This is a genomic window from Rhizobium sp. BK602 (assembly GCF_014195095.1).
Classification (GTDB): domain Bacteria; phylum Pseudomonadota; class Alphaproteobacteria; order Rhizobiales; family Rhizobiaceae; genus Rhizobium.
Genome location: NZ_JACIBC010000010.1, coordinates 56,972 through 114,217, shown reverse-complemented (window position 1 = coordinate 114,217; position 57,246 = coordinate 56,972). Strand labels below are relative to the sequence as shown.

Annotated in this window: 54 protein-coding genes (2 of these 54 only partly in view); 32 read left to right on the top strand and 22 right to left on the bottom strand. The window is 61.5% G+C overall.

The window, feature by feature from the left end; all coding sequences use genetic code 11:
- The 5 genes from FHX11_RS26645 to FHX11_RS26625 form a co-directional block, all read left to right on the top strand.
- Positions 1-1,090, top strand: the 3' portion of a protein-coding gene (locus FHX11_RS26645; RefSeq protein ID WP_246781157.1) for a sensor histidine kinase. It extends 701 nt beyond the left edge of the window; only the last 1,090 of its 1,791 coding nucleotides appear in the window; its start codon lies beyond the left edge, outside the window; the stop codon is at positions 1,088-1,090.
- Positions 1,087-2,433 (top strand): sigma-54 dependent transcriptional regulator, encoded by a 1,347-nt coding sequence (locus FHX11_RS26640; protein WP_184363377.1) that lies wholly within the window; start codon positions 1,087-1,089, stop codon positions 2,431-2,433. Before FHX11_RS26645 ends, FHX11_RS26640 begins: the two co-directional genes overlap by 4 nt.
- A gap of 185 nt (positions 2,434-2,618) precedes the next feature.
- The gene (locus FHX11_RS26635) at positions 2,619-3,602 is read left to right on the top strand and encodes a tripartite tricarboxylate transporter substrate-binding protein (RefSeq protein ID WP_184363374.1); all 984 of its coding nucleotides are present in this window, start codon (positions 2,619-2,621) and stop codon (positions 3,600-3,602) included.
- A gap of 64 nt (positions 3,603-3,666) precedes the next feature.
- Positions 3,667-4,128, top strand: coding sequence for a tripartite tricarboxylate transporter TctB family protein (locus FHX11_RS26630; RefSeq protein WP_184363371.1), 462 nt, complete (start codon positions 3,667-3,669; stop codon positions 4,126-4,128).
- A gap of 111 nt (positions 4,129-4,239) precedes the next feature.
- Positions 4,240-5,745, top strand: a complete 1,506-nt coding sequence (locus FHX11_RS26625) for a tripartite tricarboxylate transporter permease (RefSeq protein WP_184363368.1) — start codon at positions 4,240-4,242, stop codon at positions 5,743-5,745.
- 18 nt (positions 5,746-5,763) lie between these two features.
- On the opposite strand, the gene FHX11_RS26620 is transcribed toward FHX11_RS26625, so the two are convergent.
- Entirely contained in the window at positions 5,764-6,663 is a 900-nt protein-coding gene (locus tag FHX11_RS26620) for a helix-turn-helix transcriptional regulator (protein ID WP_184363365.1), read from the bottom strand.
- A gap of 245 nt (positions 6,664-6,908) precedes the next feature.
- On the opposite strand from FHX11_RS26620, the gene FHX11_RS26615 reads away from it, so the two are divergent.
- The 8 genes from FHX11_RS26615 to FHX11_RS26580 all read left to right on the top strand — a co-directional run bounded on the left by FHX11_RS26615 (position 6,909) and on the right by FHX11_RS26580 (position 15,456).
- Positions 6,909-8,360, top strand: a complete 1,452-nt coding sequence (locus tag FHX11_RS26615; protein WP_184363362.1) for an aldehyde dehydrogenase — start codon at positions 6,909-6,911, stop codon at positions 8,358-8,360.
- Positions 8,361-8,437: 77 nt separating this feature from the next.
- A complete protein-coding gene (locus FHX11_RS26610) occupies positions 8,438-9,757 on the top strand; it encodes an ABC transporter substrate-binding protein (RefSeq protein ID WP_184363359.1) in 1,320 nt (439 codons plus the stop codon).
- Between the two features lie 7 nt (positions 9,758-9,764).
- The gene (locus FHX11_RS26605) at positions 9,765-10,520 is read left to right on the top strand and encodes an ABC transporter ATP-binding protein (RefSeq protein ID WP_184363356.1); all 756 of its coding nucleotides are present in this window, start codon (positions 9,765-9,767) and stop codon (positions 10,518-10,520) included.
- Positions 10,517-11,248: an ABC transporter ATP-binding protein gene (locus FHX11_RS26600; RefSeq protein ID WP_184363353.1), complete on the top strand. Its 732-nt coding sequence runs from the start codon at positions 10,517-10,519 to the stop codon at positions 11,246-11,248. The genes FHX11_RS26605 and FHX11_RS26600 overlap by 4 nt, the downstream gene beginning before the upstream one ends.
- Complete coding sequence (locus FHX11_RS26595; RefSeq protein WP_184363350.1) at positions 11,245-12,141, top strand: branched-chain amino acid ABC transporter permease; 897 nt, start codon at positions 11,245-11,247, stop codon at positions 12,139-12,141. Before FHX11_RS26600 ends, FHX11_RS26595 begins: the two co-directional genes overlap by 4 nt.
- Positions 12,138-13,157: a branched-chain amino acid ABC transporter permease gene (locus tag FHX11_RS26590; protein ID WP_184363347.1), complete on the top strand. Its 1,020-nt coding sequence runs from the start codon at positions 12,138-12,140 to the stop codon at positions 13,155-13,157. Before FHX11_RS26595 ends, FHX11_RS26590 begins: the two co-directional genes overlap by 4 nt.
- A 41-nt stretch (positions 13,158-13,198) precedes the next feature.
- Positions 13,199-13,984 (top strand): coniferyl-alcohol dehydrogenase, encoded by a 786-nt coding sequence (locus FHX11_RS26585; protein WP_184363344.1) that lies wholly within the window; start codon positions 13,199-13,201, stop codon positions 13,982-13,984.
- 26 nt (positions 13,985-14,010) lie between these two features.
- Positions 14,011-15,456 carry an aldehyde dehydrogenase gene (locus FHX11_RS26580; RefSeq protein ID WP_184363341.1) on the top strand — a complete coding sequence of 482 codons (1,446 nt, stop codon included), beginning with the start codon at positions 14,011-14,013 and terminating at the stop codon, positions 15,454-15,456.
- A gap of 39 nt (positions 15,457-15,495) precedes the next feature.
- On the opposite strand, the gene FHX11_RS26575 is transcribed toward FHX11_RS26580, so the two are convergent.
- From FHX11_RS26575 to FHX11_RS26560, 4 genes are all read right to left on the bottom strand, one after another.
- Entirely contained in the window at positions 15,496-16,566 is a 1,071-nt protein-coding gene (locus FHX11_RS26575) for an LLM class flavin-dependent oxidoreductase (protein WP_184363338.1), read from the bottom strand.
- A complete protein-coding gene (locus FHX11_RS26570; RefSeq protein WP_184363335.1) occupies positions 16,563-17,876 on the bottom strand; it encodes an LLM class flavin-dependent oxidoreductase in 1,314 nt (437 codons plus the stop codon). Before FHX11_RS26570 ends, FHX11_RS26575 begins: the two co-directional genes overlap by 4 nt.
- A 21-nt stretch (positions 17,877-17,897) precedes the next feature.
- Complete coding sequence (locus FHX11_RS26565) at positions 17,898-18,938, bottom strand: LLM class flavin-dependent oxidoreductase (protein WP_184363332.1); 1,041 nt, start codon at positions 18,936-18,938, stop codon at positions 17,898-17,900.
- 97 nt (positions 18,939-19,035) lie between these two features.
- Positions 19,036-19,659, bottom strand: coding sequence for a GNAT family N-acetyltransferase (locus FHX11_RS26560; RefSeq protein ID WP_184363329.1), 624 nt, complete (start codon positions 19,657-19,659; stop codon positions 19,036-19,038).
- Positions 19,660-20,133: 474 nt separating this feature from the next.
- Here FHX11_RS26560 and FHX11_RS26555 point away from each other — a divergent pair, with 474 nt between their 5' ends.
- The 7 genes from FHX11_RS26555 (at position 20,134) to FHX11_RS26525 (ending at position 26,802) form a co-directional block, all read left to right on the top strand.
- Entirely contained in the window at positions 20,134-20,325 is a 192-nt protein-coding gene (locus FHX11_RS26555) for a hypothetical protein (RefSeq protein WP_184363326.1), read from the top strand.
- Between the two features lie 64 nt (positions 20,326-20,389).
- Positions 20,390-20,698 carry a hypothetical protein gene (locus FHX11_RS26550; RefSeq protein ID WP_246781152.1) on the top strand — a complete coding sequence of 103 codons (309 nt, stop codon included), beginning with the start codon at positions 20,390-20,392 and terminating at the stop codon, positions 20,696-20,698.
- A 13-nt stretch (positions 20,699-20,711) separates the two neighbouring features.
- Positions 20,712-21,467 carry a gamma-glutamylcyclotransferase gene (locus tag FHX11_RS26545; protein ID WP_246781156.1) on the top strand — a complete coding sequence of 252 codons (756 nt, stop codon included), beginning with the start codon at positions 20,712-20,714 and terminating at the stop codon, positions 21,465-21,467.
- A gap of 429 nt (positions 21,468-21,896) precedes the next feature.
- Entirely contained in the window at positions 21,897-22,910 is a 1,014-nt protein-coding gene (locus tag FHX11_RS26540) for a glycosyltransferase family 2 protein (protein WP_246781151.1), read from the top strand.
- On the top strand, positions 22,907-23,530 hold the full coding sequence (locus FHX11_RS26535) for a class I SAM-dependent methyltransferase (protein WP_184363323.1): 624 nt from the start codon (positions 22,907-22,909) through the stop codon (positions 23,528-23,530). Before FHX11_RS26540 ends, FHX11_RS26535 begins: the two co-directional genes overlap by 4 nt.
- The gene (locus tag FHX11_RS26530; protein ID WP_184363321.1) at positions 23,523-24,446 is read left to right on the top strand and encodes a lysylphosphatidylglycerol synthase domain-containing protein; all 924 of its coding nucleotides are present in this window, start codon (positions 23,523-23,525) and stop codon (positions 24,444-24,446) included. Before FHX11_RS26535 ends, FHX11_RS26530 begins: the two co-directional genes overlap by 8 nt.
- A gap of 1 nt (position 24,447) precedes the next feature.
- The gene (locus tag FHX11_RS26525) at positions 24,448-26,802 is read left to right on the top strand and encodes a hypothetical protein (RefSeq protein WP_184363318.1); all 2,355 of its coding nucleotides are present in this window, start codon (positions 24,448-24,450) and stop codon (positions 26,800-26,802) included.
- Positions 26,803-26,984: 182 nt separating this feature from the next.
- Here FHX11_RS26525 and FHX11_RS26520 read toward each other — a convergent pair whose 3' ends face one another.
- From FHX11_RS26520 to FHX11_RS26505, 4 genes are all read right to left on the bottom strand, one after another.
- Entirely contained in the window at positions 26,985-28,316 is a 1,332-nt protein-coding gene (locus FHX11_RS26520) for a YceI family protein (RefSeq protein WP_184363316.1), read from the bottom strand.
- Positions 28,317-28,469: 153 nt separating this feature from the next.
- A complete protein-coding gene (locus FHX11_RS26515; RefSeq protein ID WP_184363313.1) occupies positions 28,470-29,147 on the bottom strand; it encodes a YceI family protein in 678 nt (225 codons plus the stop codon).
- Between the two features lie 276 nt (positions 29,148-29,423).
- Positions 29,424-30,203: a class I SAM-dependent methyltransferase gene (locus FHX11_RS26510; RefSeq protein ID WP_184363310.1), complete on the bottom strand. Its 780-nt coding sequence runs from the start codon at positions 30,201-30,203 to the stop codon at positions 29,424-29,426.
- Between the two features lie 350 nt (positions 30,204-30,553).
- Positions 30,554-31,444, bottom strand: coding sequence for a DUF6528 family protein (locus tag FHX11_RS26505; protein WP_210292600.1), 891 nt, complete (start codon positions 31,442-31,444; stop codon positions 30,554-30,556).
- Positions 31,445-32,000: 556 nt separating this feature from the next.
- Between FHX11_RS26505 and FHX11_RS26500 the strand changes: the two genes are divergently transcribed.
- Complete coding sequence (locus tag FHX11_RS26500) at positions 32,001-32,243, top strand: hypothetical protein (RefSeq protein WP_184363307.1); 243 nt, start codon at positions 32,001-32,003, stop codon at positions 32,241-32,243.
- Positions 32,244-32,452: 209 nt separating this feature from the next.
- On the opposite strand, the gene FHX11_RS26495 is transcribed toward FHX11_RS26500, so the two are convergent.
- Both FHX11_RS26495 and FHX11_RS26490 read right to left on the bottom strand, forming a co-directional pair.
- Positions 32,453-33,475, bottom strand: a complete 1,023-nt coding sequence (locus FHX11_RS26495) for a LacI family DNA-binding transcriptional regulator (protein WP_184363304.1) — start codon at positions 33,473-33,475, stop codon at positions 32,453-32,455.
- A gap of 55 nt (positions 33,476-33,530) precedes the next feature.
- A complete protein-coding gene (locus FHX11_RS26490) occupies positions 33,531-33,851 on the bottom strand; it encodes a hypothetical protein (RefSeq protein ID WP_007689249.1) in 321 nt (106 codons plus the stop codon).
- Between the two features lie 329 nt (positions 33,852-34,180).
- On the opposite strand from FHX11_RS26490, the gene FHX11_RS26485 reads away from it, so the two are divergent.
- The 4 genes from FHX11_RS26485 (at position 34,181) to FHX11_RS26470 (ending at position 37,131) form a co-directional block, all read left to right on the top strand.
- Positions 34,181-34,984, top strand: coding sequence for a transporter substrate-binding domain-containing protein (locus FHX11_RS26485; RefSeq protein ID WP_184363301.1), 804 nt, complete (start codon positions 34,181-34,183; stop codon positions 34,982-34,984).
- 71 nt (positions 34,985-35,055) lie between these two features.
- Positions 35,056-35,763, top strand: a complete 708-nt coding sequence (locus tag FHX11_RS26480; protein WP_184363298.1) for an amino acid ABC transporter permease — start codon at positions 35,056-35,058, stop codon at positions 35,761-35,763.
- Positions 35,760-36,419 (top strand): amino acid ABC transporter permease, encoded by a 660-nt coding sequence (locus tag FHX11_RS26475; protein ID WP_184363295.1) that lies wholly within the window; start codon positions 35,760-35,762, stop codon positions 36,417-36,419. The genes FHX11_RS26480 and FHX11_RS26475 overlap by 4 nt, the downstream gene beginning before the upstream one ends.
- Positions 36,400-37,131 (top strand): amino acid ABC transporter ATP-binding protein, encoded by a 732-nt coding sequence (locus tag FHX11_RS26470; protein ID WP_184363292.1) that lies wholly within the window; start codon positions 36,400-36,402, stop codon positions 37,129-37,131. Before FHX11_RS26475 ends, FHX11_RS26470 begins: the two co-directional genes overlap by 20 nt.
- Before the next feature lie 54 nt (positions 37,132-37,185).
- Here the strand turns inward: FHX11_RS26470 and FHX11_RS26465 are convergent, their stop codons facing one another.
- From FHX11_RS26465 to FHX11_RS26440, 6 genes are all read right to left on the bottom strand, one after another.
- The gene (locus FHX11_RS26465) at positions 37,186-37,968 is read right to left on the bottom strand and encodes a glucose 1-dehydrogenase (RefSeq protein WP_184363289.1); all 783 of its coding nucleotides are present in this window, start codon (positions 37,966-37,968) and stop codon (positions 37,186-37,188) included.
- 104 nt (positions 37,969-38,072) lie between these two features.
- A complete protein-coding gene (gene tpiA, locus FHX11_RS26460; RefSeq protein ID WP_348649738.1) occupies positions 38,073-38,828 on the bottom strand; it encodes a triose-phosphate isomerase in 756 nt (251 codons plus the stop codon).
- Complete coding sequence (locus FHX11_RS26455) at positions 38,825-39,613, bottom strand: SDR family oxidoreductase (RefSeq protein WP_184363283.1); 789 nt, start codon at positions 39,611-39,613, stop codon at positions 38,825-38,827. The genes tpiA and FHX11_RS26455 overlap by 4 nt, the downstream gene beginning before the upstream one ends.
- Before the next feature lie 25 nt (positions 39,614-39,638).
- A complete protein-coding gene (locus tag FHX11_RS26450) occupies positions 39,639-41,117 on the bottom strand; it encodes a sugar ABC transporter ATP-binding protein (RefSeq protein WP_184363281.1) in 1,479 nt (492 codons plus the stop codon).
- Between the two features lie 22 nt (positions 41,118-41,139).
- A complete protein-coding gene (locus tag FHX11_RS26445; RefSeq protein ID WP_184363278.1) occupies positions 41,140-42,069 on the bottom strand; it encodes a sugar ABC transporter substrate-binding protein in 930 nt (309 codons plus the stop codon).
- A 118-nt stretch (positions 42,070-42,187) separates the two neighbouring features.
- The gene (locus tag FHX11_RS26440; protein WP_184363275.1) at positions 42,188-43,168 is read right to left on the bottom strand and encodes an ABC transporter permease; all 981 of its coding nucleotides are present in this window, start codon (positions 43,166-43,168) and stop codon (positions 42,188-42,190) included.
- A 224-nt stretch (positions 43,169-43,392) separates the two neighbouring features.
- On the opposite strand from FHX11_RS26440, the gene FHX11_RS26435 reads away from it, so the two are divergent.
- The 5 genes from FHX11_RS26435 (at position 43,393) to FHX11_RS26415 (ending at position 48,607) form a co-directional block, all read left to right on the top strand.
- Complete coding sequence (locus FHX11_RS26435; RefSeq protein ID WP_184363272.1) at positions 43,393-44,202, top strand: transketolase; 810 nt, start codon at positions 43,393-43,395, stop codon at positions 44,200-44,202.
- Entirely contained in the window at positions 44,202-45,158 is a 957-nt protein-coding gene (locus FHX11_RS26430) for a transketolase family protein (protein WP_184363269.1), read from the top strand. Before FHX11_RS26435 ends, FHX11_RS26430 begins: the two co-directional genes overlap by 1 nt.
- Positions 45,159-45,221: 63 nt before the next feature.
- Positions 45,222-46,688 (top strand): FGGY-family carbohydrate kinase, encoded by a 1,467-nt coding sequence (locus FHX11_RS26425; protein WP_184363266.1) that lies wholly within the window; start codon positions 45,222-45,224, stop codon positions 46,686-46,688.
- A gap of 21 nt (positions 46,689-46,709) precedes the next feature.
- Positions 46,710-47,672: a sugar-binding transcriptional regulator gene (locus FHX11_RS26420; protein WP_184363263.1), complete on the top strand. Its 963-nt coding sequence runs from the start codon at positions 46,710-46,712 to the stop codon at positions 47,670-47,672.
- A gap of 158 nt (positions 47,673-47,830) precedes the next feature.
- Positions 47,831-48,607 (top strand): cyclase family protein, encoded by a 777-nt coding sequence (locus FHX11_RS26415; protein ID WP_184363261.1) that lies wholly within the window; start codon positions 47,831-47,833, stop codon positions 48,605-48,607.
- Positions 48,608-48,720: 113 nt separating this feature from the next.
- Here FHX11_RS26415 and FHX11_RS26410 read toward each other — a convergent pair whose 3' ends face one another.
- Positions 48,721-50,424 carry a diguanylate cyclase gene (locus tag FHX11_RS26410; RefSeq protein ID WP_184363258.1) on the bottom strand — a complete coding sequence of 568 codons (1,704 nt, stop codon included), beginning with the start codon at positions 50,422-50,424 and terminating at the stop codon, positions 48,721-48,723.
- Between the two features lie 455 nt (positions 50,425-50,879).
- Between FHX11_RS26410 and FHX11_RS26405 the strand changes: the two genes are divergently transcribed.
- Together FHX11_RS26405 and FHX11_RS26400 are read left to right on the top strand one after the other, a co-directional pair.
- The gene (locus FHX11_RS26405; RefSeq protein ID WP_348649737.1) at positions 50,880-51,251 is read left to right on the top strand and encodes a metalloregulator ArsR/SmtB family transcription factor; all 372 of its coding nucleotides are present in this window, start codon (positions 50,880-50,882) and stop codon (positions 51,249-51,251) included.
- A gap of 299 nt (positions 51,252-51,550) precedes the next feature.
- The gene (locus FHX11_RS26400) at positions 51,551-53,389 is read left to right on the top strand and encodes a diguanylate cyclase (protein ID WP_184363255.1); all 1,839 of its coding nucleotides are present in this window, start codon (positions 51,551-51,553) and stop codon (positions 53,387-53,389) included.
- 115 nt (positions 53,390-53,504) lie between these two features.
- Here the strand turns inward: FHX11_RS26400 and FHX11_RS26395 are convergent, their stop codons facing one another.
- The 4 genes from FHX11_RS26395 to FHX11_RS26380 form a co-directional block, all read right to left on the bottom strand.
- Positions 53,505-54,164, bottom strand: a complete 660-nt coding sequence (locus FHX11_RS26395) for a response regulator transcription factor (RefSeq protein WP_210292599.1) — start codon at positions 54,162-54,164, stop codon at positions 53,505-53,507.
- A 2-nt stretch (positions 54,165-54,166) separates the two neighbouring features.
- The gene (locus FHX11_RS26390; protein WP_184363249.1) at positions 54,167-55,231 is read right to left on the bottom strand and encodes an ATP-binding protein; all 1,065 of its coding nucleotides are present in this window, start codon (positions 55,229-55,231) and stop codon (positions 54,167-54,169) included.
- A gap of 133 nt (positions 55,232-55,364) precedes the next feature.
- The gene (locus FHX11_RS26385; RefSeq protein ID WP_184363246.1) at positions 55,365-56,696 is read right to left on the bottom strand and encodes a nitrate/sulfonate/bicarbonate ABC transporter ATP-binding protein; all 1,332 of its coding nucleotides are present in this window, start codon (positions 56,694-56,696) and stop codon (positions 55,365-55,367) included.
- Between the two features lie 23 nt (positions 56,697-56,719).
- Positions 56,720-57,246 carry the 3' end of an ABC transporter permease subunit gene (locus tag FHX11_RS26380; protein ID WP_184363566.1) on the bottom strand. It continues 1,231 nt past the right edge of the window, so only the last 527 of its 1,758 coding nucleotides appear in the window; its start codon lies off the right edge, out of view; it ends in the stop codon at positions 56,720-56,722.

Here is a 57,246-nt window from a genome sequence, read left to right as displayed (position 1 = left end):
GGGGACGCTCGGCGGGCATCGTCTGACCACGATTTCCGATGGCGGCGCCGAGCGCGAATATCTGACGCTCTCCCACTACATGCCGGATGCGGACTGGACGGTGAGTGTGCTGATGGACACGGGCTCGGTGCATGCGCAGGCGCGCACCATGCTGATCGCGGTGCTGCTGTCCATCGGTTTGACGGGGCTGATGGTGGCGATCGTGTTTCAGCGCCGGGCGCGAGCCCAGGAACGCATGCGCATGCAGATCGATGCTCGCAACGAGCTGGAGCATCGCGTCGAAGCGCGCACCGCCGATCTGGCGCGCGTCAACCAGCGCATCGAGCTGGAAATCGCCGAGCGACGGCTGACGGAGCAGAAGCTTTTGAAGACGCAGGCCGATCTCATCCAGGCGGGCAAGCTTGCCGGCCTCGGCCAGATGTCGGCGGCGCTATCGCATGAATTCAACCAGCCGCTCGCCGCCGCCAAGACCTATGCCGACAGCGCCGCGATGCTGATCGCGCGCAATCGCATCGAAGAGGCATGCGACAATCTCGGCCGCATCTCCGGCCTGATCGACCGCATGGCATCGATCAGCCGGCATTTGCGCAATTTCGCCCGCAAGCCCAATGAGAAGATCGGGCCGGTTTCGCTTACGGCCGTCATGGCCGATACGCTCGAAATCGTCGCGGCGCGCCTCAAGGCGGCCGATGCCACGCTGCTGGTCGATCTCGGCGACGCGCCCGCGGTGCAGGCCGGTTCCGTGCGCCTGCAGCAGGTTCTCGTCAACGTCATCACCAACGCTGCCGATGCCGTGGAAGGTCTGGACGACAGGCGGATCCATGTCGCGGCCCGGCGCGACGGAATGAAAGTGAACCTTATCGTCCGCGATCATGGGCCGGGCGTGCCGCCTTCCATCGCCGAGCGCATCTTCGATCCGTTCTTCAGCACCAAGGGCGTCGGCCGCGGTCTCGGATTGGGGTTGTCGATCTCCTACAACATCATCAAGGATTTCGGCGGCAGCCTTTCGGTCGCGAATGCCGAGGATGGCGGCGCGGAATTCCGCATCCTGCTCGATGCCGCATCGGCGGCGAGCGAGGCTGCGGAATGAGCGGCGGGCGGATTTTGCTGATAGACGACGAGGAGGAGATGCGTCTTTCCTCCGCGCAGGCGCTCAGCCTTTTCGGGCTGGATGTCGCGACCTTCGCCAGCGCCGAGCCGGTACTCGAACTCGTCGGCTATAGTTTCGACGGTGTCGTGATCAGCGATATCCGCATGCCGGGCATGGACGGTATGACCCTGCTGCAGCGCATACGCGAGATGGATGCCGAGATCCCGGTGATCCTGGTGACGGGGCATGCGGACGTGCAGCTCGCGGTCAGCGCCATGCGCGCCGGGGTCTATGATTTCATCGAGAAACCCTTCTCGGCCCAGCATCTCGTCGGCATCATCCGCCGCGCGCTCGACCGGCGAAGCCTCGTGCTCGAGAACAGGCGGTTGCGGGCGGTGGCCGGCAAGCGCGACGACATCGAGGCCCGCCTGCCGGGACGCACGCAGGCCATGGTGGATCTGCGTTACCGGCTGCGCGCCATCGCGGCGACGGATGCCGATACGCTGATCATCGGCGATACCGGCGTGGGCAAGGAAGTCGTCGCTCGCGCGCTGCATGATACCAGCGCCCGCGCTGACCGGCCCTTCATTGCGATCAATTGCGCGGCCTTGCCCGAGACGTTGATCGAGAGCGAACTCTTCGGGCATGAGGCCGGCGCTTTTCCCGGGGCGCTGCGACCGCGATACGGTAAGTTCGAGCATGGCCGGGGCGGCACGATCCTGCTCGACGAGATCGGCTCGATGCCATTCGATCTGCAGGCGAAATTCCTGCGCGTGCTGCAGGAGCGCGTCATCACCCGGCTGGGCTCCAACGAGCCCGTGCCGCTCGACGTTCGTTTCATCGCCACCAGCAAGGTCGATCTGGAGGCCGAGGTCGGGCAGGGGCGGTTTCGGCCCGACCTCCTCTATCGCCTCAATGTCGCGACCATCCATGTTCCGTCGCTCGCCCAAAGGCAGGCCGATATTCCCCTGCTGTTCCTGCAGCTCGTGCGCGAAGCTGCCGCCCGCTATGGACGCGGTGACATCGACGTTCCGCCGGAGACGATCACCGGTCTTGGAGCCCGAAGCTGGCCCGGCAATGTGCGGGAGCTGCGCAATGCCGCTGACCGGCTGGTCCTTGGCCTCGACCCGCAGCCCGAGGACGTGCCCGAGCAGAACCGGAAGCTTGCCGACAAGGTTGCCGCCTATGAGCGCGGGCTGATTGCCGGCGCGCTTGCCGCCCATGGCGGCAGCCTGCGCCCGGTTTACGAGATGCTCGGCGTTTCGCGAAAGACGCTCTACGAGAAAATGCAGAAATATGGGCTTGAGAAGCGGATACGGGATGACCACGACGCCGGGGCGTAATGGGTGGATTTCCACCCATCCTCTTCCTCGTTTGTCCCCGTTTCGACCCATTCTGCTCCACTCCCGGATGAAAATTGCGTTCGGCAGCGCCTGAGCCGGTTGTTCGCTGTCACGGCTATTCCACAGTGGCGATAGTCATGACCGGTGCGGAGGGAGCCGCGCCGGCAGGTTCCTGGGAGGATGCAATGAAAATACTGAATGCCTTTCTGGGCATGACGGCGGTTGCCGCCGTTTCGCTCTTTTCCGTTTCCGCCATCGCGCAGACCTATCCGCAGCGGACGATCACCATGGTCGTTCCCTTCTCCGCCGGCGGGCCGACGGACACGGTTGCGCGCCTGGTTGCCGAATCCATGTCGAAGGATCTCGGGCAGCAGATCATCGTCGAGAATGTCGGTGGAGCCGGTGGCACGCTGGGCGCCGGCCGTGTCGCGCAGGCCGATCCGGATGGTTACACCGTTCTCCTGCATCATATCGGCATGGCGACGAGCGCGACGCTCTACCGCAAGCTCGCCTACGACACCCTCAACTCCTTCGAATATGTCGGCCTCGTCACCGATGTGCCGATGACGATCGTCGCGCGCAAGGACTTTGAGCCGACCGACCTCAAGGGCCTGGTCGACTATGTCAAGGCCAACAAGGACAAGGTTACCGTCGCCAATGCCGGCATCGGGGCTGCTTCGCATCTGTGCGGCATGATGCTGATGAGCGCGATCCAGACGCCGCTCACCACCGTTCCCTATAAGGGTACGGGGCCGGCCATGACCGATCTGCTCGGCGGCCAGGTCGACATCATGTGCGACCAGACCACCAACACCACCAAGCAGATCCAGGGCGGCACGATCAAGGCCTATGCCGTGACTTCGCCGGCACGCCTCAAGGTGTTCCCCGATGTGCCGACGGCGGTCGAGGGTGGTCTGGCCGGTTTCCAGGTCGGCATCTGGCACGGCCTCTATGCGCCGAAGGGCACCTCGGCGGATGTAACCGCGCGTCTGTCGAAATCGCTGCAGGTGGCGCTCAAGGACCCGAACGTCGTTGCCCGTTTCGCCGAACTTGGCACCGAGCCCTCGTCGGAGGCCGATGCGACGCCGGCCGCTCTCAAGACCAAGCTCGAAACGGAAATTGCCCGCTGGAAGCCGGTGATCGAGGCGGCGGGGCAGTACGCCGATTAGTGACGGCAGGAGGCATCGCCGCTCGCCTCAACTGGCGGGCGGCATCGGCGTGAAGGGGGGAGACATGAAATCATTGACTTTCGACGGCACCAACGTGCTTTGCGGTGCCGTGTTCATCGGGCTTGGCGGCTTTTTCATCTACCAATGCCTGACGCTCGAACTCGGCACGGCCCTGCGGATGGGCCCCGGCTATTTTCCGCTGTTGCTTGCCGTCGTTCTGACGGCCCTCGGCGTGATCGTGCTGGTCCAGGCAATGCGTGTCGAGGGCGAGCCGTTCGGCCCCATCGCCCTGCGTGGCATGCTTTTCATCCTGCCGGCGCCGATCGCATTCGGCCTGACGGTGCGCGGCCTCGGTTTCGTGCCTTCGCTCTTTCTGATTGCACTGATCGCAGCATTTGCCTCCGCGCGCATGAAAGTGCCGCTGGCGATCCTGCTGGCCGTGGCGATCACCCTCTTCTCCGTCGTCGTCTTCAGCTACGCGCTCGGCTTGCCGTTCGAGCGCTTTGGCCCCTGGGTCAGGTTCTAGAGCATTTCCGCTTTTCTTCGAATCGCGAAAACGCTCTATCCCTTTGTTTTTACGCAATTCCGGACGGAAAACCGCTACGAATTTTTCCTGAAATTGCTCTAGGAGGCATCGATGGATCTGATCAGCAATCTTGCCCTCGGTTTCAGCACGGCCGCATCGCCGGAAAACCTTTTCTTCTGCCTGATCGGCGTGCTGCTCGGCACATTGATCGGCGTGCTGCCGGGCATCGGCGCTACCGCGACGATCGCCATGCTCCTGCCCATCACCTTCCAGCTCGAGCCGGTCTCGTCGCTCATCATGCTGGCGGGGATCTACTACGGCGCGCAATATGGCGGCTCGACCACGGCCATCCTGATCAACATGCCCGGCGAATCCTCGTCGGCGGTTACCGCCATCGACGGCTATCAGATGGCGCGCAAGGGCAGGGCGGGCGCCGCCCTTTCGATCGCCGCGCTCGGCTCCTTCTTCGCGGGGACGGTCTCGACCTTCCTGGTGGCTGTCTTCGCGATCCCGCTGACCGCGATTGCCCTGAAATTCGGTGCGGCCGAATATTTCTCGCTGATGATCGTCGGCCTGGTCTCGTCCGTGGCGCTTGCGCACGGCTCGATCGTCAAGGCGCTGGCGATGGTCGCCCTCGGCCTGCTGCTCGGTCTGGTCGGCACCGATATCTATACCGGCACGCCGCGCTTTACCCTCGGCATTCGCGAATATGCGGACGGCCTGAATTTCGTCGCCGTTGCCGTCGGCGTCTTCGGCGTCGCCGAGATCCTGCGCAATCTGGAGGGTGAGAAGACCCGCACGGTGCTGATGGCCAAGGTCAGCGGCCTGTGGCCGACGCGCGACGATTTCAGGCGGATGATCGCACCCGTGCTGCGCGGCACGATCATCGGCTCCGCCCTCGGCATCCTGCCCGGCGGCGGCGCCATCCTTGCGTCCTTTGCTTCCTATACGGTCGAAAAACGCGTTTCCGATCGTCCGGAAGAGTTCGGGCAGGGGGCGATCGCAGGCGTGGCGGGGCCGGAATCCGCCAACAATGCCGGCGCCCAGACTTCGTTCATTCCGTTGCTGACCCTCGGCATTCCGGCAAATCCGGTGATGGCGTTGATGGTGGGCGCGATGATCATCCAGGGGATCGTGCCAGGCCCGAACGTCGCCACCGAACAGCCGGCGCTGTTCTGGGGCATCATTGCGTCCATGTGGATCGGCAATCTGATGCTCGTCGTCCTGAACCTGCCGCTGATCGGCCTTTGGGTGAAGCTTCTGACGATCCCCTATTACGTGCTGTTCCCGATCATCATGGCCTTCTGCTCGATCGGCGTCTACAGCGTCAATTCCAACGTCTACGACCTCTACGCGGTCGCCTTCTTCGGGCTGGCCGGCTATCTGCTGGCCAAGCTGCGCTGCGAGCCGGCGCCGTTGCTGCTCGGCTTCGTGCTCGGGCCGCTGCTGGAGGAAAATTTGAGGCGCGCCATGATCCTCTCGCGCGGCGATCCCATGACTTTCGTCACGCGTCCCATCAGCGCCATTCTGCTGCTGGTTGCCCTCGCCGTGCTGCTGGTTGTCTTCCTGCCGTCGGTCAAGGCCAAGCGCGAGGAGGTTTTCCAGGAGGAAGGCTGACGATATGGCCGCCGCCGGTCATGGCCAGTCTGCATAACTTGAAGATAGGACCTGGTTTTCCGAGAGCTCGTTCCGCCTGGCGAAATCGCGGTAGGTTGCGGGGGAGAAGCCGGTCTTTCGTTTGAAGAAATGGCTGAAATAGGTGGGGTCCCGAAAACCAAGGCTGTCCGAAATCTCCTGGACCGTCCTGGCGGAGCGTTCCAGCCGCAGCTTCGCCTCCTGGACGACCCGCTCATGCAGGAGCTGTATGGGAGAGCGCCCGAGCGCGCTGCTGCAGATGGAATGCAGGCGGTCGGCGGTGACGCCGAGTTCGCGCGCATAGTCGCTGATCGGCCGGTGCTGCCGGAACCAGATTTCCACCAGCTGCCGATATCGCTGCAGGATCGAGGCGCTACCACCTCGGCCGCGCTGCTCGGCCGCCTCACTGCCGCCGGTGCGCCATAGCGTCATGAGGATCAATCGCAAATAGGCGGAGATGACCATCCACGAGGCGCGCGAGGGGTCGCCAAGTTCCCGCACGAAGCCGGCCACCAGCGGCTGTGTCTCTTCGACGGCATGCGGCTTCGGTTCGTCCGTCAGCCAGAGCCGCTCGCTGAAAGTCCGCAGCGCATAGGATTCCGCCTGGTCGCCGATCGCATCCACCATGATTTGCGGTGAGGCGCCGATCAGGAAGCCGGCGGCACCCGCGGCCATGCGCAGCTCGCACCGTGCCTGCGGCGGCAGATAAGCGAGCGCCGGCCCGTGCAGCGATCGCTGCTCCTCCGGCTCGAACAATAGGGCAGCCGTTCCGGCCTGTAGTAGAAACAGATGGTGGAAATCGGCATAGATGCCTTTCTGGAAACGGATCGTCCGGTGCGACAGCGAGGGTTCCCGCCACTCGCCATGCGCATGATGATGGATGCCGCCATCGGAAACCATGAAGCCCTCCTCCTGCCGGCATCGAGATACCAGAGCCGGGAATGCCAGATAATTGCAATATTAACCCAGAAAAACACATTCCTTCCCAATTGCAATGGCGTAGTCTCATTGCATGAGCCTCTGGGAGGAGGACTCCACACAACAGATGCCGATTGCGAGGCCCTGTCCTGGCCGCGCCTGTCCGTGCGCGCCTTCTCCCGTTGATGCGTTTGTGGGAAAGACCTGCGAAGGACCGGACGATCGCGATGTTTGTGGCAAAGCTTCTGATCAATGACGAGACGGTGGATGCGTCCGATGCATCCAGCTTCGAATGCCTTGATCCGGCGACCGGCGATGTTGCGACCATAGCGTCGGCGGCGTCGATCTCCGATGTGGCGCGTGCGGCCAATGCCGCCGCCGCCGCTTTTCCCGCATGGTCGGAACTAGGGCCTGGCGAACGCCGCGCAATGCTCAACCGGGCGGCCGACATTCTGCTGGCGCGATCGGCGGACTTCGTGGCGGCAATGATCGGGGAGACCGGGGCGACCGCCCTTTGGGCCAGGATCAATTGCAATCTTGCCGCCGACATATTGCGCGAGGCAGCCTCGATGACCACGCAGATTACCGGCGAGATCATCCCCTCGGGCATTGCCGGCAACGTCTCCATGGCAGTGCGCCAGCCCGCCGGCGTCTGCTTGGGCATTGCGCCCTGGAATGCGCCGATCATCCTCGGCGCGCGGGCGATCGCCATGCCGCTTGCCTGCGGCAACACGGTCGTGCTCAAGGCTTCGGAGCTTTGCCCGAAGACCCATTGCCTCATTGGCGACGTCATGCGCGAGGCGGGCTTTCCGCCTGGTGTGGTCAATGTCGTCACCAATGCGCCCAAGGATGCCGCAACCGTCGTCGAGGCCCTGATCGCCCATCCGGCGGTGCGGCGGATCAACTTCACCGGTTCGACGCGCGTCGGACGGATCATCGCCGAGACATCGGCACGGCATCTGAAGCGCTGTCTGCTCGAGCTCGGCGGCAAGGCACCCTTCATCGTGCTCGCCGATGCCGATATCGACGAGGCGGTCCGCGCCGCCGCCTTCGGCGCCTTCATGAACCAGGGCCAGATCTGCATGTCGACGGAACGGATCATCCTGCTCGAGGAGATTGCCGACGAATTCGTCGAGAAGTTCAAGGAGAAGGCGCGCACGCTCGTCGCCGGAAATCCGCTCGATGGCAATACGCCGCTCGGGACGATGATCAGTGCCGAGGCGGTGCGGCGCATCAGGGCGCTTGTCGACGATGCCCAGCAGAAGGGGGCCGTCGTCGTCTGCGGTGGGCATGCGAACGGCATGCTGGTGGATGCCACGATTGTTGATCATGTAACGCCCGCCATGCGCCTCTATCGGGAGGAAAGTTTTGGACCGCTGGCGGCAATCATCCGCGTGGACAGCGTCGACGAGGCCGTCACCATCGCCAACGACAACGAATACGGGCTGTCCTCGGCGGTGTTCGGCCGCGACATCAACCAGGCGCTGGCCGTTGCCAAACGAATCGAGACCGGCATCTGCCACATCAACGAGGCGACGGTTTCCGACGAACCGCAAATGCCCTTCGGCGGGGTCAAGTCCAGCGGCTACGGCCGCTTCGGCGGCAAGGCGGCGATCGACGAATTCACCGAGCTGCGCTGGATCACGCTGGCATCCGGTACGCGCAAATATCCGATCTGAGCCGTATCACGGCACTCGACCGGCAAGGCAGAAGAAGCATCGGAGCGAGAGGGCTCCAAAAAGGGAGGAACGACTACATGACCAATAATCTCATTGGAACGAGGATCAATGCCGCATCGCTGACGCGCCGGTCGTTCATGGCTGCGACAGCGGCCGGTAGCGCCGCACTGGCGCTTGGCGGTCGGGCGGCGTTTGCGGCCGAGGGCGACACACTCAAAGTCGGCTTCATCAGCCCGCGCACCGGCCCGCTTGGCGGCTTCGGCGAGACGGACGGATATGTGCTGGAACTGGCGCGCAAGGCGCTGGCGGCCGGACTGCAGGCGAACGGCAAGACCTGGAAGGTGGAGATCCTCGATCAGGACACGCAGTCCGATCCGTCCCGCGCCGGGCAATTGGCAAAGGACCTCATCAACAACAAGGGCATCGATCTTATGCTGGTCGTTTCCACCCCGGAAACCATCAACCCCGTGGCCGATGCTTGCGAGGCGGCAGGCGTTCCCTGCCTGTCGACGGTCATGCCGTGGGAAGCTTGGTATTTCGGCCGTGGCGCCAAGCCGGGCGCGCCCTCGCCGTTCAAGTGGACCTATCATTTCGGCTTCGGCGTCGGCGAATTCCTGAAAACCTATATTTCACAGTGGAATCTGATCGAGACCAACAAGAAGGTCGGCGTCATGTATCCCAACGATGCCGACGGCAACGCCATCCGTGCCAATCTGGCCCCGGCCCTTTCCAAGGCCGGCTTCACCATCGTCGATCCCGGTGCCTACGAGACCGGCACGACGGACTTTTCGGCGCAAATCGCCCTCTTCAAGCAGGAAGGCGTCGAAATCTTCAACTCGTTTCCCATCCCGCCCGATTTCGCCGCCTTCTGGCGTCAGGCGGCCCAACAGGGCCTGACCCAGCAGATCAAGATCTGCCAGGTCGCCAAGACCGGGCTCTTCCCCTCCGACATCGAGTCGCTCGGCGACCTCGGCGTCAACCTCAGCAGCGCCGCTTACTGGCATAAGGCCTTCCCTTACAAATCGACGTTGACGGGTGTCTCCGGGACGGAACTCGCGGATGGCTACGAGGCATCGAGCGGCAAGCAGTGGACCCAGCAGCTGGGTGCAAGCCTTGCGCTTCTCGACGCCGGCTTCGATGCCCTGAAGGCAAGCACCGATGTCAAGAACAAGGAGGCCGTGGCCAAGGCGATCAGCACGCTGAAGACCACGACGATTGCCGGCAAGGTCGACTTCACCAGCGGACCGGTCGCCAACGTCTCTCCCGGACCGATCGTCGGAACGCAATGGGTGAAGGCGCAAGAAGGCTCCAAATTCGCGCTCGACTATGTCGTCACCGAAAACGTCACCGACCCGAACGTTCCCGTCGGCGCCAAGCTCACTCCCTACAATGGATGACGGCACAGTGCAGCGGCGAGATCACAAAGAGCGGCCGGGGGAATCCTTTCTCTCGGCCAGAGGGATACACAAGCGCTTCGGCGCGCTTGTGGTTCTTGAAAACCTCGATTTTTCCATGGGCGACGGCGACGCGGTCGGCATCGTCGGGCCTAACGGCGCGGGCAAGACGACGCTGCTCAGCGTGCTTGCGGGTGCCTTTCCGCCAAGTGCCGGGGCCATCACCTTCGACGGCGCCGATGTCACGGCGCTGTCGGCGGCGGATCGCTGCCGGTCGGGGCTGGTGCGGACGCATCAGATTCCCAAACCCTTCAGCGGCATGACCACCTTCGAGAATGTCTTTGTTGCCGCCTCGCACAGCGGCGCCGCCAGCCGCGACGAGGCCTATGAGCGTGTCGTCGATTCGCTGACGCTGTGCGGCCTGCTCGGCGTTGCCAATCGCCGCGCCGACACGCTCGGCCTGCTCGACCGCAAACGCCTGGAGCTGGCACGGGCGCTGGCCACCAAGCCGAAACTGCTGCTGCTCGACGAGATCGGCGGCGGCCTGACGGATGGCGAGGCCAGCGAGCTGGTGGATACCATCCTCGAATTGCGCCGGCGCGGCATCGGCATCGTCTGGATCGAGCATATCGTCCACATCCTGCTGCAGGTGGTCGAACGACTGATCTGCATGGACGCCGGCAAGATCATCGCCGACGGCGAACCGAAGGCGGTGATGAGCAATGCCGAGGTCGTCAAAGCCTATCTCGGAGGGACGCCGGCATGAGCCTTCTCTCCATCCGCGACCTCGACGTCCGCCACGGCCTGCTGCAGGCGGTGCGCGGCGTCAGTTTCGATATCGCCGAAGGCGAGGTGCTGGCCATGGTCGGCGCCAATGGCGCGGGCAAGACGACGCTGCTGCGATCGATCGCCGGTGCCCATCTTCCCGCCGCGGGCCATGTGTTTCTCGGCGGCCAGGATATAACGACGGTGCCCTCTCACAAGCGGATCGCCATGGGAATCGCCCTGGTGCCGGAGGGCCGGCGCCTTTTCTCGCAGATGACCGTCGAGGAAAACCTGCTGCTCGGCAAGACCGCCGGCCGCAAGGGCGATTGGACCATCGAGCGGGTCTTCGATGCGTTTCCGAACCTGAAACCCCGCCGTCGTGCCAAGACCGGCCATCTCTCCGGCGGCGAACAGCAGGCGACCGCTATCGGTCGGGCATTGATGAGCAATCCCGATATTCTCCTGCTCGACGAAGTCTCGCTCGGCCTGTCGCCGCTCGTGGTCGATCGCGTCTATGTGCAGCTGCAGGCGCTGCTCTCCTCGGGAACCACCATCGTTCTCGTCGAACAGGATCTCGGACGCGCCATGAGCGTCGCCAGCCGCGTCATCTGCATGCTGGAGGGACGTGTCGTTCTCGACAGGCCGGCAGCGGGCGTTACCCGCGACGAAATCACCAAAGCCTATTTCGGACTGCACCATCGGGCCGACGGCGACAGGAGCGCATCGTGATCAATACCTTGCTTCAGGGCATCCTGCTTGGCGGCTATTATGCCGTCATCGCCTGCGGCCTGTCCTTCATGTTCTCGGTCATGCGCATCATCAACCTGGCGCATGGCAGCCTGGCGGTCGCGGCGGCCTACGGCCTCTGGCTGCTGGCCTCGAAGGTCGGGATCTCGCCCTTTGTCGGGCTGCTGATCATATTGCCGATCATGGCGGCCTTCGGCTGGCTGCTGCAGCGCTTCGTTCTCGAACGCAGCGCTCGCGGCGGCGCGCTTTTGCCGATCCTCACCACCTTCGGCCTGTCGATCGTCATCGACAACCTGCTGTTCGAGCAATTCGGCGCGGACACGCGATCGCTGGCGCCCTTTATCGGCAACCTGTCCTACGCATCCTGGCAATTGCCCGGCCATATCTTCGTCGGCAAGCTCGCGGTGATGATGATGGCGACGGCGATCGTCATTCTCGGCGGTTTGCAATTCTTCCTCAGCCGCTTCGCGCTTGGCCGCGCGATCCGCGCCACGGCGGAAGACCCCGATACGGCAGGTCTCGTCGGCATCGACGCCCGCAGGGTGAATGCGACGGCGACCGCAATCACCATGGTCACTATCGGGATCGCCGGGGCGTTCCTCGCCATGCGGGCAACCTTCAGTGCCTATGCGGGCGCGCCGCAGCTGCTCTTTGCCTTCGAGACGGCAGTCATCGGCGGCGCTGGCTCTTTGTGGGGCACGCTGGTCGGCGGCATCGTCCTCGGGCTTGCCCAATCGCTTGGCGCGCAGCTGCATCCGCAGGGCTTTCTGATCGGCGGACATGTGGTGTTCCTGCTGGTCGTCTTCCTGCGGCTCTTCCGGTCCGGCATGCCGGCCTTCGGCAAAATTCGCGCATTTCTTCGGAGCCCGGCATGACCTTCCTCTCGAACGACATATCCATCGAGCGCTGGACACGATCGTCACGGCTAACGCTGGCCGTCATGGCGGCGGCGATCGCGGTCCTGGCGCTTGCGCCCGCCTTCCTGGGAGCCGGCATGATCGACCGGATGACGGCCCTGTTCATCTACGTGATCCTCGCCGCCATGTGGAATGCCCTGGCCGGGTTCGGCGGGCTGGTCTCGGTCGGCCAGCAGGTGTTCTTCGGCCTTGGCGCCTATTTCACCATCCGGCTCGCGGATGCCGGGCTCAATCCCTTCGTTGCACTGCTCGTTGCCGCGATCGTCACCGGTGCCCTCTCCATTCCGCTGTCGTTGTTCATGCTGCGGCTCAAGGGCGGGGAGTTTGCCATCGGCATGTGGGTTGTGGCCGAACTCGTCCACCTGCTCGTCAATCTCGATCGCCTCATCCAGGGCGAGACGGGCACATCACTGATCTCGCTGAACGTCTATGACAGCGCCACCCGCCGAGCGGCCATCTACTGGTTGTCGCTCACTGCCATGACGGCCCTGCTCGGCACTCTTTTCACGCTCATGCGCAGCCGCGCCGGGGCGGCCATGCAAGCCATCCGCGACAATGAGGACGCGGCAACCTCCGTCGGTGTACGCGTCATCGCCACGAAAAGATTGCTCTTCGTGCTTGCGGCATTCGGCATTGCGGTTGCGGGCGGCCTTTGGCTGGCAACAGCCACCACCTTCCAGCCGAAAACCTATTTCAGCGTCCAGTGGACCGCCTACATGATCTTCATGGTCCTGGTCGGCGGCATCGGAAAGTTCGAAGGGGCGATCCTCGGCGCGATCCTGTTCTTCGTCATCGAGACCATCTTCGGCGGAACCGGCGTCTGGTACCTGATCGGCCTGGGTGCGACGGCCGTCCTTTTCTCCCTTTACCTACCACACGGCCTTTGGGGTGAGATCGAACGGCGTTTCGGCCTGCAACTGCTGCCGGTCGGCTACCGGCTGAGATTGCCGGACCTCCTGAAAGACAAACGATAGCGACTGGCGGATTTTCCGATCCCGTCGAGAAAGGTGAAAACATGCTTTTCGGCAAGACCATTCTGATCACCGGCGTTGCCTCCGGTATCGGCGCGCGCACCGCGGAACTGGCGGGCCACTTGGGCGCTGATGTCATCGGCGTCGACCTCCGCGAGCCAAGCCAGGGGCTCGCCTCCTTCATAAAAGGCGATATCTCGACTGCCGCCGGCGTCGCGGAAATCGTCCAGCAGCTGCCCAATCGCATCGACGCGCTTGCCAATGTCGCGGGCCTCTCGGGCAATACCGGTATCGTCTCCACGCTGGCGGTGAATTTCTATGGACTGCGCGCGCTGACGGAGGCGGTAGCACCGCGGCTTCGCGAAGGCGGAGCGGTGGTCAATGTCGCTTCGATTGCAGGCTACGGTTGGCGGGCCAATCTCGAACGGGCGAAGACATTGACCGCCATCGAGGGGTTTCCGGGTATCGAAAGCCTCGCCGCCAAGCACGGCCTGAAGAACGAGGAGGGCTACCCCCTTTCCAAGGAATTGCTTCTGCTCTGGACCATGCAGGCGGCGCACCGGCCACTATTCAAGGATCGCGGCATCCGCGTCAACGCTGTCAGTCCCGGCCCGGTCGAAACGCCGATCCTCAGGCAATTCCGCGCCGTGCTCGGCGACGAGCGTGTCGATAGCGACATCACCCGCGTCGGCCGGGCAGGAACGGCGGCCGATATCGCGCCGGCGATCCTGTTCCTTTGCTCGGACGGCGCGCGCTGGATCAATGGCACCAATCTCGCCACCGATGGCGGGCTCGAAGCCTCCATCAATGCCGACGTCCTCGGCTTCTAGACATTCATTCACATCGGGAGACATAGATGACTATTTCGCTTCTCATCAACGGCGCCGACCGTCCAGCGGCCAGTGGCCGGACCTATGACCGCCTCGACCCCTATACGGAAAAGCTCGCGAGCCGGGCGTCGGCGGCCGGCCCTGAGGATGTGGCCGCGGCCATCGAAGCCGCTTCCGCCGCCTTTCCGGCGTGGTCGGCGACGGGCCCCGGCCAGCGCCGCGCGATCCTGATGAAGGCCGCCGACATCATGGACGCCAAGGTCGGCGAGTTCACCCGCCTGATGATCGAGGAAACCGGGGCGACCGCGCCCTGGGCGGGCTTCAACGTCATGCTTGCCGCCAACATCCTGCGGGAGGCCGCCGCCATGACGACGCAGATCGGCGGCGAGATCATTCCCTCCGACAAGCCCGGCACGCTGGCCATGGGCGTGCGTCAGGCGGCCGGCGTCTGCCTCGCGATCGCGCCCTGGAATGCGCCCGTCATCCTCGCGACCCGTGCTGTTGCCATGCCGATCGCCTGCGGCAACACGGTGATCCTCAAGGCATCCGAGCAGTGCCCCGGCACGCAGCGGCTGATCGCGACGGCGCTGACGGAAGCCGGCCTGCCGGCCGGCGTCATCAATGTCATCACCAATGCGCCGGAGGACGCGCCCGGGATTGTCGAGGCGCTGATCGCCCATCCGGCCGTGCGCCGCGTGAACTTCACCGGCTCGACGAAGGTCGGCAAGATCATCGCCGAGCTCAGCGGTCGCCATCTGAAGCCGGCGCTGTTGGAACTTGGCGGCAAGGCGCCGCTAGTGGTGCTGGAGGATGCGGATATCGACGGCGCGGTGAATGCAGCCATCTTCGGCGCCTTCATGAACCAGGGCCAGATCTGCATGTCCACCGAACGGATCATCGTGCATCAGGCAATCGCCGATGAATTCGTGACCAGGCTTGCCGCGCGAGCCAGCGCGCTTCCCGCCGGCGATCCGCGGGGCCATGTCGTCCTCGGCTCGCTGATCAGCCTCGAAGCAGCGAGGAAGATGGAGGAGCTGATTGCCGATGCTCAAGCCAAGGGCGCCAAACTGGTCGCTGGCGGCAAGCGCACCGGCACGGTGGTCGAGGCAACCCTTCTCGATCATGTCACGCCACAGATGCGCGTCTATGCCGAGGAATCCTTCGGTCCGGTCAAGCCGATCATTCGCGTCGCGAACGAGGACGAGGCGGTGCGCATCGCCAATGATACCGAATACGGATTGTCGGCGGCGGTCTTCAGCCGCGATGTCCAGCGCGCGCTTGCCGTCGCCGGCCGTATCCAGTCCGGCATTTGCCATATCAACGGTCCGACCCTGAACGACGAGGCGCAAATGCCCTTCGGCGGCGTGAAAGGTAGCGGCTACGGCCGTTTTGGCGGCAAGGCGGCGATCGCCGAATTCACCGACCTGCGCTGGATCACCATCGAGGACGCCGCACAGCATTACCCCTTCTGACTTTGCCTGACGGCGGCCGATGGATCGGCCGCCGTTCCCTCAGTCGCGCAGCAGCGGCAGCAGCTGGTTGCCCTGCCGCTTGATCTCGGACAGATACGGCGTGTCGGAGAGAACGAAATGCGTGATGCCGAGGTCGCGGTATCTGCGCAGCGAACGGGCGACATCCTCCGCCGAGCCCACGAGCCAGGTGGTGCCGGCACCGCCGCCGCCGAATTTGCCCGGCGCGGTATAGAGATTGTCGTCCAGCACGTCGCCTTGGCTGTGCAGGTCGAATAGCCGCCGCTGCCCCACGGCGATGGACTGCCGATGATCGTTCCAGCCGACCCCCTTGTTCCTGGCCATTTCGGCAACCTTCGCCTCGGCATCCGTCCAGGCCTGCTCCGTGGTGTCCCGCACCAGCGTGGTGATGCGCAGTCCGAATTCCAGCGGCGGAAGATCGCGATCGAGCTCCCTGCTCAGCGCCTTCAGCCGTTCGATCCGTTCCCGGACGCCATCCAGCGGCTCGCCCCAGAAGAGCTGCACGTCGGCCTCCGTGGCGGATACCCGTTCGGCCGCCTCGGACGCGCCGCCGAAATAGAGTTTCGGGTGCCGGCGATTACCGCGTGGCTCGATGCGCGGCACCACCGTGGAACCGGTGACGCGGAAATGCTCGCCCGCATAGGTGACGTTCTCCTCGGTCCAGAGCCTGCGCACCAGCCGCATGAATTCCTTGGTCCGGCCATAGCGATGCGCCTGATCGCCCTCGCTGTCGCCATAGGCTTCCAGATTGTCCTTGCCCGAGACGATATTCACGCGCACCCGGCCGCCGGTGAGCTGGTCCAGCGTGGCGGCCGAGGAAGCGAAGTGCGCCGGCTGCCAATAACCCGGCCGGGTGGCGATGAGCGGCTCGAAGCTCGTGGTGCGTACCGCAAGTGCGGTCGCCACCGTGAAGGTGTCCGGCCGTCCCCAGCCGGTGCCGATGAGGGCACCTTTCCAGCCGTGCTCCTCCAGCGCTTTCGCGTGGCTGGTCAGCGTCTCCAGGCTGTTATGGTTTTTGACGGCGGAATCGCCGCGATGGCCGGGCTTGACGTCGTTCGGGATATACCAAAGAAATTCGGAACTGCTGCTCATGGCGCGGACCTGCTGTTGTACGTGGGTCGGGTCGGGGCGTAGTCGATTGCCGAGAGCCCGAGATTGGCGCGCAGCGTCGGCTGTTCGTAATCCCTGCGGAACACGCCCCAATCCTGGAGATAGGGGATCACCTTGTCGGTGAATTCGTCGAAACCCGTCGGCGTCAGATGCGGGGCGAAGACGAAACCGTCGGCCGCATCCGCCTGCACATGGCGGTTGATTTCGCGGGCGACGGTTTCCGGCGTTCCGACGAAATGCTGGCGGGCCGTGACCTGGACGATCAGCTGGCGGATGCTGAGCTTGTCGCGCTCGGCGATCTCGCGCCATGCGCGCGCGGTTTCCAGCCGGTTGTCGTAGCGGTTGGCGCGTCCCTGGGCGATTGCTTGTGAGGAGACGTCGGGTTCGATCTCGGGCAGCGGGCCGTCCGGGTCGTAGGAAGACAGGTCGCGATTCCAGACCTGCTCCAGAAATACGATCGCGTTCCTCGGGCTGACCTGCTGCAGCCGGATGGCGGCGAGACGTTCCTGCGCATCTTCCTCGCTGTCGCCGAGAACGAAGGCGGCGCCCGGGAGGATTTTCAGATCGTCCGGGCGACGGCCGTATTTCGCCAGTCTCGTCTTGACGTCCCTGTAGAATGCCTGTCCGTCCTCGAGCGTGCCGTGACGGGAATAGATCAGGTCGGCGTGGCTGGCGGCAAGCTCCCGGCCATTATCGGAATCGCCCGCCTGCGCGATGATCGGCGCTCCCTGCGGCAGGGGCGCGAGGCCCGAGCGGCCAGCAATGTCGAAATGCTTCGATTGGACGGCAAACTCTCGCCTCGTCCATATCAGGCGCGCCGCTTCGATGAATTCGCGCGCGCGTTCATACCGTTCCGAAAAGGGCAGGTGATCGCCACGCCGGAAGTTCGCGCCCGTGAAGGCTCCCGGCGATGTCACCATGTTCCAGCCGGATCGTCCGCCCGAGAGAATATCGAGCGTCGCGAGCTGGCGGGCCAGCGGATAGGGCTCGTTGAAGGTGGTCGTCAGCGTGCCGATCAGTCCGACGTGGTGCGTGACCGCGGCGAGTGCGGTCAGGACCGCCAAGGTATTGGGCCTGCCGGCCACGTCGAATTCGTGGAAGCGGTCCTTCTGTTCGCGCACCCTCAGCCCTTCGGCCAGGAAGATGAAATCGAACTTGCCGCGTTCTACCGTCTCGGCGAAATGCCGGAAGGAGGAAAAGGCGATCTGGCTGCCGGCGGCCGGATCGCTCCAGACGGTGAAATTGTTGACGCCGGGAAATTGTGCGCCGAGGATGATCTGCTTTTTCGACATGATGGGATTCCGGTTTGGCGCTCAGGCGGCGGTCGTGTAGCGATTGGCGGCGGGCGGTAGGCCGAGCCGGGCGCGTAAGGTGAAGCCCCAAGTGGTGGAGGCGAGGCCGGCTTGGCGCAGCGCCGGGAAAACCGTCTCGACGAGGCCGCCAAGATCGCGTTCCGGGTCGCGAGGATGGAAGCGAAAGCCGTCGAGGCCGAGGGCTGCCCAAGCGGCGACCTGCTCCGCCAAACCCTTGACATCGCCGCTCCAGTGCAAGGCCGGAGAACCCGTTTCGCCGCGATGCCCGAATGCGACGGTTATATCGGCCAATACCAACGAAGGATGGCCTGCCGTCCTGCCACGCACCGCTTCGAGCAGCGACTTCAGCCCGTCGGCATTGCCGCGCAGGAAGATGAGGTCCGCCGCCACGGCGAGTGCCGGGTCGTCTCCCTGTGCCAAGGTGGTGGCGACGACCGGCTGTCCCTGCGGTGGACGCGGCGTGATCGAGGGGCCGAGGACGCTGAACCCGTCGCTTTTGAAGTCGATATAGTGCAGCTTCGAACCGTCGAGGAAACGCTGGCTTTGCTTGTCGCGGATCTCGGCGCCGTCTTCCCAGCTGTCCCAAAGCCTGCGGACGACCTCGAGCGCCGCCAGCGTGTCGCGGTCGAGTGTTGCCGTATCCTTGGTCGGAAAGCCCCCGAGAGGGCCGATCGCGCGCGCGGCGCTGGTGGCCTCTTCGCCGTAAGGCCGCTGGACCAGCAAACCGGCGCGTCCTTCACTCACATAATCGAGCGTCGCGATCGCGGTCGACAAATGAAAAGGCTCAAGGAAATTGAGGGGCGCGCCGGCAATGATACCGATGTCACGCGTGTGGGCACCAAGCCAGTTGGCAAGAAGGATCGCGTCCAGCCCATCGCCATCGGCCCGCGCGAACCGGTCCTGCAAGGTCACGAAATCCGCCGAGCCATCGAGGCGTTTCACAAGCGCATCCCAAAAATCGCGCCGGCCGGCGTCGCGCGGGTTTTCGTGTTCGGCAAGATCGAGGCCGATACCGAGGTGAATCCCTTTGGGCTGTGTCATGTCCTGCTCCATGCTTTAGAAAACGGGTCTCTCGGCCATCGGTGAGAACGACCTAGAGAACGGCACCCATCCGTGCCGTTTGCGCGGTTCGGAGACCTCATGCCGCGGTCTCCCTTTTGGAGAGCCGCGCGCTGATCCTGGCTTCCTGCTCGGTCTTGATAGCCGTCACGCGGGCCGTGGCCTCCTCGAAGGAAGCGGCAGGTTCGCGGATCGGCGAGGTGCCGGGCTGGCCGGCCTTGGCGCCGATATGTTTTTCGAAGGGTAGGGAGCGGTAAAGCGCCGGATCGGCCTTGGGATCGAAGAGCGGCCGGTAGCCGAGCGAGAGATAGAGCGCGGTTGCCTCTGGTTGACGAAAGCCGGTGGAAAGATAGGCGCGCGTATAGCCTTGCGACGCGGCGCTCTCCTCAAGGGCGACCACGATGCGGTGCGCAAGGCCCTGGCGGCGCAGGTCGCCGCGCGTCCAGATGCGCTTCAGCTCCGCCGTCTCGTCGTCATGGCTCATGAAGGCGCCGCCGGCAATCGTCTCGCCGTCGCGCAGCAGGATGAGAAAATCCCCGAGCGGCGGCGCAAACGCCTCCGGGGGATAGCGAAAGATTTCCGTGCGCGCCCCGCCGGGGCGGCTTGCGGCGCCGTAACGGCTGTCATATTCGCCGATGAGCGCTTCCAGCAAGGGCTGCGCTTCCGGCGCGGCGGGCGAAGAACGGATGATGACGTCGCTCAAATTCTATCTCCGCGAACGAAAAAGAGGGTGCTTGCCAGGGTCGGCGATCGCGCGTCCCTTCTCCATGCGTCGGGGGCGAGGGAGGCGGATATGCCTGTTTGGGGTGGATCGAACGTGGCTGGCATCATGTTTTGCTGGCAAATGAAACTTCGTATGCCTCTTCTAGCGCCATATAAATCATATAGTCTATATATTAAATCAATTATATCGCGCAGCGTTCCGTCCCGACGGCTGATACCCCATGCGGATGGCGGGGTATCGCGGAACGGCCGGCCATGACATCCGCAAAGGCAGGACGGATTTTTCCTCAGGGGGCGGGTGGAAGGGCGTATATTTCTTTAATCTACTATTTTGATGGACAATATTGAGCCAACACGGAAAAACGCCGATGGCTCGCTTCGATGTCGCGCCATATTGTCGTCTTTCCTTCGATCGGAGCCGGATTGCCGGCTGCCAGCCACATGGAGATGCGCGATGCGTCAGCATTCGGAAGAGGGACTGAAGACGACGAATGCGCCGAGGATGGGCGAAGAGCCCTGGAGCGTCTTCGATTTTGCCCGCCGGTTCCGGCTGGAGAAGGCCGAGGAAAACCGTCTCTTGTCCGTCTTTGGAACCGAAGCGCCGCTGAGCGATCTTCTCTCCCATGCAAGACGGCTATCCGCATGACAATGGCCGCCAGCACCGGGGGCGTATCGCTGGCGGCTGCAATACGGGCAATGGGGGATGCGGCATGCGCGACGTGATGGACAATATTCTAGGGCTCGATGGAAGCGCGTCCGCGGATACGCGGCGATATCGCAGGCAGGTGATCGAGCGACTGGTTTGGGCGCTGGTCGACATTACCGAGCGGCAGGGCAGCGTCTACGAACCGAACCATCGCGCCCTGATCATGCGGTTGACGATAATCATCGGTGACATGACGGCAAGGATAAGCCATGCGGACAATGCGGCATTCTCGACAATCATAAGGGAGGCGGCGATGCTCGTGAGCCTGCTGCAGCGGCGCCAGCCTGAAACGGCCGTGTTCACCGTGCATTGATGGCGTGACGACCATGCAGAAGGCGGCGCAGACCATATCCGTTTGGCAAGACGAGGTGCCGCTCGGCGCGTCGAAGATGGAGCTGACGGATGAGCTGGTCTCCTTCAGCCTGCGTGCCGAGGTCGATCCCGGTCCGGACCCGCGCCGCAGACCGATCAGCGACAGCGAAGTGGAGGCCCTGGCCGAGCGGCTTCATCGCGAGGCGGAAGGCGACGCGCTTTGGATCTTTGCCTATGGATCGCTGATATGGAAGCCGGATTTCGACGCGGTCGAATCCCGCATCGGTGCCGTTACCGGCTGGCACCGTTCCTTTTGCCTGGAAATCGCCCGCTGGCGGGGGTCGCAGACGCAGCCTGGGCTCATGCTGGCGCTCAAGCGCGGCGGCTATTGCAAGGCGATCGTCTTCCGCCTCGCCGATCACGACCGGCTCGGCCAGATCCGCCGCATGCTCCGCCGCGAAGTCGGCTCGCTTGAGGATGCGGCAACGATACGCTGGATACGGGTACAGACGACGCAGGGACCCGTGCGCGCCCTCGTCTTCTGGGCAGACCCGAAGGGCGAACGCGTCACCTCCAAGCTGCCGCTGGAGACGGTGGCACGCGTGCTGGCACGCGCCTGCGGCCATATGGGCTCCTGCGCGGAATACCTGTACCTGACGGTCAAGCACCTGGAGGAATGGGGAATCCGCGACCGTAACCTCTGGCAGCTGCAAAAGCTGGTCGCCGACGAAATCAGGGCGATCCACAAGTTAGACGGGGCGGTTCCCTAAAAGCAATACACCTACTGGGCCGGCGTGCCGAGATCGTCACTTATTCCTACGAGGTGGGACGAGGACAGGTCGATAGCGACCTTCGCAACGGCAGGCTGCCTCTATACAACCGATAAACATATGTTCGGAGCTCGGGATGGCCTCGGTATCGAAATCCGTCCGGTGCCGCGTGCCGTCGATGTCGGTTCGAGTTGCTGCTCCGAACGACGATCGCCCGTCAACCTGAAGTCTGAGTTCTCGCATTATCGCAAATGCGTTGGTGCGACCGTAAAGCGAAAACACCTCTTCAGTATTGGTATCCAGACCATCAACAGGGCTGACAATTGGCGATGTTGCGGAAATAATCGCACCAAGGTAACTGGTTCACGATGGATTGCCAGTCTCGCGAGACGCGTTTCCCTTTCCGGGGGGCTTCAAAAGAGGGTTAAATTGCCAAAACTCATTATTCAAATACCCTGTTTGAACGAAGAAGAAACATTGCCGATTGCACTGGCGGCTCTTCCGCGACAAGTCGATGGGTTCGACGAAGTCGAATGGCTGGTTGTTGATGATGGTTCCACCGACGGAACCGTCCGCGTTGCCACCGAAAACGGCGTCGACCACATCGTTTCCCTTACGCACAATCAAGGTCTTGCGAAAGCCTTCATGGCTGGTATCGAAACCGCCTTGAAGCTGGGGGCGGATGTCATCGTCAATACGGATGCCGACAATCAGTATGATGCGTCCTGTATCCCTGATCTCGTGCGGCCGATATTGGAGAAGCGGGCACAGATCGTGGTCGGCGCCAGGCCGATCAGCGAAATAGAGCATTTCTCCCCGATCAAGAAAATCCTCCAGCGATTTGGCAGCTGGACGGTAAAGCTGGCAAGCGATACGTCGGTTGCCGATGCGCCCAGCGGGTTTCGCGCCATCCATCGCGATGCAGCGATGCAGCTGAATGTCTTTAACCGCTATACTTACACGCTTGAAACGATCATCCAGGCTGGGCGCAAGGACATTCCCATTACCTCGGTACCGATTCGGGTGAATGGTGATCTGCGGCCTTCGAGGCTCGTGAAGAGCATCCCGAGCTATATTCGCCGCTCGCTGGTGACGATCGTCAGGATCTTTATCGTCTATAGCCCGCTGCGCTTTTTTACGACTTGTGCGGCGATCATCGCTGTACCTGGAGTTTTGATGATCGCACGCTTCCTCTATAAGTACATGATCGGGGAAGGCAGCGGTAATATCCAGTCGCTCGTCCTTTCCAGCGCACTGATCGCGCTCGCGGGGATTGTTGCGATGAGCGGCGTCCTAGCCGAGCTTATCGCCGTCAACCGACAACTGCTTGAAGAAATCAGGATACGGCAGCTTCAGCAGGAGATGAACAATCGGGCGGCGACCCATTCCATCTGGTCCAGATCGGAAGCTGACGAAGAGAACAAGCGGAGCCAGAGGCAATGACCGATATACTTCCAAAATACGATAATGTCGCGGGCAACTATTACGACAAATACAACACGCGAAATCCTGTCGCCCGCTATTTGATGAACGGCTTTTTGAGTAGCTTCGATGAGTTGACCGAGAAAGCTGGGGTTCGCAACGCATACGAAGTCGGCTGTGGCGAGGGTAATCTTTCGATGCGGCTGCACGACCGCGGCTGGGAGGTTCATGGAAGCGATCTGGAGGAGACAAGCGTCGCTGAAGCCAACGAGCAATGCGTATCGCGCAATATTGCCAATCGATTCGAAACCCGATCGCTCTTCGATTTGAAGCCGGCCGACGTCTCGGCCGAATTGGTGATTTGTTGCGAAGTGCTTGAGCACGTTCCTCAAACGGATCGCGCACTGGACGTCCTGCAGTCGCTGGCGAATCCATATTTGCTCGTCAGCGTGCCAAGAGAGCCGATCTGGCGCGTCTTGAACCTGGCGCGCGGTAAATATATCGGGGATCTCGGCAATACTCCGGGCCATATACAGCATTGGTCGAGCGCTGCGTTTCTCGCTCTGCTGCGGAAGAGGTTCGAGATAGTCGAGGTCCGCAAGCCGCTTCCCTGGACCATGGTTCTTTGCCGTCGTGCTTGAGGCTGCATCGGCAAATCGACTGAAATCGTATGCGCATGCCGCCGGCCTCATCCTGAGTCTGGTGGCGATCGCGGTCGTTGGCCTTGCGGCCTATCGCTCCTTCGACGGTCTGCGCCAAAGCCTGTCGTCCCCTTTGTTTCTTTCAGCAGTTGCCGGCGCGGTCGTGATCTACGCGGCCCTCCTGCAGCTCATCGGATTGGCATGGCACCGGCTGCTTTCATCCGTCGACGGACCTTCGTTGGGTTTGCTTCAGGCACTTGCCATTTGTGGGCGGACCCAGATCTACAAGTACCTCCCGAGCAACGTGCTCCATATGGTCGGCCGCTATGGTTTCGCCAAGAAAGCGGGAGCTTCCAATAAGGCGCTCGCTTTCGCCCAGGTGGGAGAGTTGCTGACCATCGTATTGGCGGCATCGATGCTGGCGACGGTTCTGGCAAGGCCGATTCTGGTTCAAGCTTTGGCGGCGCATGGCTTTGACCACCGGACGTTGGTCGACATCGCGGCGGCGGCCGGCATGATTTTGCTGGTCATCGCCACTGTCCTGGTGGTTCGGTTTCGGATTGTGGCGATCGGCTACCGAACGCTTGGGGCACTGGTCTTGGCCGTGATCACATATCTGTTGTTCTTCACGGGATGCGGCCTGCTGCTGGCCGGTCTTTGCAAGAGCCTCGGCGGTAGCGTTGGTTTAATCGACATCATCGGCATAGGGACGACCGCGTGGTTCCTCGGTTTCGTTGTTCCCGGCGCTCCTGGCGGCCTTGGCGTGCGAGAGGCCGTGCTGATCGCCGGCCTTACCACCACCGGTCTGCCCATGGCCGAGGCAACGGCGGCTGCGCTTGGATATCGGATTGTAACGATGCTTGGCGATGTCGTGGTTGCCACGACCTTCATGTTCTTGAATTCAGAAGATAGCTGACATGCGAAACATCGACACCGATACGGCGCGCGCCGACCGCTGGACCATGCGGGAGTCCGTTTTTGCGATCTTGTCGCTCGTGTGGGTGCTTTTGCTCCATGGCGCGGTGCCATTTCTGATGATGCCGACCCTCGGGCAAGCGGTCTGGGCTACCGGTTTTGCGCAGTCATTCGCCAATGGCAGCCTGCTGGATCTTCATGCGCATGATTTCGGGCTCCCCATACCGTCGGCGATCGCATTTGGGCTCTCCGGTGCCTTGCCCGCGAGCTGGCTGATCCGCCTGGGTTTGCATCCTGCCGACGCTTATGCCGGTATGGCCGCGTTTTGGCTCACGCTGGCCTTTTGTTCGGCATATCTCATTGCTCGCTTGCGCGGGGCGACACGGTCCGTTTCGATTCTCTGTGCCGTGACATGGACCAGCATGCCTGTCATTTGGGCTCACGCCGGTTACTCGATGCTTTCGCTCGGTATCGCGCTTCTGCCTTTTTACTTCCTGGCTGCATTTCGCCTTTTTCGGTTCGATGCCGCGGCTGGTCCGATCAGCGCAACCATGCTTTATCCGCTGGTGGCTTTCATCTCCGTTTTCATGGACGGCTACACGTTCGTCATGTTCGCGGCCGGATCGAGCCTTCTGCTCGGCTATTGCCTGGTGACCGACGCAGGCAAGCGTAGCGATCTGCTGACGAGGGCATTGCCCGTCCATATCGTCAGCTTCGCCTTGGCCTATCTGGCCTTCGCCACCTATATCGGCCGATATAGCTACGAGCAGAATTCAATCGATTTCTTTCGGGGATGGGGGCTCGATCTATCATTCGTGGTCATTCCGACAAAGGGAATGCACTGGTTGCTTGACATGATCGGAGCGAGCAAAAGCCGCACGAACGCGACATATTTCGGCGATTATTCAGTCTGGAAGACGACTTTCGCGCTGCCGATAATCACGGCGGCTTTGTTAGCTTGGTGGCAGACGAGACAAGGGCGCGGTCTTGCAACATGTTTCATGGCGATTGCATTAATCGCCTTTTATATGGCGCTCGGCCCTTCCCTGAAAATCGACGCGGTCAAGCCACCGGAGCTTCAACTTGCCCATCCGCGCGAACAGAGTGCGACAATGCCAGCCGAATTCGCCCTGGGGCCGACGGGCAGTGCATGGATATCCGAAACCTTGCCCGGCTTCAAATCCATGCGATCGGCCTACCGCTGGTCCGCGCTAGGCATATTCGCATTATGGATGGTGGTGGTTGTCTGGTCGGGGAGCCGTGAAAAGCACCATGGGCTGCCGGTTGTCGCGTTGGCACTCGTCACACTTCTTAATGTTCCCGCTCTTCCGGAGAGGTTCCGTTCGCTTCTCGACAACAGGATGCAGTTTCTTCAGATCGATCAGGATCTGGTCGCGCCGCTTCGCACCAGCATTTCTCGCGATGAAACCGTTGCGTTTGCCCCATGGCGAAATGATTTCATCGTAAATTATCTGGCACCAAAATTGGGCTTCCGCAGCTTCAATATAGGCGGCGACAAAAATCTCGCGGATGCCATGGCAAATTGGCCCACGGATATGCGGACGTTGGATGAGCCGCTCGATCAGGGCAAGAGTTCGCATATCGTTCAGTTGCTTGCAAACCGGACGGTGGATGCGGTGGTCGTTCCCTATTTCGATACGCTTTGGTCCGCGCATCTATGGCCATGCGTCAGTCAAACGCAGGCCATGCTTTCGGAAGGCGCTCGGGAGGATTGGAGCAATTATCCCGGGTTCTATTGTCCTGACCAACACAAGACCGCGCTTGGCTCCGTGATCCGGAAAATGGAGGAGATACCTTATCTTGCGGTGGAGGACGGCGACCTGTTCGCGGTTATCAGGCTGAGGCCAGAGTATCGCGGAGAGGCTGGGCACAAGCTGCTGCAGGATGCCGTATTCGCGCGCATCCAATTTCCGATAGTGTTTGGTTCGGCGATGCAGGATAGCGCATTCATCTTACCGCTGGGATGGAATACTCTGGAAGAAAACCATGTATGGTCGCAATCTGACGCCAAGCTGGTGCTTCCCGTCCCAAGGGCGTGTGACACAAAGCAATGCCTTGCTCTCCTGCACTTTGATGTGTTTGGCGCCAGCCCGCAGCGGCCGGTCGAAATCGAATTTGCGAGCAGGATCGGAAACGACGGCTGGACCAAGACGGCCGTCGTGACGACTGCGGATGGCAATGAGGTTCCGGTGCCGCTGGATGGGCGAGTGACCCATCAGGAGATCACGGTCAAGATCCCGAGCGCGACATCTCCACAAGCGCTGCTGGGCTCGCCGGATGGGCGAATATTGGGTATCGGGCTGCTTCGTGCCGATTTGACATTTGCGGGTCAATAGCCGGATGGCTATTGACCCGTGTTGGGATCAGAAAGCGTCTTGTCTAAGCGCAAATCGCCGTTTCGAACGCAAATTCGAATTAGCTCACTGCCTTGTCGTTTCTGGAGCCTAGTTTCATTTGTCCTGATGGGCTCCTTGTATTCGATGGATGAATGCAGAGCGGCCACGGCAGAGTCGTTGGATTACCGTTTCCTCGCCGTCACGGCGATCCTGACCTTGATGATCTTGGAGACCCATTCGGCTGCCGGATCGGAGAACATGCCGAGGTCCAGTGCTGCGCGGTCGAGCTCGACATTGCCCTCGACTGCCGCGGTGTCGCCCTGTGGCTTGTAGGTAAATGGCAGGATGAGGGGGATGGTCTTGTTCTTGATGGTCAGGGTGGCGTCGGCCTCGTAGCGGTCGCCGCCGAGCGATTTGAAGCTGCTGGTTTCGAAACGCGCCTCGGGAAAACGCGCGGAGTTGAACCATTCCCCGTTTTTCAGCGAGCCTTCCTGGGTGGCATCGCCGGTTTTGGCGGAGATGGTAGCCACGGTGATGACGGCTTTCGAGCCGGCCAGGTTGGCGGGGTCGAAGCGGATGTCGCCGTTCCATTCGTCGAAGTGGCCGTCGAAGGTCTTGCCCGCATGCGTGCCGCCGAAGTGGATGCTGGAGGCTGCCTTGTCGATGGTCCAGGCGGTGGCGCTGGCCTCTTCGGCCGAGGCGGAGGCTACAGGCGAAACCGAAACCGAAACCGCGGCCGGCGCGGCGTTTTCTGCGGCGATCGGTATGTCGGCGCGTGGGTCTGGCAGATGCAGCCAACAGCCGACGACGCCGATCAGCATGACGAAGGCGATACCGGCGCTGCGGGGCAACAGAGCCATGCCGGCCGGCGCATGGTGATCATCGTGATTCGTGCCGCGCAGGAAAGGCAGCATCTGGGCGAGGACGCCGTCGCGATCGAGGAAATGATGCTTCAGCGCCGCCGCCACATGCAGGCCGATGAGCAGGGCGCCGCCATAGGCCATGTAGGCGTGGGCGCCCATGGCGCCGAAAGCAAGCGAGCGCATGCCTTCAAGCCCCGGCAGATGCGGAATGGCGAAGAGGCCGAACCATGAGGTCGCCACCATCAGCGGCCGGTCGGTGCCGATGGCCCAGCCGGCCGAGACATAGACCCAGCCGGTGAGGGGAATGGCAAGCAGCAGGCCGTAAAAGGCGACATGGGTGATGCGCGCCAGCAACCGCTCCCATCCTTTCATGCCGGCGGGCAGGGCCGGAACGGGATGAGTGAGACGCCAGACGATACGCAGCAGCGTCAGCGCCAGGATGGCGAAGCCGATGGATTTATGCACCTGAAACAATTGATAGGCGACTTGCTGCGTGCCGGGCTTGTCGATGGCCCTGACCATCCACCAGCCCATCGGGATCATGGAGATCACCAGAAGCGCGGTCGCCCAGTGAAGGATGATGGCAACAGAACTATAACGCCTGCCGGTGCCGGAGGCGGAGCGAACGGGCGAGCGGGAGTGAATATTCATTGCCATCCTATCAGATCAACACCCGCCGGCCTGAGGCTGGATGACGGGCAAAAGGAAAATCGATCCGCAGACCGTAAAATCGATGAGGTAGCCGGCTGCGATCGGAAGCCGCATCGCAGCCGGCGGTTCGGGGTTTTCCGGGTCAGCGGCGGTTTACTTGGCCGATGGGTCCTGGATGAATTCGCCGTCGAAACGGATGGTGGCCTCGGGGCCGACGAAGCCGAGCGGCTGGCCGAAATCGGTGCGATTGAAGCTGCCCTCGGCTGCAAAGCCGACAGCCGGAACGCCCGCAAACGGATGGCTGTCGATCTCGCCGTTGAAGGTCGCCTTCAGGGTCACCGGCTTGGTAACGCCGAGGAAGGTGAGGTCACCGGTCACATCGGCGGTCGTCGGGCCGGTGGGCGTGACCTTCGTCGATTTGAAGGTGATCTTCGGATGCGCGTCGCTGTTCAGCAGCTTCGGGTCGCGGCTGATTTCCTCATCCCAGGTCTGATAGGCCGAGGAGGCGTGCGTGGCCTTGTAGTCGGCCGGGTAGCCGGTGACGACCGAAGTCGCGTCGATGGTTGCCTCGATGGAGGAGTTTTCGATCTTGGCCGGGTCAAGCTTCAGCGTGGCTTCGAGCTTGTTGAAGCGAACGGTGTAATTGGAAATCTTGTTGTGCTTCACGGACCACAGGAGTGCGGCATGCGTCGGGTCCAGCTTGTAGACCCCGGCCGGCGCCTTTGCCTCGATTGCCGGCGGTGCCGACTGAGCGAAGGAAAAACTTGAGGTTGCACTGAGCACTCCCAAGGCAATGAACGCGGTGGAAATGCAGTACTTGCTAATTCTCATAAGTATCAAACCCTTTCTCCGATGATCGGCATGAAGATTATTGAAAACCGAGGCGCTCACTTGGAAATGAATTAATGTTGAGAAAGCGGCTCTTGAAATTAAAGATTGCTGGGCTAGCGGCTGTCTGCGGTTGTTCATCCCGTCGCGTTTCGTTGGAAATCCGAAAAAATAATTTCGCATCTGCGAGATGAGCGGCATATTTTTTTCGACCTGTCGGCAGCGCATTTGCCGCTCTTGTCTCATCAAGCGACGTTTCTTTAGCCTTGTCTTGCCGCTTCATCCGTGGCGGTAGGCCCATTCGGACAGCGCGCTCATGCCCAGTCGCTGCAGGAGTTCATAGGCGACACGGCGATTGAGGGGATTGTGCAGGCGGATCACCTTCGAGCCGAGGAAGTCCATCTCGGTATGTTCGAAGGGTCTGAGATGCGATGCCTCGCAGATGGCCGACCGGTAGAGATCGTGAAATTCGCGCCGGCAGACGTAGGTCTTGTATTTCGTCATGCAGAAGGCGGAAAACGTGTCGCTGTTTCGTCTGAGGAAATCCGAAACGCCGATCGTTACTTCCGGCCAGGCTGGATTGAACGTGTCGTCGAAGGCGATGATGCCGTGGTCGGCCAGGACGTTCTTGGCCAGGCGGCTGTCGGCGACCACGTGATGCAGTAGATGCCCGCCGTCGATGCTGAAGAAGCGAACCTGGCCGACCTTGTCAGTGATCGCCTGCGGATCGAGCCGGGTGCTGTCGCCGGAGATGACGAGCTCTTCATCGACGGGGATGCCCAGCGACCGGCCATTGTCGAGGAAGCGCCGGTACTGCGCGTCATCCTCCTCGATGTTGAAGAGGTCGATGGCAAGCACATTGCTGTCCGGCGCGCTGATCCGGCGCAGCAGGAAATAGGAGCGGCCGTAATAGACGCCGATTTCCGCAAGGCCGCCGAGCAGGCCGTTTTCTCTTTGCCTTTCGATCAGCGACAGGAAGACCAGGGCATCCGGCGGATCGATATAACCGTCGATTTTCTGAAGGTCGTGAAACACAAATTTTCGTACATTCGACTTCAAAATCCAAAACCTCACTGGTTTGCACTGCGCATCCCGTCGATTGTTGCGTGCTTTTCGGCATGCATCGATCGCATGGGACATGCGCATCTTTGTTTCCCAGAGCTCGCTCGGGAACACACATGGTCATGTGTGTTCCCGGTGGCTGCGAGCTTTCCCTAGCTGGGGTGAGGTTGCGCCAAGGCGAGCGCCGTGACGGACTATTTTGGCTTTTTCGTCGTGTTGCGTACCGCCATTGCGCATGCTGGATATCGACGGCGGATGCGTCGGACCGGGTCGCGGCAGTCCGAATGGCCGTGGGCTCTGGCCCGACGAGCCTCGGTCGTCGGGCCAGAGCCAGGGCGGGATGCATTTCATCGTATCCAGCGGACCTTGTAGAGATGCATGCCGTCGATTGCGATGCGTTGTTCCCCGCGGCCATCCGGGCCGGCGACCGTAAAGCCCGTTGCCCACCAGCTTTCCTCCGCCTGCACCCAGGCGAGCCGGTTGCCCAGGGCGCTGACCGCCTTGACCTGCAGTTTCGGATTGAGCGCGGAAAAGGGCGAAAAGGTGCCGCTATCCGGATCGAAGGTCCAGACGCCGTCATCCGTGGTCACGAAATATCCACCATCGGGCTTGACCGACAGGTCGTGGCCATCGTGGCGGCCAGGCAGCGTCCAGCGCGCTGTTTCGGTCAGGGCGGGGGCCGCTTCCGCTTCCTTGATGTCGTAAGCCTGGATCAGGTCATGCGACAGGACGAACAGGCGGGCTCGCTTGGCATCCCATACGGCGCCGTGGCCGGACGGCAGGGGCAGATTGAGCAGCGGCGTCTCGTTCTCGTTGCGACGGTAGATTTCCAGCCGGTCGCCATCCGCGTGAATGGACAAAGCGACGGCGACGAAGCCGCCCGGCAGAAGATCCGCCGAATGCGCCATTGGCGTCCGGGCGCGGAACGAGATGCGGCCGGTCTCGCGGTCGATCAATACGGTGCCGCCGGTCGAAGCGGTGGCCAGAATGGCATGGCCGTCATCGACCGGCTTGCAGTCGTCGAGATGCTTGAGCAGCTTGAGCCGGTAGGTTTCCGGAAGGTCGCCGGCATCGGCCGCGCGCCAGCGCCAGGTCTCGGTGGCGGTCCCGCCGTCGATCCGGTATTCGCGGATCTGGTCGTCGCCGCATGCATAGAGCCTGTCGGCGGCCAGGAGCGGCTGGCTCGAGCCGAAGGCGACGATCGCGGCAGTGAACAATATCATGAGGGGCTTGGGCATTCGTCGATCTCCGATCGGATCAGGGGATAGTGCGGTCGGGCGATCCATACTGCATCGTGTTTGACAGCTTTATGTCAGTTCGTCGGAATGTATTGGATGACAGCGCACGCGTTTCCGCGGGAGGACCGTTTGGTCCTCGATGCCTGTTGGCGAGGCCGGTCGCATGGTTGGAAATAGTGTTGCCTCACGGCAACAGATCGCATGTTCTGCGTGCAATTCGAAATTGCATGCTTGCGAATCCGCCGTTCTTGCGTATGATTGCACACATCCGCAAATCAAATCAGAGGAGGCGTCGAATGCAAGATTTTACCGTATTTAAGCACGTCTCCGGCGGAATGTCCGTGATGGCTTCGACCCGTACCCGCTGTGGCGTACGACCGATGCATCATCGCTATCTTCAGCGCTAAAAGCCTGAATTTCCTGCCTTTTGGCGTTTTCCATTTAAACTGACGTAACTGGTTGTTCGAGCCGACGCGCGTGTTTTGCGTCGACATCCGTCAGCCTTGTTGCCCTTGCAAGAGGACCCGGTCGTCTGGAGGCGCCGGGATTATAAACGATGACAGACTCACAATTACTGGTTGCCGACACCTTGGGTGCGGCAGTAGACGAACTGTGCCAAAAATTCGGTGCCTGGAGGACTGCCCGCGCATTGCTGGTCGCGGTCTGGAAGCGGCATCAGACGCATACCCATATCTCGCAGCTGTCCAACAGCCAGCTCCGGGATATCGGTCTTCCGGAAAGGGAGGATACGTTTGAGCAGGCCAATTTCCTGTTCCGGAATATCCGGCCTTACGGCTAGATGAATGTCGGATCGGTGCGTTGTCCATCCCCCGGAGCGTCGACGAATGGCTCCGCATAGAACTCGAACCAAGAGGCTGCACTTGCCCCACAAGTGCAGCCTTATTCATGTGAATTACAGTGTTTCTCGTAGTGTTGTCGGGACAATCGTGCTGGATCGTCCGTCGGGCATCCGCAGCGGCCTCGCATGGTCTGCGGCTGCTAAGACGGCTAGATTTTCGGCGCGCTCGTCGTTTCGCGCGTCACCAGTTCGAACCCGACATCCAGCCGGCTTTGTGCGGGCAACGCGGCGCCATCGTCCGATTCCAGCAGCGTCAGCAGCAATTCCCCGGTCTTGCTGCCGATCATTTCGGCATCGACGCGGATGGTCGAAAGCGCCGGCACGCACTGGCGGGCGATATCGAAGTCGCCGAAGCCGATGATCGAAAGATCGCCCGGAACGGCGATCTTGCGGCGCTGACATTCCATCAGCGCGCCGACGGCAGAAATATCTGAGACCGCAAACACCGCCTCGATGTCGGGCGCTTGCCGTAGCAACGTGCTCAGCGCTTCCGCCCCGTGATCGTAGGAGGAGGGGGCAGCACTCTGGCGCAGGATGGAACCGTCGGAAATGCCGGCCTCCCGAAGCGCGGCCGAAAATCCCTGCAGGCGGCTTTCGCCACGAAAGTCGGTGGCATCGCTGGTGATTGCCGAGCCGATCGCGCCGATGCGGCGATGACCGAGCGAGATGAGATGCCGGGCGGCAAGCCGCCCGACCTCGTAATTGGAAAAACCCACCGCATGATCGACCGGATGCTCCGGTACGTCCCAGATCTCGACGATCGGAATGCCGGCCCTGAGCAGCATCTCGCTGGTCGCCTTGGTGTGAACCGCGCTGGCGATGACGATCGCATCCGGGCGCCGCGCCAGCATGGCGCGGACGATGCGTTCCTCCTCGCTCAGGCTGTACATGGTATAGCCGATCAGCAGCTGATAGTCGGCGGTGCGCAGCGCACCCGCCAGCCCCTGAACGGTGTCGGCGAAATTGGCGTTGGTCAGGGTGGGCAGGATCGCGGTGATGAAATTGGTGCGCCGCGACGACAGCGACCGGGCGGTCCGATCCGGCACGTAGCCGAGTTGCTCGATCGCGGTCATCACCCGGTTGCGCGTCGCTTCCGCGACGAGCGCCGGGTCCGTCAGCACGCGCGAGACGGTCATCTTGGACACGCCGGCAAGCCGCGAGACATCGCTCATGGTTGCCTTGCGAGAGATGTCTGAAGGGTGCGCCACGGTTTCCCCTGCCTCCGGCCTATGCGATCCGCTGGTAGACAAGATGGTAGAACCGGCCGTCGCACATGCTCATCATCTCGTCGGTAATGGCGCGGCCTTCCAGCCGGACGGGCGATGCCAGCGCCTCTTCAACAGCTTCCATCGACGGATAATCGATTTCCTGGACCATGATGATCGGCGCGGCTCCGGGATCGCTGCGCCCGGTTCGCATCACGCGCACGGCCTGCGCATTCGGCATACGTTTCCACACGGGTAGCAGCTTTTCCTCGACGATGCGAAAGAATTCCTCTTCGCGGCCGGCATGGATGGCGCCCTCGAAAATCGCTGAGCGAGTGAACATCAATTTCCTCCCCTGAGTGTGTGCCGAAATGGCGATACTTTATTCCGGCTTGCAATGATACCGGTAACATGCTCTATTGCAATCACCAACCGAAAAGGTGTGTCTCGGATCGGAAGTCTTGATGGAGTGCGCACTATCGTTGTGAATCTTATTGAAGGAGAATGACAGATCCGGGATATTCGCTCGGATCGATGGTCTTTTTTGCTCAATGTTTTTGAATGTTTTCGGTAACATTGAGAATGGCGAATTGGGATTATGGATTTCATCCGTGACGGCTCCGGGGAGTGGGCGGCGGATGATTGTGACCAAGCACCAGATGGAGGAGTATCATGAAGATTTCGAAGTCCCTGCGCGGGATCATGGCGGCGGTCGGTATCGCCGCAGCAGGATTGCTGGCGACGGCCGAGGCGCATGCCACGACGCTCAACGATATCGTTTCCCGCGGCAAGGTGCGCATCGGCGTTCTGACCGGTGCGCCGCCGATGGGCATGGTCGATGAAAAGGGCAATCCGGCCGGCTATGACGTCGACGTCGCCAATCTGATCGGCGGCTACCTCTCGCTGCCGGTGGAGCTGGTTCCGCTGACACCGCCCTCGCGCATTCCGGCGCTGCAGACCGGCAAGGTGGATTTCCTGGTCGCAACGCTGGCGCCGACCGGCGAGCGGGCGAAGACGGTGATGTTCACCCAGCCCTACAGTGCCTTCAACATGGACATCATTTCCGGCCCTGGCCAGAAGTTCACCAAGCTGTCGGATCTCGAAGGCAAGCGCGTCGCGGTCAATCGCGGCTCGTCGCAGGAGACGGCGCTGCGCAAGGCGGCGGTTCCCGGCCTCGAGATCGTCGTCTACGAGGATGATTCCACCAGTGCGCAGGCGCTGATCGCCGGCCAGACCGATGCCGTGGCGCTGCCGTCCACGGTTGGCGAGGCGATCATCAAGCAGCGGCCGGATGCCGGCCTGCAGGTCGGTTTCACCTTCTTCCAGCAGGGCAATTCCATGGCGACGAAGATCGATGATTTCGAACTGCGCCAATGGCTGAACACCTCGATCTATCTCATGAAGATGTCCGGCGATCTCGACAAGATCTCGCTGAAGTGGACCGGCCGTCCGATGCCGCAGCTCCCGTCCTTCTGATCGGGCTTGCGTCCGCGTCAGCCGGCGAGTCCCTCGCCGGCTGACCGCAGCCCCTCACTGGAGGCCTTTCCATGTCCTACACATTCCAATTCGGCGCGCTGGCACAGTATCAGGGCGAATTCCTGAGCGGCCTCTGGCTGACTGTCAGGCTTTCGGTTCTGTCGATCCTGTTCGGCTCGGTCTGCGGCATCGTGCTCGCGTCGCTGCGCTCCGTCGGGGGCCGTGCCGTGCGGCTTCTGGTCGACACCTATGTCGAAGTCATCCGCAATACGCCCTTCCTTGTGCAGCTCTTCATCGTCTATTTCGGTTTGCCCGGCCTCGGGCTCAGGGTCGGCGCCGATACGGCGGCGCTGATCGGCATGACCATCAACCTTGCCGCCTATTCCACCGAGATCATTCGTGCCGGCATCGAGGCGGTGCACAAGTCCCAGATCGAGGCGGGCGAGGCGCTCGGCTTCACGCCCTTCCAGATCTATCGCCACGTCATCATCGTGCCGGCCGTCGCCAAGGTCTATCCGGCGCTGTGCAGCCAGTTCGTGCTGATGATGCTGGCCTCGAGCATCTGCTCGGCGATCTCGACCCATGAACTGGCCGCCTCCGCCGCCTTCGTGGAATCGCAGACCTACCGGTCCTTCGAGGTCTATATCGTCGTCACCCTGATCTATCTGGCATTGGCGCTGGCGCTGCGGGCCGTGCTCGCGCTAATCGGCATGTGGCTCTTCGGCCGCCGCGTCGCGCGTCGCACCATCGCGGCCTTGCCAGAGGAGGTGCAGGCATGAGTTTGAGAACATTCGGTTTCGACGAATTCTCCTTCCTGCTGCAATCGCTGCAATGGACCGTCGTGCTGACGATCATCGCGCTGATCGGTGGCGGGCTGCTGGGGTTCGCGGTGGCGCTCGCCCGCACTTCGTCGATCAAGGCCGTGCGGGTCGCCGCCGGCACCTATATCCAGATCATCCAGGGCATTCCGGTCCTGATGATCCTGTTCCTGTCCTATTACGGGCTGAGCCTCGCCGGCTTCGAGCTGCCGCCGCTCATTGCCGCGGGCGCGTCGATGACGATCTATGCCTCCGGCTATCTGGCGGAGATCTGGCGCGGCTGCATCCAGGCCGTGCCCAAGCAGCAATGGGAGGCGTCGGAATCGCTCGCCATGACCCGGCTGCAGCAATATCGCTACGTCATCCTGCCGCAGGCGGTGCGCATTTCCCTGCCGCCGACCGTGGGCTTTGCCGTGCAGGTGGTCAAGAATACCTCGATCACCTCGATCATTGGCTTCGTCGAACTCGCCCGTGCCGGGCAGCTCATCAACAATGCGACGTTCCAGCCGTTCCGCGTCTTCATCGCGGTCGCGGCCCTCTATTTCGTCGTCTGCTACCCATTGTCCCAGCTCTCGCGTTGGCTGGAAAGGAGGCTTCATGCCGGAAGTAATCGTTGAAAACGTTCACAAAAGCTTCGGTGCGCTCGAAGTCCTCAAGGGCGTGTCGCTCAATGTCGAACGCGGCGAAGTCTTCGCGCTGATCGGCCGTTCCGGCTCCGGTAAGAGCACGCTGCTGCGCTGCATGAACGGGCTGGAGAAGATCAATTCCGGCCGGATCGAGATCGCAGGCCATGCGCTAGGCACTGATCCCAAGGCGCTGAGAAACCTCAGAACCGATGTCGGCATCGTCTTCCAGAGCTACAATCTTTTCCCGCATCTGACCGTCGGCGAGAACATTATGCTGGCGCCGCGCATCGTCAAGGATGTCAAGAAATCGGAAACCCGCGAGATCGCTCGCGAGGTGCTGCAGCTCGTCGGCCTGTCGGAGAAGTTCGACGCCTATCCGGACCAGCTGTCCGGCGGCCAGCAGCAGCGCGTGGCGATCGCCCGCTCGCTTGCCATGCGGCCGAAGGTGATGCTCTTCGACGAAGTGACTTCCGCGCTCGATCCGGAGCTGACCGAGGAGGTGCTGCTGGTCATGGAGCGGCTGGCGCGCGACGGCATGACGATGATCCTCGTCACCCACGAGATGGCCTTTGCCCGCCGTGTCGCGACCCAGACCATCTTCATGCACAAGGGCACGATCTGGGAGCAGGGGCCCTCGAGGGAGTTGTTCGCCGATCCGCAAACGCCGGAGCTGCGCCAGTTCGTGAAGGCCGATGTGAAGTAGAGGCTTGACGAGGGGCGAGCCGCCGGTACAGCGCGGCCCGTCCCTTCAATGATCTCAGGACATGATCAGCCCGCCGTCGACATTGATCGTCTGGCCGGTGATGTAAGCTGCGTCGTCGCTGGCGAGGAAGGTCACGAGGCCGGCGACGTCCTCGCCGGAGCCCGGCCGTTTCATCGGTATGCCCTCGACCCATTCCTTCATCAGTTCGCCGGGGCCGTAATTGCCGAGCAGCTTGCCCCAGGCCTGGTCGTTATAGGCCCACATATCGGTCTCGATGATGCCGGGGCAGAAGGCGTTGACGGTAATGCCCTCGGTGGCGACTTCCTTGGCCAGGCTCTGCGTGATGCCGACGACGCCCATCTTCGAGGCGGCGTAGTGCGGCGTATAGATGAAGCCGTCGCGGGCCTGGCCGGAAGCTGTGTTGATGATGCGGCCGCCGCGACGATGCTTGCGCATGCGCGCGATCGCTTCCTGCGCGCAGAGGAACACGCCCTTCGTGTTGACGGCCATCACCTTGTCCCAGTCCGCTTCGGCCAGATTTTCGACGCGCGATATGGTGATGACGCCGGCATTCTGGATGGAGACGTCGACGCCGCCGAATTCACGTTCGGCGGCGTCGAACAAGGCAACGACACTGGCCTTGTCAGTGACGTCGCCGACGAAGGAGGCCGCCCGGCCGCCGTCGCGCCTGATCTCCTCAGCCACGGCATGGACCGTCTCCTCATTCGCCGAGACGACCACGCTCGCGCCTTCGCGGGCGAACCGCCTTGCGATGGCTGCGCCGATCCCGCGGCTTGCGCCGGTGATGACCACGGTCTTGTTTTCGAAACGGCTCATGAGGGCTCCTCCCTTTCGATCTCTCGGATTTGTGGATGCGGCACGGCAGATGCCGCATCGTTCGCCAACGGCTGTTATCCCGTTCCGTCGGTGTCGTTACGCGCTCATGTGCCGGATGCCGCCGACAGGATGGCGGCGAAATCGGAGGCCTTGAGCGAGGCGCCGCCGACCAGTGCCCCGTCAACGCCCGCAATCGAAAAGATCGAGCCGGCATTGGAAGGCTTCACCGAGCCGCCATAGAGCAGGCGAATGCCGGTTGCCTCGCTGCCGAAGCGGCTGGAGAGCGCGGCGCGCAGGGCGGCATGCACCTCGGCGATCTCCTCGTTCGTCGGGACCCGTCCGCTTCCGATCGCCCATACCGGCTCGTAGGCGACCGTCGTGTTGGCCGCGCTGGCGCCCTCGGGAATGGAGGTTCGCAGCTGTTCTTCGACAACCGCAAGCGTAGTGCCGCCGGCTCTTTCTCCTTCGGTTTCGCCGACGCATATGATGGCGTTCAGCCCGGCGCGGCGGGCCGCCAGCGCCTTGGCCGCGACCGTCCGGCTGGTCTCGCCATGGTCGACACGGCGCTCGGAATGGCCGAGGATCACATAGGCGGCGCCGAGATCGGCGAGCATTTCCGCCGAGATGTCGCCGGTATGCGCGCCGGACGTGTTCGCATGGCAATCCTGCGCCCCGATGCGCAGCCTGGTTCCTCTGGTGGCGGAGACGGCGCGGTCGATCAGCGTCGCGGGAGGGCAAAGGACCGCATCGGCCTTGGCGTCCTCGGCGGCGGCGGCAATCGCCGAGACCTCGAGCAGATCCGCGAGCGTCCCGTTCATCTTCCAGTTTCCGGCAATCAGCTTTTTCGACATCGGGATCACCAGCAGCAGAAACCGCCGTCGACGAGCAGGTCGACGCCCGTGACGAAGCTTGCGGCATCCGAGAGCAGGAACACGGCGGGGCCGACCATCTCGTCGACATTCGCCATGCGCTGCATCGGCGTCTGCTCTTCGAAGAGCTTCGTCTGATGCACCATCTCCGGCCGCGTGTTCATCGGGGTGGCCGTGTAGCCGGGCGAGATCGTGTTGACGCGGATACCGCGCCCGACCCATTCCATCGCCATGGATTTCGACATGTGGATCACGCCGGCCTTGGAGGCGTTGTAGTGGCACTGGTTGAGGCCGCGATTGACGATGACGCCGGACATGGAGGCGATGTTGACGATGGAGCCCTTGCCGTGCTTGAGCATGGCGCGCGCTTCCGCCTGGCAGGACAGGAACACGCCCTTGAGGTTGATGTCCATCAGCGTCTGGTACTGATCCTCCTCCATCTCCTCCGCCGGATTGGCATTGGCGATGCCGGCGGCGTTGACCGCCAGCGACAGGGCGCCGAGCTCGGCTTCCGTCCGCGCGACCGCCTCGGCAAGCGATGCCTTGTTCGTCACATCGGCCGCGATCTGGATCGAGCGGCGCCCAGCCTGGCGCACGAATTCCGCTGTGTTGGAGAGGCCGTCATCATTCCGGCGGTCCAGCAGCGCCACGTCGGCGCCGCATTGGGCAAGGCCGGTCGCGATGCGCTGTCCGATGCCGCTGCCGGCGCCCGTGACAAGCGCCACCTGGCCTGCGAGGTCGAAAAGCTTGGGAGCATTCAGAGTGATGGCGGGCATCGCTCTTCCTTTCTTCATTCGTTCTTCAGATTGTTGCCAATTCCATGACGGAGACGTCGTTTGCCTGGTCGCGCTCCAGAATGCCCGCCTGCTTGCCTTGCGCAAGCACGAGAATCCGGTTGGAAACGCCGAGGACTTCCTCGAGGTCGGAGCTGACGACGATGACGGCGACACCGCGCTTGGCGAGGTCGACGATGATGTCGTAGATGCCGGCGCGGGCGCCGACATCGATGCCGCGCGTCGGCTCGTCGAGGATAACCACCTTCGGATCGCGCATGAGCCATTTGGCGATGACGATCTTCTGCTGATTGCCGCCGGAAAGATCCGATGCCGGCTGCTCGCCGCGCCCCTTGATGCCGAAGGTCGCGATCGCCTTCTTCGCGAAGTCGCGTTTCATCGCCGGCGTGATCCAGCGCCGGCCGAAGCGGTCGAGATTGGCGTAGACGAGATTCTCGCCGATGCGGTGGCTGACGACAATGCCCTGGAGCTTGCGATCCTCGGGAACCATGACGATGCCCTTGGCGATCGCATCCGCCGGACTGCGCAGGGCGAGCCGTTCTCCGTTGAGGCGGACCGTGCCCGATTTCAGCGGATCGGCGCCGGAAATCGCCCGCACCAGCTCGGTGCGTCCGGCGCCGACGAGCCCGGCAATGCCGAGGATTTCACCGGCGCGGACCTTGAAGTTCACGTCCGAGAAGGAGGCGTCGGCGGCCGTCAGCCCCTCGACTTCCAGAACCGGCTGTTCCCGCGGCGTCGGCAATGTCGGGAACATCCTGTCGAGCGAGCGTCCGACCATGCTTTCGACGATGGTGCGCACCGGCGTTGCGCTGTCGGCGAATTCCTGCACCCGTTCGCCGTCGCGCAAGACGATGATGCGGTCGGTGATCTGTTTGATCTCCTCCATCCGGTGCGAAATGTAGACGATGCCGACGCCTTCGGAGCGCAGCTTGCGGACCTGCTCGAAGAGCGCTTCGGTTTCCGCGCCGCCGAGCGCGGCGGTGGGTTCGTCGAGGATCAGCAATTTCGCATTGAGCGCCAAGGCCTTGGCGATCTCGATCAATTGCTGGTTCGCCGTGGAAAGCCCCGCGACTTTCCTTGTCGCGGGTATGTGCAGATTCAGGCGGGACAGCTGCTCTTGGGCGCGCTTGACCATCTGTTTGCGATCGATCCTTCCGTTCTTCATCGGCCAGCGGCCGATGAAGACGTTTTCGGCGATGGTCAGCTCTGGCAGGAGCTGAAGCTCCTGGTGGATCAGCACCACGCCCTTGTCGATCGCTTCCCGCGGGGAGGCGGGGGCATAGGGCTGCCCCTGCCATGTCATTGTGCCATCCGAAGGAGTGCGCGATCCGGCGATGATGCCCGACAGGGTCGACTTGCCGGCGCCGTTTTCCCCGAGGAGGGCGACAACCTCTCCGGGGTAGACGTCGAGGCTGACGTTCTTCAGGACCTCAAGAGGCCCATAGCGCTTCGAGATGCCTCGAAGAGAAAGAACCGGTTCCGTCATATCACCACTCCTTGGCCGCAAATCATGGATGGTTGGCGATGAAGCCTTCGACATTGTCCTTGGTGGTCAGCGTCGCATCCATGAGCTGGACCGGCGCGACCTTCTCGCCGCCGACGATCTTGACGGCCATGTCGACGGCCGCGCGGCCCATCTTCTGTGTCTGCTGCGTCGCGGTCACGTCGAAGACGCCGTTCTTCAGCGCTTCGAGAGCGGCGGTATCGCCGTCGAAACCGCCAACGACGATCTTCTGGGAGGGATTGGCGACCTTGATGGCCTGGGCGGCACCCAGCGCCAGGCCGTCGGCCTGGGCAAAGACGATCGAGATATCAGGCTTTGCCTGCAGCATGTTCTGCATGATCTGGAAGCCTTCGTCCTGGCTCCACATGTTGGACCATTGCTCGGCGACGATCTTCACGCCCGGATTGGCCTTGACGGCTTCCATGCAGCCCTTGGTGCGGTCGACTTCCGGCGTCGTGCCCTTCTGGCCGTGGATGATAACCATGCTGCCCTTGCCGCCGGCCTTTTCGATGATGTGCTTGCAAACGGCGTTTGCCGAGGCGACGGAATCGGTGGCGAGGAAGGTGTCGCCCGGAGCGCCGTCGGCGTTGCGGTCGACGTTGATGACCGGCACCTCCGCCTGATGGGCGAGTTTCACCGGAATCGATGCCGCAGCAGCGCCCGCCGGAATGTAGATCAGCGCATCGATGTTCTGGGTGAGAAGATCCTGGATCTGGTTCACCTGCGTCGGGCCATCTCCCTTCGCGTCCACGGTCACGACGGTGATGCCGCGCGACTTCGCCTCGGCTTCGACAGCCTGTTTGATCTGGTTGAAGAAGTTCGCCTGAAGGTTGGCGACGGCGAGGCCGAGCTTCTTGACCTCCTTGGCCTGCACCGGTCCCAGGGATAAAGCGAGGGCCGCGGCCGAAGCCAGCAGAATACGGGAAAATTTCATCAGTTCCTCCTTGGTTTTGACTTTACCCCTGGGTGTGTCCTCCGCCCACGGGCCTTTGATCCGCTCCGATTGTTGGGAGAGGAATTCCAAAAATGCGCGGCCGGCCAGCCGCGCGGAATCATGCTTTCTTGCGGCGGAGCGTCTCGGCGCCGACGGCGAGGACGATGACCACGCCGATGATGACCTGCTGCAGGAAAGGCGAAACATTCAGCAAGTTCAGACCATTGCGCAGCACGCCGATGATGAGGACGCCGATCAGCGTGCCGCCGATGCCGCCGGCGCCACCCGAAAGCGAGGTCCCGCCGATGACGACGGCCGCGATGGTGTCGAGTTCGTAGCCGAAACCGCTGGAGGGCTGCACCGCATCGAGGCGCGCGGCCAGAACGATCCCGGCGAGCCCCGCAAGCAAGGCGCAGACTACATAGACGCCGATGGTGACCAGCGGCACATGGATGCCGGCGAGACGGGCAACCTCCGGGTTGCCGCCGACGGCATAGAGCATGCGGCCTTCCGAGCGATATTGCAGGAAGATCCAGGCGATCACGGCGATGACGAGCATCAGGAACACGGTGGCCGTCAGCACGCCGAAGTGACGGTCGATCGCCAGCATCGTGAACCAGTCCGGAAAGCCGACGATCTGCTGGCCGTCGGTGATCATGTTGGCGACGCCGCGCGCGACGGACATCATCGCAAGCGTCGCGATGAAGGCCGGCACGCGGAAGCTGGTGACCATCACGCCGACGATCAGGCCGCTCAGCGCCGAGGCGAGGAGAGCCAGCGGTATGGCGATCCCCATCGGCAGCCCGGCGACATTCGCGACCCAGCCCATGATCATCATCGACAGGGCAAGCACCGATCCGACCGACAGATCGATGCCGCCGATGAGGATGACGAAGGTCATGCCGACCGACATGATGCCGAGGACGGTGATCTGGTCGAGGATGTTCAATGCGTTGCGAGTCGAAAGGAAGGTGTCTGTCGCAATGCTCAGAAACACGCAGAGCAACAGCAACCCAATTAACGGACCCGTCGCTCCGCTGAGTCTTGCGAGCGATATCCTGGATTGCCGGGCCTGCTCGTGAACGCCTAGTGCGGACATTGTTCCTCCCACCTATTCGCTTGCTGCGCGGTTCAATCTTCAACTAAGAATAAATATTCACTAGTGTTGAAAAATTCATTAGCGACTGAGCCTGCCCCTGTCAATAGGTGATATGCTGTTGTGAACGAGGGGTCCGATGACTAAAATTCGCAAAACAGGCTTGACTAGGGTCGCGATTGTGCAAAAATATCTAGCAATGAATATTTATGCACAAAGGAAACGCTATGCAGTGGAAGGAACTTGAGCGCATCGCGCGTCAGATACGTCTGCGCGATCTGGAGGCGGTCTATGCGGCGGGCGCGGGGCATATCGGTGGGGAGATGTCGGCCATCGACATCCTGACGGCGCTCTATTTCCGTGTCCTCAAGGTCTATCCGGAGCAGGCCAGGCATCCAGAGCGGGACCGCTTCATTCTCTCGAAGGGCCACACCGCCTGCGCGCTCTACATCACGCTGGCAAAGCGTGGCTTCTTTCCCGAGGATGAAATCGCCACCTTCCTGCAACCGCATTCGCGGCTGAACGGCCATCCGAACTGCAACAAGGTTCCCGGTGTCGAGACCAATACCGGCCCGCTCGGCCATGGCCTGCCGGTTGCCGTCGGTGTCGCCAAGGCAGGCAAGCTTATCTCCGCCGCCTACCATACCTACGTGATGACCGGTGACGGTGAGATGCAGGAGGGATCCAACTGGGAGGCCATCATGGCGGCCTCGCAGTTCGGGCTGAACAACCTGACGCTCATCATCGACCACAATCGTTTCCAGCAGGGCGCCGCTCTCGCCGACACCAACAATGTCGCGCCGCTGCGGCCGAAGCTCGAGGCTTTCGGCTGGGAGGTCACCGAGATCAACGGCAACGCAATGGCCGAGATCGTCCCCGCGCTCGAGCATCGCGGCGCGCGGCCCCATTGCATCGTTGCCCATACCAACAAGGGTCAGGGCATCTCGTTCATGCAGGATCGGGTCGACTGGCATCACAAGGTGCCGAACAAGGAGCAATATGAACAGGCAGTCGCCGAACTGTCGGAGGCACTTTAATGGACGCGACCAACGTGAATACCAATCTGCACGACTGCCGCGATGCCTTCGCCGCGACCCTGGAGAAGATGGCATCGGCCGATGAGGCGATCGTTGCCGTCTGCAATGATTCCGTCGGTTCCTCGAAGCTCGGCGGCTTCAAGTCGAAGTTTCCGGAGCGGCTGATCAATGTCGGCATTGCCGAGCAGAACATGGTCGGCGTCGGCGCCGGGCTTGCCAATGGCGGCCGCATCCCCTTCGTCTGCGGCGCGTCCTGCTTCCTGACCGGCCGCGCTCTGGAGCAGATCAAAGCCGACATTTCCTACTCGAATGCCAACGTCAAGCTGATCGGCATTTCGTCGGGCATGGCTTACGGTGAACTCGGCCCGACCCATCATTCCATCGAGGATTTCGCCTGGACGCGGGTGCTGCCGAATCTGCCCGTCATTGCGCCATGCGACCGCATCGAGACCGCGGCGGCCGTCGAATGGGCAGCCAGCTATGCCGGTCCCTGCTTCCTTCGCCTGTCGCGCGTCGGCGTTCCCGACCTGCTGCCGGAGGGTCATAAATTCGTGCCCGGTCGCGCCAACCTCCTGCGGGACGGCGGCGACGTGACGCTGATCGCCAACGGCACGCTGACGCATCGCATGGTGAAGGCGGCGGAGATATTGGCAAGCCAGGGCGTCGAGGCGCGCGTGCTCAACATGGCGACCGTGCGCCCGATCGACGAAGCCGCCATCATCGCGGCGGCGAAGGAAACCGGTGCCATCCTCACGGCTGAAGAGCATTCGATCTATGGCGGCCTTGGTTCGGCCGTTGCCGAGGTGGTGGTTGACAATTTGCCGGTTCCGATGAAGCGCTTGGGCGTTCCTGGCATCTACGCGCCGACGGGCTCCGCCGAATTTCTGCTGGATGAGTTTGGTATGGCTCCGAATGCCATCGCAGCGGCGGCGCTCGCGCTCATCAAACGCAAGTGAGCAAAGGCCGTAACTGCTTCGGGGCGATCGTCACGCCCTGGTATTCGTTCGGAGGAGACATGCATGCGCGCCATTCTGGCTATCGACCAGGGCACCACCAATTCGAAAGCTATTCTGGTCTCGGAGAATGGTGAGCTGATGTCGCGCGGCGCATCGCCCGTCGGTATCAGCTATCCGCAGCCGGGCTGGGTCGAGCAGGACCCCAACCGGGTTTGGCAGTCCGTTTGCGAGGCCGTGCGCCTCTGTGTCGAAGCCGCGCCGGCGGCGACCATCGAGGCTGTGGCCGTTTCCAACCAGCGCGAATCCGTGACGGTCTGGGATGGTGAAACGGGTGAGGCGCTCGGGCCTGTCGTCAGCTGGCAGTGCCGCCGCACGGCGCCCGACTGCGCAAGGCTGATCGAGCGTGGTCATTCGCACCGGGTCGAGCAGATCACCGGCCTGCCGATCGATCCGATGTTTCCGGGGTCGAAGGTCAAATGGCTGCTCGATCGTGCCCCGAAAGGGCGATCGATCCGCATCGGCACGGTGGATAGCTGGCTGATCCACCGTCTGACGGGCGGCAAGCGGCATGTCTGCGATGCCTCAAACGCCGCGCGAAGCCAGCTTTTCGATCTGAGTTCGCAGCAGTGGAGCGATGAGCTCTGCGATTTGTTCGGCGTCGGCAGGGAGGTCCTGCCCGAGGTACTCGACAGTTCCGCGCATTTCGGATCGACCATCGGGTTACCGGGCGTGCCTGACGGAACGCCGATCCGTGCCGCCATAGGCGACAGCCATGCCGCGCTGTTCGGACATGGCGCCTACAAGGCCGGCGATGGAAAGGTGACATTCGGGACGGGATCGTCGGTCATGACGACGCTGCCGCATTTCATCGCTCCGAGCAACGGCATCACCACCACCGTCGCCTGGCGCATCGCCGGCAATCCGACATTCGCCTTCGAAGGAAACATCCTCGTCTCCGCCGCCAGCCTGCCTTGGATGACCGAGGTGCTGGGACTGTCCGATGTCGCCGAGCTGATCGAGCTGGCGTCGACCGCGGAATGCGGCGGTCCGGGTTTCGTGCCGGCCTTCGTCGGTCTCGGCGCGCCCTACTGGAATTCCGATGCGCGCGCCCTGTTTTCGCAGATCAGCTTCAACACCACCCGTGCGCAGATGGCGAGAGCGGTGACGGATTCGATCGCGTTTCAGGTGCATGATGTCTTTGCGGCGATGCAGAGCCAGAATGGCGGGACGATCGGCGCGCTTTATGTCGATGGCGGTCCGAGCCGGAATACCTTCCTGATGCAATGCGTCGCCGATCTCCTCCAGCACCCCGTCATCCAATGCGAGGCGCCGGAGGCATCGGCTCTGGGGGCAGCCTATCTGGCGGGCCTGTCGCTCGGCCTATGGGCGGATCTGGACGCCATCGCGCGCCTGCCGCGCAGCAATACGCTCATAAGACCGCAGGCGAATGACGCGCCGGAAAGACTTAAAACGTGGAGCGACGCTATTGCCCGCTCGACGTTCGGCCCATCGCCCGCTAATGGTGAATAAAAATTCACCGCTGGGGCAAGCATGGGACGCATCAACGAACTTCGCCTGATTTCACGCGTCGCGCAGATGTACCATATCGAACATAGGCGGCAGGCCGATATCGCCAAGCATTTGCGGCTGTCGCAGGCGACCGTCTCACGCATGCTCAAGCGCGCGGAAGCCGAGGATATCGTTCGCACCACCGTCATCCCTCCGGCGGGCACCTATGCGGAGATGGAAGGCGCGCTTCGCGAGCGTTTCAATCTGCCCGAGGCCATCGTCGTCGAATGTTCGGAGGATCGCGACGGCGCGATCATGGCGCGCATCGGCGAGGCGGCGGCGCATCTTCTCGAAGTGACGCTGGCGCCGGGCGAAATCATCGGCGTCTCGAGCTGGAGCCAGACCATCTTCAAGACGGTGGAAAACATTCATCCCCAGAAGAGCGCGCAGGCGAAATATGTCGTGCAGACGCTCGGCGGAATGGGCGACCCGTCGGTGCAGACGCATGCGACGCAATTGACGACGAGATTGGCCCGGCTGACCGGAGCGGAGCCGAAGCTTCTGCCGGTGCAGGGCGTGACAAGCTCGCGCGAGGCGAGGCTTCTGATGATGGCCGATCCCTTCGTGCGCGAGACCGTCGATCTCTTCGGCTCGATCAGCCTTGCCATCGTCGGGATCGGCGCGGTCGAACCGTCGGAGCTGCTCGCACGCTCCGGCAATATCTTTTCCTCGCGAGAGCTCGCCGACCTGGCCGAGGCGGGGGCGGTCGGCGATATTTCGCTTCGCTTCTTCGATCAAAAGGGCAAGACCGTGAAGACGCCGCTCGACGAGCGCGTCATCGGGATTTCGCTGGACGAACTGGCCAGGGTCGATCGTGTCGTGGCACTCGCCGGCGGCGAGAAGAAGACGGCGGCGATCGCCGGTGCGCTCCGTATCGGCGTCATCGATACGCTCGTGACCGACAAGTTCACCGCACAGCGCCTGATCGATCTGGCGGCAGCCTGATCGCGCCCGCTCCGACCGAAAAAATTGTTTCTGCCGTCATCGTGTCGTCGCGCGGATATGCCCCATATCCTTGTTTCCCTCCGCAGCTCGGTCTTGTGCGGGGAGCAATGGGATTGTCAGGCGGCTATCGCGGCTGCCTTCTTCACGAGGAAAGAACCATGGCAAGACGCCTGATCGATATTTCCGTTTCGATCGACAACGACACGCTGGCAGACCCGCCGCAGATGCGCCCGGAGATCACTTACAAGGACCATAAGAGAGGTGCCGCCGAGATGGCCACCGTCTTCGCCGGCCTGCGCCCGGAAGACCTTCCGGATGGCGAGGGCTGGGCGATGGAGGATGTCAGGCTCACCACGCACAACGGAACCCATCTCGACGCGCCCTGGCATTTCCATTCCACCATGGACGGCGGCAAGCGTGCGCTGACCATCGACGAGATCCCGCTCGACTGGTGCATGCGGCCTGCCGTCAAGCTGGATTTCCGCCATCTGCCGGACGGGCACATCGTCTCCGCCGGCGAGGTGGAGGCCGAGCTGGAGCGTATCGGGCACCGCCTGGAGCCGCTCGACATCGTTCTCGTCAACACGGCGGCCGGAGCTGCCTATGGCAAGCCGGATTACCTCGCCCGTGGCTGCGGCATCGGGCGTGAAGCGACGCTCTTTCTGCTGGAAAGAGGCGTGCGCGTGACGGGCACCGACGCCTGGAGCTGGGATGCGCCGTTTCCGCATACGATGCGGCGTTTTTCCGAAACCGGAGATGCCGCGATCATCTGGGAAGGCCACAAGGCCGGCCGCGATATCGGCTATTGCCATCTGGAGAAGCTCGCCAATCTGGAAGAGCTGCCGGCGACCGGCTTCACCGTCTCCTGCTTTCCAGTGAAGATCGCCGGGGCCTCGGCGGGCTGGACGCGCGCGGTTGCCATTCTCGAGGATTGACCGGCCGAGGAAAGGACATCCGCGCGTCGATCGCGGATGTCCGACGCATCCAAGCCTGTCTCCGGAATATAGGATACAGAGCCTTTCGCTAAATCCGGCAGGACAAGCTAACTCTAATCGCTATTGGCGTCTTTCTTCAGCACAGCACCGGCTATTACCGTATTTCTACCGTTCGTTTTGGCACTGTACAGCGCCGCATCGGCAGTTTCGAGAATGATGTCCCTGGTTGACGGCATGGTCGAGGCATAAGGGCCGATAGCGGTGGCAATGCCAATACTTACCGTTATGGTTCCCAGCGGGCTTGCCTTATGCGACCGATTCAGCGTTGCGACATTCAAACGGATGCGTTCGGCAACGGCGCGCGCACCGTAAGCGTCGGTATTCGAAAGAACGGCCGCGAATTCCTCTCCCCCGTAGCGAAATGCCGTATCGCTGGGTCTTAGAAGGCTCTGTTTAATTGCGTAGGCGACGTCCGCCAAACACTGATCCCCCATCATATGCCCATACTGATCGTTGTAATGCTTGAAAAAATCGACATCAATCAGCAAGACTGAAAGGGCGGAATTGTCGTCGTGAAGCCGCGTGATTTCATCCACCAAAGTCTTGTCAAAGTGGCGTCTGTTGAACAGGCCTGTCAGGTGATCGCGGACAGCCAACTCTTCGAGGTGTCTGTTGGCTTGGGCAAGCCTTTCGTGAAGAAGTTTGCTTTCGGTGGCGTCGGTATGAGCAACTGAAATTGCTATGGTCTTGCCAACAGTATCCCGGATAGGTGTAACCGAGACGATATAGGTTCTGCCTCTTATACGCAATTCATGCTCGGGAACCGTACCTCCTGCGTCGAAGATGCGAAAATCACGGATGACATTCTGCCCTCCTTCTTCGTGAAGGTCAGCTACTTTCACGCCGATGAGGTTGGAGATCGGCCGACCTGCCAGAATGGCATGCCTCTCATTGACCGCGAGCAGCCTCCCGTCGCGATTGATCACGCAGAGCGCGACCGGAGCGGTAGCATATACAGTATCCAGATAGGCGGGGCGCGATTCCAGTGCCAACAAGCCCGTCGGAGTAATATCGCGATATGCTCCGCGATATGCCGAGAACGACCCGAATTCGTCAAAAATACATGCACCACTAATTTCAACAATAGCTATAGTGTCGTCAGGTCTCGAGTAGCGGCCGACCACGCCAAAGAACGGCTTTGCAATGGCCCGCGCCGCGGATAGAATCTCCGTCACCCGTATTGAATCTTCAATATGCATGCCGTCCAGCAACGATCTGCCAATCATTTCCATGGATTGGAAACCAAGTAGTTCTGCTATCTGTGGAGACGTTGAGATGTGGCGAAGATCGGCATCGATCTCCCAAGGCAGGCTGGAGTTTCCCTTCGAGCCCTTTTTCAATTCAAGATCGTCAAGTCTGGCAGTCATCTGCGAGAGAACGGCGTCTTCCCTGCCTTCTTCTAAGGCTCGTGAACGAAACTCAGGAACGTAGCTCCCTTTTTTTAGAACGATTTCCAAAGGGTCGCTGCAGCCTGTACCCTGATAGTATTTGCCAAGGGCCGCGCGAAGTCTTGTCGCGGTTGTGCGAACGATAGGATCGATGGAGCTATCGAACGACGGCGGTTTTCCAAATACCTCAAGTCCAATTGAGTAGGATTTGATCCTGTCAGATCGCCCCTGCAAAGTCTCGTGGACAACGTAGGAGAGAAATTTTCCAAGACGCTCAGATCGACGAAACTGTTCCGAATCCAAAATTTTCTGCAGGAGGTATAGAATCTGTTCGTGGCTACTATTGCGGTGGGAGTGCGGTTCAATCATCCAAAGCCCTTGATTTTCGCAACCAAATCCTCTGGCGAGGTGTTCGAGGGCGTTCCAAGGAGGCGTCTATAACGCTGTTGTCGTCGCAAGATTTGATGTGGCTGTATCGGCAGATCAAAACTGTCAGAACCGCTTTCAGGTGCATAGGCCTCAACCATGATCAAGCCTGAACAAGCTATCACACGGACATATAGCATTCACATTGAATTAGGCTAATCTAATTCGATCGCGGTTTAAAGATGAACCAAACGCTACATGCAGTGCGTAACAGTATCGGATAATGGACGATACGGTTTGTTACCTTATCTCTCCCTCTTTTTCGCTTTCTATTGAGTCATTCTTGATGTGTTACGGAGGAGGAGAGGTCATATAATTAGTATAAAATAATATTGTAATTAACTGATATTTCGAAATCCGAAGCATGTGTTGGATATAGATGAAGTCCATCACACTAGATGAGCAAATCGGGATTGCCCCATTCAAATGTTTGCCGCTTGTCTGCTTCTTTCTCAGAGAAGGGACCTGAATGTATGTCAAAAAACAGCAACTCTATGGCTGCGGCACAACTGCTACAGGTTCTGGCAAACGACAAGAGGCTTGAAATTCTTCGGATCGTTTCACAAAACGAAATTTCAGTGTCAGTACTTTCGAATAAAATAAACCTAAGTCAATCTTCGGTATCACAGCATCTGTCGAAATTAAGGATGCAAAATTTAGTTGAGACGCGCAAGGTGTCTCAAAATGTATATTACTCATGCTCGGATGAAAGAGTATATATCATGCTTGCATGCCTAGATTATATTTTTGAAAAATCTGGAAATCAGTGATTGCTTCTAAATAAGAGTTTATTTGTGAGGGTTCTGGCGTTTTTATACAGGTGCGTAATTTTCTTGATGAATATCTATACAGATCGCAATGCTATCGATACTCGATAGGTATTTATATTTCGATGTTTATGTAACTCGCCGAAGAAAATTAAAAGGTTAAAGAAAGAGAATATCGCGTGAGGGATGGTGGCATGAAGAATGCATATCGTCATTCGAGTGCTGGTCGCCGATATATTTGAATTGACTTCTTTTGCTGAAATGAGGAACAATTGTTCCACTGGTGTGGAAAGAGCTGCAGCTTGTCGAAAACACTGTCGCCACATTGGTTTTACAGTTGGTTTTCTTCTAGCATGGAAAGTGAGATTCCCCTGTCGGGCAAAAGTAGATTGATTTCAGACGCGCACCCAACCCCGCTTGAATTTGAATATGCGACTGAATGTGGGCAGGAACCAAGTGTTGCGTCCGCTGCTCTACTGGAACTCCTCCACTCCCCCTCATGTCTGGTTAATGCGGACGGAAGTGTTACGCATCTCAACGTTGCGTGGCGTCGGCATGTTGGCATAATGGACGGGGGGTGCGATTTCATATCCTGGGTGCAATTGATCTACGCTGAAGATCGATACGCCGCATTGTCCCATTTCCAACGGGCAATAGCGATGCGGGAGCGGATGGATTTTGAATGTCGGCTTCAGGATTGCCGTGGAGAAGCACACTGGTTTCTTCTCAGCTTGCAGCCCCTTGGCGGGATGCAGTCCGATCAGAGCGGTTTGCTGTGTTTAGCCACGGATATTGATAGGTTAAAGCGCAAGGAGCTTGATCTCGAAAGGCGTGCCTCGGTTCAAACCGACATGCTCAATATCAGCGTGGACTGCATCAAGCTTATTTCTCCTGACGGCACGCTGCTGCACATGAATAGAGCGGGTTGCGACGCACTTGGTGTCCCGGAAAATTCCCTGTTCGGTATGCCTTGGCTGGCGCTCTTGCCCGAAGACGTAAGGGTGGCGGGAGAGAAGGCTATTGCTTCCGCTCGTGCAGGTACATTTGCTCGTTTTCCCGGTCGCAGCGTGCTTCCAGAGGGGGAAGTTCAATACTGGGATAACATGCTGACACCGATCATGAATGGCGGGGCCGCGCCGACGGCCATCCTATGTGTATCCCGTGAAGTTACCGCCGAGCGCGAAGCGCTGGAAACACTGCAAGCCAATGAGGAGCGACTGGCAATCGCGGTAGCGGTCGGTGGTCTCGGTATCTGGGACTATGACATACGGCGTGATGAGTTGCATTGCGACGAAGCTTGGTATCGGATCATGGGGCGAGATCCAAGCTGCCCTATCCGGTCAATCGCTGAGTTTCGATCATTTATCCATCCGGACGACGTGGATAGGGCCACGGAAGTCGAACGGACAGCCGGCGACCTTACGGCTTCAAAACGTGACTACGCTATCGTGTTCAGAATTATCCATCCAAACGGAGATATACGGTGGGTGAGGTCGGCCGCCTACCTGCAACATGTGTCGGGAGCGCCAACCCGTGCTGTCGGCTTTGTCGTGGACATTACCGATGTATGGCACCGTGAACTGGCTCTACGGGACGCAAATCGAGTGCTTGAAGAGGAAAAAACAGTGCTTGTGCGTCAAAGCATAGAGGATCCGCTGACCGGTATCGCTAACCGACGTGGCTTGGATCGCGAACTCGCCCGTATATGCAGTGAGCCTGATTTCAAGGAGGAGGCGATCTGCATTGGTATGATAGATGTAGATCACTTCAAGGCCTATAATGACCGCTACGGTCATCTGGCCGGAGATGCAGCTCTTCGCAATATCGCGTCAGCATTGCAGTCCGTCGCCAGGCAATCGGATACCGTCGCCCGCTACGGAGGAGAGGAATTTGCATTCATTATGATGGGAGTGAGAGATCCGGTGCCGATTCTGGATCGCTTTATTGCAATTGTCGCAGAGCTAGCCATCGTTCATGCAGATTCACCCACCGGCCACCTTACCATCAGCTGTGGCTGTGTTGTCTTTACGTCTCTGGACAAGCTTTCGCCTGCGTTGCTTCTGAAGAGGAGCGATGAGCTTCTCTATGAAGCAAAGGCGGCGGGCCGAAATTGTCATGTTGTCCGTGTCAATTCGGCATAGGTAACAAGATAGCAATCCGAGTCGGCCGAACAGGGAAAGTGAGCGATTTTTCGCCCGGAATTGCGTGAAAACAACGGGATAGAGCAGTTGCCGATTCCGCGAAACGCAAACCAGTCTACGGTCTTCGCGATGGTGGAACGCTTCCCCTATCGCTGGGCAATTCGGACAATCCGAGCCCATCGGCCATGCGGATCAGGTCGGCCAGCGAGCTGGCGTGCATCTTGCGCATTGCCTGGCCGCGATGGACCTTCACGGTGATTTCGCTCAGCCCGAGTTCGGCGGCGACCTGCTTGTTGAGGCGACCCTGCGCCACCAATGCCATCACCTCGCGCTCGCGCGCGGTCAGCGTCGAAAAGCGCGCCTGGAGGTCGGCATCCGCCTCTTCCTGCCGCAGCCGGATGCGATCCTTTTCCAGCGCCTGCCGGATGGCGTCGAGAAGATCCTGCTCGCGGAAGGGCTTGAGGAGGAATTCCACCGCACCGGCCTTCATCGCGCGTACCGACATCGGCACGTCGCCATGGCCGGTCAGGAAGATGATTGGGAGCGGGTTCCCGCTCTTTGCCAGATCGTCCTGAAAATCGAGCCCGCTCGCATCCGGCATCCGGACGTCGAGCACGAGGCAGGCCGGACCGAAGGAACGCCTATGCGCCAGGAAGTCCCGAGGGGATGCGAAGCTGCCGACATCGTAGCCGACGGAACGCAGCAGACTGTCGAGCCCGTCGCGGACGGATGGGTCGTCGTCGACGACGTAAATGGTTGGCTTCCATTCCGCCATGGTCATCTCTTCATCCGCATTTCCGACGGCAGGATGAAACCGAACACCGCGCCGTGAGGGAAATTGGGCGCCATGTAGACCCGACCGCCATGGGCCTCGATGATGGATCGGCTGATGGTCAATCCCATGCCCATTCCACCCGGTTTGGTCGTGTAGAAGGCGGCGAAAATCTCGCCGGAGCTGGCGGCCGGCGGGCCGATGCCGGTGTCGCGCACGCTCACCGTGATCTTTCTGGCATCGGTCGCGGCGCTGACCAGCAGCGCGCGCTTTTCCGCATCGACCCCGCCCATGGCCTCGATCGCATTGATGACGAAGTTCAGGACCACCTGCTGGAGCTGCACGCGATCGCCCGTCACCGGCGGTAGGTCGCCGGCAAGCTCGGTGCGCAGGTGGATATGGTTGGCGCGGATCTCGTTGCGCAGCAGCGCCAGCGCTTCGGTGATCACGCTCGTCATGTCGATCCGGTCCTGCGGCGGGGAAGCATGGGCAACGAGGCTGCGGACGCGGCCGATCACCTCGCCCGCCCGCTCGGCATCCTTGACGATCCTGCCGAGAGCCTGGCGCGCTTCCTGCTCGTCGGCGGGCGATGCCGAGAGCCAGCGCAGCGCCGCATTGCCGTTGGCGGCAATCGCCGTGATCGGCTGGCTGACTTCATGGGCGATGGATGTGCCGAGTTCGCCAACGATCATGATGCGCGACATGCGGGCGAGTTCGGATTGGGCTTGCCTTGCCCCGGCCTCGATGGTCTCGATCCTGATGGCGAGATAGGTGGTGGCGCCGATCGCCAGCAGGCTGAGAGCGCCATTCACCATGCCGGATTCGGTATCCCCATGCCGCGTCAGCAGGTAGCTGATGATTGTGAGGGCCGCGCAGACGATGCCGACGGCAAATACCGCTTGCTGGCGGCCGGAGCGCACCGAGATCAGGATCACCGCGACATAAAGCACGGCAAAGGCAATCTCCAGGTCGGTCACGGTGTCGGCAAGGAAGATCAGGGCGGAGAGCAGCGCAATGCCGAGCCACAACAGCGGCGCTTCGGTCAGATATTGCAGAAATTCGCGCCTCATCCGGCCCTTGCCCTTCCACACGAATCCGCCGCACGGATCGCGGCAGGGTGCACGATCGCGCGACGGCTGGCAATGCCGCCGCCGCGCGGATCGATCGCGGCGGGGTGCATGACCGATCCCGAATGCGGTTGTCTCAGCTCGGGTTCTCCAAGGTGAAGAGATCGGCATTCTCATCATAGGCGAAATACTCGGCATAGCGGGCCCAGTTGGTCACGGCTTTCAGCGTCGTGCCGGCGTAATCCTCCGACATGTAGTCTTCCAACTCATCACGGAATCGGCGGGCCGGCGCGCGATGGGTCGGCCGCTCGTCGAGGACACGGCGGATATGGGCGGCAAGCGGCACATAGGTCGCCAGATGCTGCTCGAACAGCCGCTTGCGCTCGTCGACGTCGCTGTCGAAGAAGCGCAGGCCCGGCGCCGTCAGCCGGATATCGCCCCCCTCCAGATCGGCGAAGCGCAGCAGTTGCAGCGTTTCGGCGACCGGGAAGAGATCGTCGATATCGAGATGAAGATGCGCTGCAAGCGGCGGCAGGTCGGCATGTCCGCGATAGGGCTCGGCGGCGACCGTTTCGATCAGGCCGGACATCAGATTGGTCGAGACGCGCGGCAGGGCCATGGCGATGCCGGTGCCGGGGAACAGTCCGTCGCGCGTGGGTGTGCCCGTCCGCGCCGTCATCCGCGCATAGATGTCCTCGACCAGCATCCGGAAGGCAGGGTCGAGCCGGTTGCGCGGCTGCGGCAGGTCGACGCGGATTTCGGCGATGACACGGCCGGGATTCGAGCCGAAGATCAGGATGCGGTCGCACATCAGCACCGCCTCCTCGATATTGTGCGTCACCATCAGGATCGACTCGATCGGCATCCGGCCCTCGCACCAAAGATCGAGAAGATCGGTGCGCAGCGTCTCCGCCGTCAGCACGTCGAGCGCGGAGAAGGGTTCGTCCATCAGAAGCACCTTCGGGCGCACGACGAGAGCGCGGGCAAGGCCGACGCGCTGGCGCATGCCGCCCGAAAGCTCCTTCGGATAGGCGCTTTCGAAACCGTCGAGGCCGATGAGGTCGATGGCGGCCAATGCCCGCTTGCGGCGTTCGGCGGGTGCCACACCCTGTGCCTCCAGCCCAAGTTCGACATTCTGCAGGACGCTGAGCCAGGGGAAGAGCGCGAAGCTCTGGAAGACGACGGAGACGCCGGCATTGGGACCGGTCACCGGCTTGCCGTCGAAGCGGATATCGCCCTTGCTCGGCCGGATGAGGCCGGCGATTGCCCGCAGCAGCGTCGACTTGCCGGAGCCGGAGCGTCCGAGCAGGCCGACGATCTCGGCCGGGCGCAGTTCCAGGTCGACATTGTCGAGCACGACGAGCGATCCGGCCGCGCCCTTGTCGTAGATCTGGCAGACCTGCTTGACCGATACCAGGGATGCGCTTTCGGCGGCCCCGGCCTTCTTGATGAGAGTGATGGCTTCCATGTTCGTTACTCCGGATGGAATGATCAGTTGAGGCGCAGGCGGCGTTCGGCGAAAACGTAGAGCGGGCGCCACAGGGTTCTGTTCAAGAGGGTGACGAAGAGCGACATGACGGCGATGCCGAGGACGACGCGCGGATAGTCGCCGGCCTCCGTGGCCCTGGCGATGTAGGCGCCGAGGCCGAAGGCTTCGAGCTTGGTGTTGCCCCAGTTCACGATCTCGGCGACGATGCTGGCGTTCCATGAGCCGCCCGATGCCGTCAGCGCTCCGGTGACGTAGTAGGGGAATATCCCCGGCAGTATGGCGCGCCGCCACCAGGTCCAGGAGCGGAGCTGATAAACGGAGCAGGCTTCCTTCAAGTCCGTCGGAAAGGCGCTCGCGCCGGCGATGACGTTGAAGAGGATGTACCATTGCGTACCGAGTACCATCAGCGGCGAAAGCCAGATGTTGGGACTTGCGCCGGTCGCCACGATCGCGATGACGGCGAAGGGAAAGAGCACGTTGGCCGGAAAGGCTGCCAGGAACTGCGCGACCGGCTGCACGCGCTCGGCGA

Coding starts and splice junctions, on each gene's coding strand:
- FHX11_RS26640 (WP_184363377.1), top strand. CDS start 1,087: ATGAGCGGCGGGCGGATTTTGCTGATAGACGACGAGGAGGAGATGCGT.
- FHX11_RS26635 (WP_184363374.1), top strand. CDS start 2,619: ATGAAAATACTGAATGCCTTTCTGGGCATGACGGCGGTTGCCGCCGTT.
- FHX11_RS26630 (WP_184363371.1), top strand. CDS start 3,667: ATGAAATCATTGACTTTCGACGGCACCAACGTGCTTTGCGGTGCCGTG.
- FHX11_RS26625 (WP_184363368.1), top strand. CDS start 4,240: ATGGATCTGATCAGCAATCTTGCCCTCGGTTTCAGCACGGCCGCATCG.
- FHX11_RS26620 (WP_184363365.1), bottom strand. CDS start 6,663: ATGGTTTCCGATGGCGGCATCCATCATCATGCGCATGGCGAGTGGCGG.
- FHX11_RS26615 (WP_184363362.1), top strand. CDS start 6,909: ATGTTTGTGGCAAAGCTTCTGATCAATGACGAGACGGTGGATGCGTCC.
- FHX11_RS26610 (WP_184363359.1), top strand. CDS start 8,438: ATGACCAATAATCTCATTGGAACGAGGATCAATGCCGCATCGCTGACG.
- FHX11_RS26600 (WP_184363353.1), top strand. CDS start 10,517: ATGAGCCTTCTCTCCATCCGCGACCTCGACGTCCGCCACGGCCTGCTG.
- FHX11_RS26590 (WP_184363347.1), top strand. CDS start 12,138: ATGACCTTCCTCTCGAACGACATATCCATCGAGCGCTGGACACGATCG.
- FHX11_RS26585 (WP_184363344.1), top strand. CDS start 13,199: ATGCTTTTCGGCAAGACCATTCTGATCACCGGCGTTGCCTCCGGTATC.
- FHX11_RS26580 (WP_184363341.1), top strand. CDS start 14,011: ATGACTATTTCGCTTCTCATCAACGGCGCCGACCGTCCAGCGGCCAGT.
- FHX11_RS26575 (WP_184363338.1), bottom strand. CDS start 16,566: ATGAGCAGCAGTTCCGAATTTCTTTGGTATATCCCGAACGACGTCAAG.
- FHX11_RS26570 (WP_184363335.1), bottom strand. CDS start 17,876: ATGTCGAAAAAGCAGATCATCCTCGGCGCACAATTTCCCGGCGTCAAC.
- FHX11_RS26565 (WP_184363332.1), bottom strand. CDS start 18,938: ATGACACAGCCCAAAGGGATTCACCTCGGTATCGGCCTCGATCTTGCC.
- FHX11_RS26555 (WP_184363326.1), top strand. CDS start 20,134: ATGCGTCAGCATTCGGAAGAGGGACTGAAGACGACGAATGCGCCGAGG.
- FHX11_RS26550 (WP_246781152.1), top strand. CDS start 20,390: ATGCGCGACGTGATGGACAATATTCTAGGGCTCGATGGAAGCGCGTCC.
- FHX11_RS26545 (WP_246781156.1), top strand. CDS start 20,712: ATGCAGAAGGCGGCGCAGACCATATCCGTTTGGCAAGACGAGGTGCCG.
- FHX11_RS26535 (WP_184363323.1), top strand. CDS start 22,907: ATGACCGATATACTTCCAAAATACGATAATGTCGCGGGCAACTATTAC.
- FHX11_RS26525 (WP_184363318.1), top strand. CDS start 24,448: ATGCGAAACATCGACACCGATACGGCGCGCGCCGACCGCTGGACCATG.
- FHX11_RS26520 (WP_184363316.1), bottom strand. CDS start 28,316: ATGAATATTCACTCCCGCTCGCCCGTTCGCTCCGCCTCCGGCACCGGC.
- FHX11_RS26515 (WP_184363313.1), bottom strand. CDS start 29,147: ATGAGAATTAGCAAGTACTGCATTTCCACCGCGTTCATTGCCTTGGGA.
- FHX11_RS26505 (WP_210292600.1), bottom strand. CDS start 31,444: ATGCCCAAGCCCCTCATGATATTGTTCACTGCCGCGATCGTCGCCTTC.
- FHX11_RS26500 (WP_184363307.1), top strand. CDS start 32,001: ATGACAGACTCACAATTACTGGTTGCCGACACCTTGGGTGCGGCAGTA.
- FHX11_RS26495 (WP_184363304.1), bottom strand. CDS start 33,475: ATGAGCGATGTCTCGCGGCTTGCCGGCGTGTCCAAGATGACCGTCTCG.
- FHX11_RS26490 (WP_007689249.1), bottom strand. CDS start 33,851: ATGTTCACTCGCTCAGCGATTTTCGAGGGCGCCATCCATGCCGGCCGC.
- FHX11_RS26485 (WP_184363301.1), top strand. CDS start 34,181: ATGAAGATTTCGAAGTCCCTGCGCGGGATCATGGCGGCGGTCGGTATC.
- FHX11_RS26480 (WP_184363298.1), top strand. CDS start 35,056: ATGTCCTACACATTCCAATTCGGCGCGCTGGCACAGTATCAGGGCGAA.
- FHX11_RS26475 (WP_184363295.1), top strand. CDS start 35,760: ATGAGTTTGAGAACATTCGGTTTCGACGAATTCTCCTTCCTGCTGCAA.
- FHX11_RS26470 (WP_184363292.1), top strand. CDS start 36,400: ATGCCGGAAGTAATCGTTGAAAACGTTCACAAAAGCTTCGGTGCGCTC.
- FHX11_RS26465 (WP_184363289.1), bottom strand. CDS start 37,968: ATGAGCCGTTTCGAAAACAAGACCGTGGTCATCACCGGCGCAAGCCGC.
- FHX11_RS26455 (WP_184363283.1), bottom strand. CDS start 39,613: ATGCCCGCCATCACTCTGAATGCTCCCAAGCTTTTCGACCTCGCAGGC.
- FHX11_RS26450 (WP_184363281.1), bottom strand. CDS start 41,117: ATGACGGAACCGGTTCTTTCTCTTCGAGGCATCTCGAAGCGCTATGGG.
- FHX11_RS26445 (WP_184363278.1), bottom strand. CDS start 42,069: ATGAAATTTTCCCGTATTCTGCTGGCTTCGGCCGCGGCCCTCGCTTTA.
- FHX11_RS26440 (WP_184363275.1), bottom strand. CDS start 43,168: ATGTCCGCACTAGGCGTTCACGAGCAGGCCCGGCAATCCAGGATATCG.
- FHX11_RS26435 (WP_184363272.1), top strand. CDS start 43,393: ATGCAGTGGAAGGAACTTGAGCGCATCGCGCGTCAGATACGTCTGCGC.
- FHX11_RS26430 (WP_184363269.1), top strand. CDS start 44,202: ATGGACGCGACCAACGTGAATACCAATCTGCACGACTGCCGCGATGCC.
- FHX11_RS26425 (WP_184363266.1), top strand. CDS start 45,222: ATGCGCGCCATTCTGGCTATCGACCAGGGCACCACCAATTCGAAAGCT.
- FHX11_RS26420 (WP_184363263.1), top strand. CDS start 46,710: ATGGGACGCATCAACGAACTTCGCCTGATTTCACGCGTCGCGCAGATG.
- FHX11_RS26415 (WP_184363261.1), top strand. CDS start 47,831: ATGGCAAGACGCCTGATCGATATTTCCGTTTCGATCGACAACGACACG.
- FHX11_RS26410 (WP_184363258.1), bottom strand. CDS start 50,424: ATGATTGAACCGCACTCCCACCGCAATAGTAGCCACGAACAGATTCTA.
- FHX11_RS26405 (WP_348649737.1), top strand. CDS start 50,880: ATGAGCAAATCGGGATTGCCCCATTCAAATGTTTGCCGCTTGTCTGCT.
- FHX11_RS26395 (WP_210292599.1), bottom strand. CDS start 54,164: ATGGCGGAATGGAAGCCAACCATTTACGTCGTCGACGACGACCCATCC.
- FHX11_RS26390 (WP_184363249.1), bottom strand. CDS start 55,231: ATGAGGCGCGAATTTCTGCAATATCTGACCGAAGCGCCGCTGTTGTGG.
- FHX11_RS26385 (WP_184363246.1), bottom strand. CDS start 56,696: ATGGAAGCCATCACTCTCATCAAGAAGGCCGGGGCCGCCGAAAGCGCA.